Origin of the sequence: Bradyrhizobium sp. BRP23 (genome assembly GCF_020194135.1) — a bacterium.
Taxonomy (GTDB): Bacteria; Pseudomonadota; Alphaproteobacteria; order Rhizobiales; family Xanthobacteraceae; genus Bradyrhizobium; species Bradyrhizobium yuanmingense.
The window spans coordinates 169,422-226,088 of sequence record NZ_JADYVW010000008.1; the positions used below are offsets into that span (position 1 = coordinate 169,422).

The window sequence follows — 56,667 nt, forward strand, 5'->3', positions numbered from 1 at the left end:
ATGGGGGGGCGATAGTGGCGGCGGAACGCGCCTTCGTCGCCGATCGCGTCCGGCTGCGCCTCGCAGCGCGAATGCGGCGGCACGAACTCCGCGATCCCCGGCGCTTGGGGCGACACCGCGCTGAAGCACAACACCGAGCCACAGCAGGCCGCGTGGCGGTCGCCCGGTTCGTCCTGGTCGTCACAATGACCGTGCTTCGCAACGCCGTGCGAATGCACCGCCGATCCGGCAGCGATTTGATCGTGAGCATGCGCAGGCTGCTGGCACGGGATCGGAGTGAGGGGAACGACCGAGATCGCAAGCGACGGTGTCATCGACGCGAGCAGATAGGCCATGGCGACAAGCCATCCCCACCACAATCGTCTTGGCTTGATGGAGCCAATCATTCCTGCACCGTTGCTAACCCTGCAAAATATAACGCTGGTTGTATCACCGGCCAACAGAAAACGGCGCATGCTGAGTCAGCCATGCAGGACGGACCTTGCACCACATTCGTCCGGCGGAATTGTTGGCAGCGGCACCGGCCTTGGGCGGCCCATTGCAAAGCAGACCATGAAATATTTTTCGCTGGCCCTGTAATGTTGGAGGCCCACAAGCGTCGCCCTCACCCGTCAATGGTGCTTCATCCAGCCGACGCTCTTGACGTTATTGAACGAGTCCGTCATGTGGCACAGAAAGCATTGATCGACCGATGCGTGCTCTTGTCCGGCGATCATCCGATCCATCATGAAATGGCCCATATAGTGGCTCGGCGGCGCCTGATGGCATTGGGCGCAGTCCTTCGAGGTTGGCGACGGATGCAGGAAGCCCGCGATTTTCCAGGACGCGAGCGCATGGCAATCGGCGCATTCCCGTCCGAACAATCCGCGGTGCGGCTCCCGGTTGCTGTGGCAGTTGGCGCAATCGAGCGCGGCCTTTTCGGGCCAGTCGGACTTTGGCAGGCGCAGAAACTCGGTTAGATCGGCTCTCATTTGATCGACCGCGGTCCGGTCGAACACCTCTTTGCCGGAGGCCGCCATCGTGACTTGCAGCAATGACGCATGGTTCATGCTGATCGGCCGCAAACCGCCGGCATGCTCGCGATGGCAACCGGAACATTGACCGCCCACGACGGCATGAAACGCGGTCGATTGCTTAGCGAGATCCACGGCCGAAGGCGCATGACAGGTGATACAGGCGGCCGCCTCGACGCCTTTAACCGGCGTATGGCAGCTCTCACATCGGTCGGACAGAAACGCATGCTTGGCGGACAGCGGCCCGGGACTGACGAGCCTCGTCCAGCCCGGAACGAGACCAGGGTTGCCCCGGTACAGAGCAATCGATGCGACCGCCGCACCTGCGACCGCCAGGGTCGCGACCACGACATAGAGCATGCCCCGGACAGTCACGCGAGCCACCGCAGGCCATAATAGACCTCGGTCGCCACGTGCACCGCGAGCAGCGCGTACATGACGATCGCCGCGAGAATGTGCAGCCCGATCCACTGCATGAAGATCGCCTTGACCGCCTCGCTCGATCCGATCGCCGTTTCGAGATCGGAAATGCCGTCGACGAGTTGCAGCAGCGGCACATCCTGCAACGCCAGTGCATTCGTCCCGCCCCCATCTCGCTGGTCCCGATCGGGCGACGACATCGCCGCTGCGGAGCGCTCATAGGCCGACCTCAAGGTCGCCAGCTGCGACTGCTGCTGGCGCAGCTGAGCCGCGGTCTGCGGCAGGTAATAGCGGCCGACGAATCCGGTGACGACCACGATCAGCATGCTGGTCAGAAGGGCAATCCCGAGCGGGCTCTGGAGCTTGTGCCCGGTATGCAGCTGCGCGAGGAATGCAGCGACGATGCCGGCATAGGCGTGAAACGCCAGGAGCGTCGGCATCGACACGCATCGCGTGACGAGGGCCTTGAGCCTCGTGCTGTATTTCGTGATGGGATAGGCGAGGAGCAGGATCATCAGCGCGGCCGCGCTCGCGCCGAGGACGAAGCCGGCGAGGCTTCCTGCAAAACGGCTGTCTGAATGAAGCAGGAAAGCCGGCGCCAGCAGCAGCAGGGCCGCCAGCATGGCGTCGGCGATCAGGCGCTCTCTCCCGTTCATCATGTCAAGCCTCGACGACCAGATCCCCGACCGATCTCGCCTGGCAGGCCAGGATGAGACCGTTCGCCTGGTCCTCCGCGGTCAGGGCATCCTGGACCTCCATCGTCACGTTGCCTTGCAACAGATGCGTCTTGCAGACGCCGCAGACGCCCGCCCTGCAGGAATAGTCGATCGCAACGCCGACGCTCTCGGCAACCTCCAGCACGCTCTTGTCCGGCGGCAGCGCCGCCACCTTGCCGGATTTGGCAAAGCGAATGGTCGCCGTTGCCGGACCGACTGGCGCGGCGCCTCGGTTGCCCGCTTCTCCGTCCGCCGTTTGCGCTTCGCCGGCGGCGTTGACGGGCGGTGGAACAGCGCCGCGGGCCGGCCCGAAGGCTTCGGCCTTGATCTGCTCGCCCGGCACGCCGAGGCCGATCAGAGTTTTGCGGAGCGCATCCATCATTCCGGGCGGACCGCACAGATGGATGCGCCGCTTCGCAAGATCCGGCACCGCCTGCGTCAGGAATTCGGCCGTGATCTGCCCCTCGCGTCCCATCCAGGACGTGCCTGCGGCCCGCATCATCGTGGCCGCGACGTGCAGGTTGTTCATCCTGCGCTGGAGGTATTCCAATTCGTCCCGGAAGATGAACTGCTCGGTGGTCTGTGCGCCATAGACGAGGTAGATCTGGCCGGGCCAGGCGATGTCCGAGAGGTAGCGGATCGCCGCCATCAGCGGCGTGATGCCGACCCCGCCACCGATCAAGACGACGCTGTCGGCCTCCGTGCCCGTGAAGGTAAAGGCGCCGGATGGGCCCGTGACCTCGACGAGGTCCCCCTCCTTCAGCTGGCCGTGCATGTAGTCGGACAGCAGCCCGCCTTCCTGGCGCTTGATCGTGGTCTCGACATAGGCGGTCTGGGCCGCGGACGAGGCGATCGTGTAGGAGCGCCTGACCGTCTGTCCGTCATTCTCGATGGCATAGGTCAGGAACTGCCCGGGCAGGAACGTGAACGGAATCGCACCACCGTCCACCGCCTGCAGACGGAAGGTCTTCACGTCAGGCGTCTCGCGATAAATCGCGCAGACCCTCAGCTTGCCTTTCCAGGGGCCGCTCGCCGCACCGCGCGGCGGCCGGTGATCCGTCTCCCGCGAAGCTATCGTTCCGCCGCTGTCGTTCTGCGGGCCGGCGGCCGGCGTGGTGACAGGGGGCGTGCTCACGATTGGCGTGACCGCGGCCGGAGCCGCTGCCACGCGCGTCAGCCGGTCGACGAGCGCGTTCGCCCGGCGCATGCGCGCGACGTAAACGGCGAGCATCCCCACCGAGAACAGCGCCAGCAGCGCCATGGTGGAGACCTGAAACCAGGAGATACCGGTCGCGCCGTCTTCGGCATCCATGGTGCTGCGGGCAGGCAGCAGGTTCATTTGCGACTTGAACCAGGCCTGCGCGATCTCTCGCGGCGGCTTGCCTTCCTGAAGCGAACGCAGCGTGACCACGCCGCTCTGGACCGCGTTCAGGGACTCGCGAAGCCGGCGCGAGGCCTGATCCGCGGCGCCGATGTCGCCGCCGGCGATGGCGTGCCGCAGGTCCATTTCGGCATTCGCCAGGCGATCGGCCTCAGTGCTGATCCGCGCGCGCGCCTGGCTCTCCAGCGTGCTCCTCTGCTCGGCGGACAGCGCCGGCATGTCCATCAATGCCGGATAGAAGGCCTTGCGCGGCTGGCCCATCATGCCGTCCATTCCGCCCATCATTCCGGCGGATGAAGCGCCGGGCGACCCGCCAGCCGCGCGGCCGTCGCTCGCACTTGCAGATCCCTCCGGCTTCGGCCTCGCCTCGCCGCCGGCTCCGGCGGGATGGTGCGCCGCGTGATCGCCGTCTGCCTCCGCGACCTTCCAGCGTTGGGCGAACCTTTCGGCGGCAGGCATCAGGCCGCGGCCGACGTCGGATGCGGGCGCGGCCATCGCGGCGAGCTGACTCGCCAGGATGCCCAGCGCAAGCAGGCCGAAGCGACGTCGAAGGCACGGACCGGACATGATCTTACGTTCACATCGGCGGTCAGAACGATGCGATCAGAGGCAGCAGAATCGTGTCGGCGGTCTGCTTCTGACTTTCGTTCAGCGACGCGTAGAGCCGCGTATAGGCCAGGCGAGCCGATTTGATCGCTTCCAGACGCTCGGACAGATGCCGCTCGTAGTGCTCCAGACGATCCGTACTGCCGAGCTTGTCGTCCATGACGAGCATCTTGCGCGCTTCCAGGAGATGCTGCCGGCTCGACCGATAGGCGTCCGCGACGCCGTTCCAGTCTGCGCTCTGCTTGTCGCTGATCTGCAGCTCCGCCTTCAGGAAAGCGATCCGCCCTTCGATCCGCTCGGTCACATCGGCCGGACCGCTCATCGCGCCGCTGCCGCCGGATGAGCTCATCTGGCCGCGCATCATCTTCTCCATCATCTGCATCATCATCGGCATCATCTGCATCATGCCGGAGTTCTCCTGGCAGCCGGCGCCCTGACAGTCCCGCATCTGGCCTTGCGGCGACATCTTCATCTTGTCGTCGTTCATCCAGCCACCGCCCATGCTCTGAGATTGCCCTGCCGGCTGGCCCATGTTCATCTTGCTGCCGGAATTCGAGGAATCGGGCATCTTCATCTCATCCATCATCGCGATCCGATCAGAACCGGCGGAATATGCGGGCGAAGGGGCAACCGGCCCCAGGGCGAGCAGGGCGAGCGTGGCTGCGCTCATGACGAAATTTCTTGAGTTCATGTTCATTCTCCAGGTTCGATTCGGATGATTGTCTGCTCGCCGATGGCGAGGCAGCGCGGGGCGGGTCGAGCCAAATAGACGCAAGGTGCCCGCAACTCTTACGGCGAACATGTCAAAGTGCGCGCGCAGCATCGCCCGCCTCCCTGTCATGCCTTCGCCACGGCCATCGCCCCTCGATTTCAATCTGAAGCGAGAAGCTCAGGAACGTTCGGATCACGATGATCAATGCCAGGACGACGAGCCGGTCCAACGACGGCACGATCGCGACCATCCCGATGATGTCGGCGGCAATCAGGAATTCGAGGCCGAGCAGGATGCCGCGACCAAGATTGGCGCGATAGGACCGAAATGCGTCGGCAGGCGCACTGCTTCGCATTTCGTTCAACGACCAGATCGTCGCAGCAAGCACGCCGCCGACGATCACCACCACCCCGAGCAGCTCGATCATCGAGGCGGTCCAGTGCAGGCCGTGCAGAACGACGCCCCGAATCTCTTCCGTGAAGATGGGCTCGGAATTGATCATCCGCCCGCCTCCTGGGCCGAGTGGCTCCTGTCGACGCCCTTCGACCACGTCCGGTAATAGGCGATGATCGTCATGATCCACAGACCCGCCGCACCGACGATCAGCTGCGCCCAAATTGCCTCGGATCCGGACTCGAGCACGAAATGCGCGACGAAGGACAGAAACAGGCCGACGCAAAACACCGACAGCGACTGCTGGCCGCATCTGATCAAGGGTTGCAGCAGCGGCGACTTGAGACCCGGCCAGTCGATCGGAATGAGCCGGACGACGATGAGCATCAGGCTGACCAGATGGATGACGCGATAGGGCGCGAGATTGGTCTTGTCGTTCGGAATGAAGATCGCAGCGAGCCCATCAGGGATGGAATCGCGCAGTCCAGGGATGCGTTCGGCTAGCGCCACGACGAGCGCAAAGAGCAGGACGGCACAGCTGAAGGCGAGCGCAGTGCGGGACGACAGCAGCCAGCGGTTCGCAGCCGCCCCTCCCAAGGCCAGCCAGGCGCCGAAGACGAACAGCAATTGCCAGGCGAACGGATTGAAGTACCAGACTCCAGCCGGATAGGACGGCAAGTTCCATCCGTAATGCCGGGCCGCCAGATACAGAGCGATCGAGCCGATCATCACCGCATTGCGCCAGCGCAGCATGACCCACAGCACGGCGGGGAACGCGGCCATCAGCACGATATAGAGCGGCAGCACGTCGAGATTAAGCGGCTTGAACTTGAGGATCATGCCCTGTGCGAGCGTCTCGACTGGAAAATCCATCAGCGGGGCGACGTTGAACTGGTCCATCAGATGAAGATCGTAGTACCTGTGCGCGACGTAGTGCACGGCGGTGAGATAGACGAAGAACAACAGCAGGTGAGCGACATAGAGCTGCCACACCCGCCGCAGCAGCCGGGTTGCTCCGATGACGAAGCCACGCTCCATCATCATCGCGCCGAACACGAAGGTCGCGGTATAGCCGGAGATCAGCACGAACAGATCGGCGCCGTCGCTGAAGCCGTAGTTGCGCGTCGTGAACCAGACCAGCGCGGAATCCGGGATGTGCCCGAGAAAGATCAGCCAGTTGGCGAGCCCGCGAAACAGATCGAGGCGCAGATCGCGCTGCGGCACGACCAGCACGGATCTGGTCGTGATCGTCTCCCACAGCCGACGACGCAACAGCAGCACAGCTTGCAGGGGCTGCGCGGGGTCGTTAACCGTCTCTTCAGTCAACTGCACGTGCTTCATCCTACGATCGGCATTTCGGGTCGCAACCTCGTCGCCGCTCGTTCGCCCACGCTAGGCTGCGTCGATGTTGCCGGCTTGACGGACATCAAACTCGATCGACGCACCAGCCAAATCTTTTTGTGATTCAATCGCGTAATGAATCGAGATGGATCTCGTCACCGAGCGGAACATCATCCGCCGACGACTGCCTGGCCCGCCCGGCGACGCGTCGAGGGCATGCGCAGGGGCGCCGAATTCAGGCGTCGGCTTGAGATTTTTTCCTGTAAGAAGCTCGCCGCTTCCCGTCGCCTGCGGCAACTCGACGAGTCCTCGCGTCTAAGCACGCCGGCATGCACATCGGCACATTGATCTTGCTCAACCCTGACGATCACGCTTCGGGTTTGGTTACGGCTAGATCAAGCCACCGGGACTTGATTGGCCCCAACTCGACAAGATCGAACAGGAGAAACCAAATGAGTCACCGTAAGCTGATCATCGCAGCCGCGATCATGTCCTTCGCCGCGCTGCCTGCGATGGCGCAGAAGAGCGCGACCGACGAGAAGAACGGCCACCACTATTCGGGCGGACCGAAGACCGAGGTCCCCCATCACATGGGCAAGAAGGAAAAAGGCGGCGGATCGACCAGCGGATCCGGCGGCAGCCACCATTATGGCGGCGGGCCGAAGACGGAAGTCCCGCACCACACCGGCGCGAAGAAGCCGCAATGAGCGTCGCAAGGCGATCCCGTCGCTACGCCGCGGCCGTGATCCCGCCGAAACGGCGCTGCAAGCGAAATCGCCCGGAAGCGGTCCTCCGCTCCCGGGCGAAACATGATCCGGAACGTCGTAAGATCTAGTTCGGCACTGCAGCCTTCGTCGCGCGCTTGGCGGCGACCGCATTTGCCGTAACGCCGTGGAGGAAGTCGTAGGCTGCGTGCAGAGCCTTGTCGTCCTTCTCTTCCGGCGGAACGTAGGACTGCGATCCGGTCTGCTCGGTGCCGTCGGCCGACAGATGCCCGCGCATCTGGGATTCCGCCATGGTGTCCATCCGCCCCTTTAGCTCGGGCGGCACGTCCTGGAGGATCTCGATGTCGGGCGCGATGCCCTGGGCCTGGATCGAGCGGCCCGACGGCGTGTAGTAGCGCGCCGTGGTCAGCGCCAGCGCGCCATTGCCAGAGCCGAGCGGGATGATGGTCTGCACCGAGCCCTTGCCGAACGATCGCGTGCCGATCAACGTCGCGCGCTTGTGGTCGTGCAGCGCACCGGCAACGATCTCCGAGGCCGAGGCCGAGCCGCCGTTGATCAGCACCACGATCGGCTTGCCTTTGGTGAGGTCGCCGCCATGGGCGGTGAAGCGCTGGGTTTCTTCCGGACTGCGGCCGCGGGTCGAAACGACCTCGCCGCGCTGCAAGAAGGCGCTCGACACCGACACGGCCTGGTCGAGCAGGCCGCCCGGATTGTTGCGCAGATCAACCACGTAGCCGGCGAGCTTCTCCGGCGGGACCTGCTTGGAGACCGAGGCGATCGCCTTCTTCAGGCCGTCGGCGGTCTGCTCGTTGAACGAGGTGATGCGGATATAGCCGATGTCGCCGTTCTCGACGCGGAAGCGCACCGGACGCACATGAATGATCTCGCGCGTGATCGCAACCTCGAGCGGCGCATCCGCGCCCTTGCGGATGATGGTCAGCTTGGTCTTGGTGTCGACCGGTCCCTTCATCTTGTTGACCGCCTGCTCGAGCGTCATGCCCTGCACGGCCTCGCCGTCGATCTTGCCGATGAGGTCGCCGGACATGATGCCGGCCTTCGAAGCCGGCGTGTCGTCGATCGGCGAGACGACCTTGACGAGGCCATCCTCCATCGTGACCTCGATGCCAAGCCCGCCGAACTCGCCGGAGGTGGTCTCCTGCATCTCGGTCCAGGCCTTGGCGTTCATGTAGCGCGAATGCGGGTCGAGCGAGGTCACCATGCCGGTGATCGCCCCCTCGATCAGCTTGGCATTGTCCGGCTTCTCGACATAGCTGGCCTTGACCCGCTCGAACACCGCGCCGAACAGATTGAGCTGGGAATAAGCATCATTCGCGCTCACTGCCGCCCGCGCTGCCCATACGCCGCCCTGCGGGCTCGCTACCAGAAGGGTCAGGCACGCTCCCGTGAGCGCGCCCAGGGGGAACAGCAGGGTTTTCCGCATGAAGGTGCCTTTTGCTTGGCGTTTCTCTTGAGGCTGGGAGACGCCATGCAAATGGCGATCCAGTCCATCTCTCACAATACCATTCTGGTTTCTTCAAGGCCGGGATGCCGCGCTGGCGGATACACCGAAGAAATCCCTTCGCCTTGGCCTAAACTTTTGGCAACGTTCCGAAACTGTTTCGAAGCAACACGACACCGGTCCGGGCCGCCCGCGCCTCGCAGCTATGCGATTTTAGGATGGTTTTGGAGGGCCGGACGCGATAGGCGATGCCGACAAGACTTCAAATTCTCGGGAGGACAACAATGAATGAAGCGCCCCGCATCCGGCCGGAACGGAACGTCGAGCTCGGCGCCAGCGACGAGCCGTTCCAGAACCTGCACGAGTTCATCCGGAAGGCGCGCGCCAACCTCAACCAGAATGCCTGGGACTACATCATCGGCGCCGCCGAGACCGAGACCACGATGCGGCGCAACCGCATGGCGCTCGACGAGATCGCCTTCCGCCCGCGCGTGCTGCGCGACGTGCGCAGGATCGATGGCAGCGTCGAGCAGTTCGGCCGCAAGCTGCGTCTGCCGGTGGTGCTGGCTCCCGTCGGCGCACTCGAGATCTTCGATCCGGATGGCGCGGCGAGCGTCGCGCGCGCTGCGGGCAGGTTCGGCGCGGCGCACATGCTGAGCTCGGTGTCCGAGCCCGGCCTCGAGACGACCGCCGAGGCTGCCCCCGATGCACTGCGTCTCTATCAACTCTATGTCCGCGGCGACGATGCCTTCGTCGCCGCCGTGGTCGACCGGGCCGAGAAGAACGCCTATGCCGCCTTCTGCCTGACCGTCGACACCGCCCATTACAGCCGTCGTGAACGTGACATCGCCAAGCGCTACGTTCGCGAGAGCCGCCTGCGCGCCACCGGCGGCGATTTCCAGAAGGGCCTGGAGTGGCGGACCGTGAAGATGATCAAGGACACGTTCAAAATTCCGCTGATCCTCAAGGGTATCGCCACGGCCGAGGATGCGCAGATCGCGCTCGATCACGGCGTCGAGTGGATCTACGTCTCCAACCATGGCGGACGCCAGCTCGACCACGGCCGCGGCGCCATGCACGTGCTGCCGGAGATCGTCGACGCCGTGAAGGGCCGCGCCAGGATCATGGTCGACGGCGGCTTTTGCCGCGGCACCGACATCGTCAAGGCGATCGCGGCGGGCGCCGACCTCGTCGGCATCGGCCGGCTGCAATGCTGGGCGCTGGCGGCAGCCGGCGAAGCCGGCGTCGCGCGGATGCTGGAGTTGCTCGAAGACGAGGTGCTGCGCTGCCTCGGCCTCCTGGGCGCCACCTCATTCGCCGAGCTCGACAAATCCTGCCTGCATCCGGCGGCCGCCACCAACGCGCCCAGCGTGTTCAGCGCGTTCCCGCTGTTCGACCACGAGCCCTATCGTTACTGACGCGCCATACCGAAGTGAAAAGGACGCAATGACATCGCTCTCTCCCGGCAGCGCGGATGCGCTGCTGTTCGACCTCGGGCGCGTTGTGCTCGACATCGACTTCTCCAAGGCGATCGCCTGCTGGGCGGGACATGCCGGCTGCCAGCCCGAGGCCATCATCGCGCGCTATGTGCGCGACGAGGCCTACCGGTTGCACGAGATGGGCAAGATCAGCGATGGGGACTATTTCGCCTCGCTGCGGTCCTCGCTCGGGATCGGCATCTCGGATGCGCAATTCCTGGAAGGCTGGAACGCGATTTTCGCCGGCGAGATGCCTGATATCGCCGAGCTGCTGCCGCGGGCGGCGAAGCAGATGCCGCTCTATGCCTTCTCCAACACCAATCGGCCGCACGTCGACCATTTCTCGAAGGAATATGCCGGTCTGCTCGGCCATTTCCGCGAGCTGTATCTGTCCTCCAGCATCGGCCTGCGCAAACCGGATGCCGAGGCCTTCGACCATGTCGTGGCGGCGATCGGCGTGCCGGCCGAGCGCATCGTGTTCTTCGATGACCTCGCCGAGAACATCGAGGGAGCACGGGCGCGCGGCTTGACCGCCGTGCATGTCACCTCGCCGCGTGATGTCGGGAACGCATTGAAAGCACTGGGGATCTGAGCCGCGGGAAAGCCCGGAGCGCGCTCACTTGCCGGAACAAAAACTGCTGAAGATGTGGAACCTGATCACTTTGTGCATTTTTATACAGAGTTCCGGGAACGGAATACCACCCTTCGGACTCATGAGTCCGTTGGGACTTCTACATTGGACTGATCGACGTGCTGGGCAAGACCTATCTCACCAAGCAAGCCTCTCTCCTGCTCGAATTCGCCAGAACCACCTCGGATTCTGACCTCTCCGCCAAGCTAATCAGCAAGGCCGCCGACCTGAAATCCCAGGCGGACCCGCTGCCGGACAAGGATCAGGGTCCCAAGCCGCCCGACGTCGCGGACATCAGTCCGGGCGATCCGACGGGGCGTTGAACGATGCTGGCCGTGGCGCTCGTCATTCTCGTCCTTGCCATGGCAATCCTCGTTCCGGTCTGTCTCGCCTTCCGCATCATGCCGCGGCGGAGCTGAGCCGACCTCCTCCACCCCCTGCGACCATGCAGGATAGATCATCCCGCGTGCTGCTTTGCCTCACGGCTGCACTCGGCTAGAACTCTCGCCGCCCATTGACTGATGTGCTCAGCAGGAGTTCGCCCGTGGCCCTGATGCCGGTTTCTGACGCGCTTGCCGCGGTGTTGGCCGGCGTCGAGCCGCTGGCTGAACAGATGGTTTGCCTCGACGAGGCCTACCATCGTGTGCTCGCCCGCGATGTCGCGGCGCGGCGCACGCAGCCGCCGGAGGCGATGTCGGCGATGGACGGCTATGCCGTGCGCACGGCCGACGCGGCAAACGATTCGAGGTTGACCGTCGTCGGCGAGGTCGCGGCGGGCCGGCCGTTCGCGGGAAGCGTCGGCCCCGGCGAAGCCGTGCGGATCTTCACCGGCGGCGTCGTTCCCGACGGCGCCGATGCCGTCGTGATCCAGGAGGACACGGCTGCCGACGGCAAACATGTGACGATCAAGGAAGCCGCCATTTTCGGCCGGCACATCCGCCCTGCAGGCGTCGACTTCCGCGAAGGCGACGTGCTGCTGCGCAAGGGAATCCGTCTCACCGAGCGCGATCTCGCCCTTGCCGCCGGAATGAATCATCCGCATCTCGCCGTCATCCGCCGCCCGAGGGTTGCCGTTCTCGCCACCGGCGACGAGCTCGTGATGCCGGGCACCACGCCTGGTCGCGGCCAGATCGTCTATTCCAACGGCTATGCCCTGCATGCGCTCGCCCGCAGCGAGGGCGCCGAGACCATCGACCTCGGAATTGCCGCCGATACACTGGAGGCGACGTCCGCCGGCATCCGCCGCGCGCGCGAGAGCGGCGCCGACATCCTGATCACGACCGGCGGTGCCTCGGTCGGCGACCACGACCTGGTCCAGCAGGCGCTCAAGGGCGAAGGCATCGCGATGGCGTTCTGGAAGATCGCGATCCGGCCGGGCAAGCCGATGATGCACGGTCGGATAGGCGCGATGCGCGTGATTGGCCTGCCCGGCAATCCCGTGTCGTCCTACGTGTGCGCCTTCCTGTTCATGGTCCCCTTGATTCGCGCCCTGTCGGGCCGTTCAGCGATTCATCATCGGCGCGAGCGCGCCGTGCTGGGCCGCGATCTCGCCGCCAACGACCAGCGCGAGGACTATCTGCGTGCGCGGCTGGAGGAGCGCGACGACGGCACGCGCGTCGCCCTTCCGGTCAGCCATCAGGACTCCTCCCTTCTTGCGAATCTCGCTGCGGCACAGGTACTTCTGGTGCGCGCACCGTTCGCGCCGAAGGCCGAGGCCGGCACGCCTTGCGAGGTGCTCCGGCTGCCCGTCTGAGCCGCCCAGCCACACGCATTCCGCGAGCTTGGCCGCGTTCACCATAAATTAAGCAGTTGCGGAACACATATCGAACATATAGTGTCCGTTCATGATTTGTTTCGAGGATGTAGCGGCTTAGTGCCGGCTTCATCGTGTCGGAATCGAACGACATCAACCGGGGGACTTTGGTCGAGATGTTGACGCGCAAACAATACGAGCTTCTGCGGTTCATCAGCGAACGTCTGAAGGAAAGCGGCGTGCCGCCGTCCTTCGACGAGATGAAGGATGCGCTCGACCTGCGCTCGAAGTCAGGCATCCATCGCCTGATCACTGCGCTCGAGGAGCGCGGCTTCATTCGCCGCCTGCCCAACCGTGCCCGTGCCATCGAGGTGATCAAGCTGCCCGAGCTCCAGGCCGCCGCCGGCAATCGCCGTGGCTTCACCCCGAGCGTGATCGAGGGCAATCTCGGCAAGGTGCGCGCGAGCTCCAGCCCGCCCGCGGACGAGGGCGAGCGCCCCGTCGCGGTGCCCGTGATGGGCCGCATCGCCGCCGGCACGCCGATCGAGGCGCTGCAGACCCGCAGCCATACCATCAGCGTGCCGCCGGACATGCTCGGCTCGGGCGAGCACTACGCGCTCGAAGTGCGCGGCGATTCGATGGTCGAGGCCGGCATCCTCGACGGCGACATGGCGCTGATCCAGCGCAACGAGACCGCCAATACCGGCGACATCGTGGTGGCATTGATCGACGACGAGGAGGCCACGCTCAAGCGCTTCCGCCGCCGCGGCGCCTCGATCGCGCTCGAGCCCGCCAATGCCGCCTACGAGGTCCGCATTCTTCCGCCGAACCGCGTGAAGATCCAGGGCAAGCTGATCGGGCTTTACCGGAAGTACTGATACGGGAAACATCAAGCGCCGCGCGCGTTTCGATCGGCATCGGCGATCCAGGATCGGAGCGGATACTTGTCCGCTCCGGCTGGACGGTTTCTCTGGTTCTGCGCCGGCTGTCCGGTCCATCTTCCCGCGCGACATTCGCCCGCGCAGGCGCGCAGCAATCTCGCTCTGCTTCACCGGTAGAGTTGTGCCGGCAGTGCTGATAGCTCCGGCCGAATGCAAGGACGCGAGGTTTGTTCCTATCGAATCCGGGAAAGATAATGTGATCGCGCGCTGCGGACGCGAGCCGCAGATTTGCCCATAACCGAGCAGAGCGTTGTATGCTTCCACTCTGATAGAGGCCTGCGCCTCGAAAGAGACGCGGGTCGCTATCCCAGCATGAGGAGCACCCGATGTGTGACTACAGCCTGCATGCCGTCGCGACGCGCCCCGCCGAAGTCGGCGAGACGATCGTCACGACAACCTTCCGCGGCACCTCGACGCGCGGTTTCGCTTCCGAAGCCGATCCCTCCGTCGCGGTCTGTCTGCTGCCGGGGACGGAGCTCGCTTTCGCCGACAACGTCCGCTACGACAACCGCTGGATCTGGACGCGCACCGTGAACTCTCGCGTCGGCAAGTTCGGCAAGATCGACCCGCACATTCCCGATCGCCATCATGACGCGATCGAATTCCCCGACGGCAAATACGTGCTGGTGACGCAGCTCGTCGAAGGCCAGCGCGCGACCGTGCTGCAATTGCCGGTGACGCAGCCAGCCCCCGAGCGCGAGCACAAGCCGCAGATCGTCGCCGACACGCGGCCCACGATCACGCGCCTGCCGATCGGCTGACGCCCTTCGGCCGACAGGCCGAGCCCGGGATTGAAATTGCCGTCGCCGGCCGAAGGCCGGCGAGCCCGGCAAGTTTGTGTTTCAGGACATTCGATCGGCGAGCCCACCGCCGCGCCTCGTCGTCGCACGAAGTTTGGGCCGTGCTGCCCGCATTTTGAACGTCCGCTCCGCAGCCAAATGACCGATGCTGTCGTGGTTTGAGGCGGCGGACACGCTCGATGAAGACCTTCATTCGCGTCGTTGAACTTTGGGTACCCGACCGGACGCGCATGCGGCTGGAATTCGGCGGCGGCCTCTACGACGATGGGCTGTCCGCGTTCAAAGCCGTCAGCGAAGAGCTGCACTTCGGATATGACGAGGGACTTCCAGGCAAGGCCTGGGCCTGTGGCCACCCCGTCATCCTCACGAAATTCGCCAACTCCTATTTCAAGCGGACCGATCAGGCCGCTGCGGCCGGCCTCACCTGCGGCGTGGCGGTGCCGGTGTTCGCGGGCGAATTCCTGCAAGCCGTGCTGGTGCTGTTCTGCGGCGACGACGAGGCGCATGTCGGCGCGATCGAACTCTGGCACAACGATCCTGATCTCTCGCATGAGATGGGGCTCGTCGATGGCTATTACGGCACCGCGGACATGTTCGAATTCAACTCCCGCCACACCAGATTTCCGCGCGGCTTCGGCCTGCCCGGACGCACCTGGAAGGCGGGCCTGCCGCTGATCATCAAGGACTTGCACGACGCCAAGAGTTTCCTGCGCTGGGAGGACGCCGCCAAGGTCGGGATCAATCTCGGCGTCGGCGTGCCCTACCGAACCGGTACCGACCAGACCTGGGTTCTGACATTCCTCTCCGCGCAGGCAACGCCGATTGCGCGACGCTTCGAGATCTGGGTCCCGAACGAGGACCGTTCGGCGCTGGTCTTTCGCGCCGGCGATTGCAGCGCGCAGACCGACCTCGCCGCACGCTATGCGGCGCAGTCCATCGCCAGGGGCGAAGGCAGCATTGGCGGCGCCTGGGCCGCCGGCATGCCCGCGCTCAACGACGATCTCACCCGTGACGGCTCGATCGCCGGCTCCGAAGCCTGCGCAGCCGGGCTGAGCCGAATGGTGGCCCTGCCGGTCATCGGCAACGGAGGGCTTGACGCCGTGCTGGCCTGGTATTTGTGATCCGCGTCAATCGTCGGCCTGCAAGTCGGCCTCCGATGGCGTTGCGTCCCGGTTGCGGGGCACGGCCGCCTTCGGCACGAGGCTGCCGTCGAAATCTCCCTCGCCGGCGCCGGCCGGCAGCCAGGGACGGCTTGCTCCCCTCGTCCTCACCGCCTGCACTGAAAAGCCCTCGCCGCGTCTCGTCAGAGCCAGTGCGCCCTGACTGGCAAGACGCGCCCGATCGACCACCATCGCCGCGCAATCGGGTGGCGCAGGCCGCGCCGTCACCACCAGCGCGGCGCGGCTGCAATCATCGGCCAGCGCGTCGATACGCGTCGCCAACGCGATCAGTCGTCCGTCCGCGAGCGGCGCCACGCAGCCGGTCTCGTCACACGACACCCCACTCGCCAACGAGGCGTTGCCGGCATCGCGCGGATCGGCATCGGCAGCCAACCACTCCTTCAGCAGGAAGCTGTCCTTGCTGGCGCGGATCACCTGCAAGCGCCCATCGCCGCCCCGGACCGCGACGCTCGCGCCATCCCCGGCAATCAGGATATCGGGCTGCCGCACCGACAGTCCCCAGAGGATCGCTGCCAGCAGCACCAGGGCGCCGGACCAGCGCAAGGGCGTGCGCAACAGGCCCATCACGATGAGCCCGAGGCTCGCTGCAATCAGCGGCGCGATCCCGAAGGCGGGAATTCGGCCGACGGCGCCCGGCAGGGCCGCCACCCAGCGCGCGACCAGGACCATCCACTCGATGCCGATCCCCATCAACCACCAGAACACGCCGTCGAGCCCGAAGGGCGCCGCGAGCAGCCCCAACAGCCCGGCCGGCATCACCAGCGCCGAGACCACCGGCATGGCGCCGAGATTGGCGAGCACGCCGTATGGGGTCACGCGATGGAAGTGGAAGGCGGCGTATGGCGTGGTCGCGAGCCCCGCGATCAGCGAGGCCAGGAACAGCATCGCGATCTCGCGGCCGCCCCACAACGCGATCCGCGCCGTCGCGGAATGATCGGGCGAGGCGAGCAGGTTCGGCATGCCGATCTGCACCAGCGCCACCAGCCCGAGCGTTGCCGCAAACGACATCTGGAAGCTTGGATGCACCAACGCCTCCGGCGCGACCGCAAGCACGATCAGCGCGGCAACCGCCAGCGTGCGGAAGGTGATGGCGCGGCGGTCGACCATCACTGCGATCAGCACCACCGCCGTCATGAAGAACGATCTTTGCGTCGCAACCTCCGCGCCCGACAGCAACAGGTAGAACGCGGCCGCGACCAGCGCCGCGGCGGCCGACCATTTCTTGATGGCGGAGCCGGCCGCCAGCCCCGGGATCAAGGCCAGCAGCGCGCGCACCGCGAAGAAGACGACGCCGGCGACGACCGCCATGTGATAGCCGGAGATCGACAGCACATGGCCGAGTCCCGAGACGAACATGGCATCGTTCACGGGCGCGGTGATCGCATCGCGCCGCCCCGTGAGCAGCGCCGTCGCGATCGCGCGGTTATCGCCTTCGAGCGTTGCGCGGATGCGCGCATCGATCGCATCGCGCAGGCCCTGCATGAAGGCCGCGTAGCGCAGCCGCAGGCCGCCAGCATCCGGCGGCGTGGACGCCGTGATCGCGCCCATCACGAAGCCGGAGGCGCCGATGCCCTGGAAGAACATGTCGCGCGAGAAATCATAGCTGCCGGGGCGCACCGGCGAGATCGGCGGCATCAGCCGCGCCTTCAGCTGCACGAAGCTGCCAACCTCAGGCGCCGTGCCCTTGCGCACCGAGAGGCGGACGCGCTCGAGCTTGACGTCGCTGCGCTGCGCCTCCATCGCGCTGACGCGCAGCACGAAGCGGTCGGTGCGCTCGCGGATGTCGCGCGCTTCCACGAAGCCCGACAGCGACACCGAATAGAGCGGTTTTGCCAAAACGGTGTGCGCGATACGCGCGGTCTTCCAGGTCGCCACGGCAAAACCAGCCGCGACCGCCGCGAGCATGATGGCGGGCGCAAACAGCCGGCTCCGCCGGAGCAGCACCGCGCCGAGCATCAGCGCGATGGCTGTGGCAGCAACCACCCACAGCACCGGCTCATGATCGGCGGCGAAATAAAGCGCAATGCCGCCGCCGAAGGCGACCGGCACCCACGGCAACAGCCGGCCAGGCCCGGCCTCGCCCCGAGCCCATTGGCGCAGCGTCTCGATGATCGCCGGCCAGATGCCAAAGCCCGCCGGCGCAAAACCGCCGGCCGGGGTAGCGCGGCCGACCGGCCACGTCCCGGCAACTCCCTGGGACCGTCCTGGCCGGCCCGGCTCCGCCATTCCCCTGCACCTTACGATACGCGACGGCTGCCGAGGCTACCGGACCGTGCGGCTGCGCGAATAGCGGTACGGATCGGGAACAGGCAAAGACCGCCCTACTTTCTCCGGGCTGGCGCCCGTTGCTAGATCAGCGGCGCCTGCGACGAGGCGTGGTGATTGACGATCTTCCAGCCGCCGTCCTCGCGGATGATGACCCAGCTCATCTTGACGACGAGATCATCCCGCTCGCCCGCGAGATCGAACGTGATGGTCGCGGCCATGTTGATCAGATCAGGGCCGGCCTGCGCGGCGTGCACGTCGGAGAAGGTCGCGCTCGGCCTCCCCCAGCGCGGCAGGCCGTTGAAATAGTCGGCGACGCCATCTCGGCCGCGATAGAGCTTCGGATTGGAGCCGAAGAAGAACGCGTTCCTCGCATAGAGCGAGGACAGCGCGGCCGCATCGAGCGCCGCGAAGCCGGCGCACCATTTCGCGATGATGGCGGAAACGATGGCGTCGGCCTCGCTGCTCATGTCCTGCTCAGCCCTTCTCAACCCTTGGCGACTTCCTTCGCGAACGTGTCGCGCAGACCGATCGTGCGCGAGAACACCGGCTTGCCGGGCGTCGAGTCCTTGTCACGCACGAAATAGCCCTGGCGCTCGAACTGCATCGGCTCGGTCGAATTGCTCTCCGCAACGGACGCCTCGACCCGCGCATCGGCGAGGATCTCCAGCGAGTTCGGGTTGAGATCGGTCGCGAAGTTCGAGGCATCCGGGCTCGGCTTGGCGAACAGCTGGTTGTAGATGCGGATCTCCGCCGGCTTGGAGGCCGCCGCCGGCAGCCAGTGCATGGTCGCCTTGACCTTGCGGCCGTCGGGCGCGTTGCCACCCTTGGTCGCGGGATCATAGGTGCAGCGCAGCTCCACCACCTCACCCTTGTCGTTCTTGATCACGCCGGTACACTTGACGAAATAGGCATAGCGCAGCCGCACCTCGTTGCCAGGCGACAGGCGGAAGAACTTCTTCGGCGGGTTCTCCATGAAGTCGTCCTGCTCGATATAGAGCTCACGGCCGAACGTGATCTTCCGCGTGCCGGACGAGGGATCGTCGGGATGATTGATCGCCTCGAGCTCCTCGGTCTGCCCTTCCGGATAATTCTCGATCACCACCTTGAGCGGCTTCAAGACCGCCATGCGCCGCTGCGCCGTGCGGTTCAGCTCCTCGCGGATGCAGAACTCCAGCATGCCGACATCGACCACGCTGTTGGCTTTGGCGACGCCGATGCGCTTGACGAACTCGCGAAGTGCAGCCGGCGGCACGCCGCGGCGACGCATGCCCGCCAAGGTCGGCATGCGCGGATCGTCCCAGCCCGCGACATGGCCGTCGCGGACGAGCTGGGTCAGCACGCGCTTGGACAGCAGCGTATAGGTGAGATTCAGCCGCGCGAATTCGTACTGATGCGGCTGTGAGGGCACCGGCAGCTTCTCGATGAACCAGTCGTAGAGCGGTCGGTGGTCCTCGAACTCCAGCGTGCAGATCGAATGCGTGATGCCTTCGATGGCATCCGACTGGCCGTGGGCATAGTCGTAGCTCGGATAGATGCACCATGCGTTGCCGGTGCGCGGATGGTGCGCATGCAGGATGCGGTACAGCACTGGGTCGCGCAGATTGATGTTGCCCGCGGCCATGTCGATCTTGGCCCGCAGCACGCGCGCGCCGTTGGGGAATTCGCCCGCCTTCATGCGGCGGAACAGGTCGAGGTTCTCCTCCACGGAGCGTTCGCGGAACGGCGAATTCTTGCCGGGCTCGGTCAACGTGCCGCGCGAGAGGCGGATCTCCTCCTGGGTCTGGTCGTCGACATAAGCGAGGCCGTCGCGGATCAGCTGCTCCGCCCATTCGTACAGGCGGTCGAAATAGTCCGAGGCGAAGAACAGGTTCTTGCCCCAGTCAAAGCCGAGCCAGCGCACGTCGGCCTGGATTGAATCGATATATTCCTGCTCTTCCTTGACCGGGTTGGTGTCGTCGAAGCGCAGGTGGCAGCGGCCCGGAAACTCCTGGGCGACGCCGAAGTTGAGTGCGATCGACTTGGCGTGGCCGATATGCAAGTAGCCGTTCGGCTCCGGCGGGAACCGGGTCACGATCTCCTTGTATTTGCCCTGATCGAGGTCGGCCTGAATGATGTCACGAATGAAATCGCGCCCAACCTCAGCTGCCACCGGTTCTGTCATTACGAAAATCCTGTAGGGAAATCAGCGGTCCTTCTGCCAAATTCGCGTGGCCGCGCCAAGAGCTTACAAGAGCCTAACCAAGGCCTGCCGGGTCCGCCGTCGCCCTTTAGTTATGTCCCGTTCCTGCTATACACCACCGCCTCCAATGCATAGGCCCTGCCAAGAATGTCCGATTCCGTCGTCACGCGCTTCGCTCCCTCGCCGACCGGCTTCCTCCATATCGGGGGCGCCCGCACGGCGCTGTTCAACTGGCTCTATGCCAAGAAGCACGGCGGCAAGATGCTGCTGCGGATCGAGGACACCGATCGGGAACGCTCCACGGAGGCGGCGATCGGCGCCATCCTCGACGGGCTGAAGTGGCTCGAGCTCGGCTGGGACGGCGAGGTCATCTACCAGTTCGCCCGCGCCGCCCGGCACCGCGAGGTTGCCGAGCAGCTGCTCGCCGACGGCAAGGCCTACCGCTGCTACGCCACCGCCGAAGAGCTCGCCGCCATGCGCGAGAAGGCGCGCAGCGAGGGGCGCACCCGCCTCTATGACGGCATGTGGCGCGACCGCGACGCGGCGACGGCGCCAAGCGACGTCAAGCCCACCATCCGCCTGCGCGCGCCGCAGACCGGCGAGACCGTGATCGAGGACCAGGTCCAGGGCCGCGTGGTCTGGCAGAACGAGAACCTCGACGATCTCGTCCTGCTGCGCGGAGACGGCAACCCGACCTACATGCTCGCCGTGGTGGTCGACGACCACGACATGGGCGTCACCCATGTGATCCGCGGCGACGACCACCTGATCAACGCCGCCCGCCAGAAGCAGATCTACGATGCGATGGGCTGGGAGCTGCCCAGCATGTCCCATATCCCGCTGATCCACGGCCCGGACGGCTCGAAACTCTCCAAGCGGCACGGCGCGCTCGGCGTCGATGCCTACCGCGCGATGGGGTACCTGCCGGCTGCGCTGCGCAACTACCTGGTCCGGCTCGGCTGGAGCCACGGCGACCAGGAGATCTTCTCGACCGAGGAGATGATCGACGCGTTCGATCTCGGCAGCGTCGGCCGCGCCGCCGCCCGCTTCGATTTCGCCAAGCTGGAAAACCTCAACGGCCACTACATCCGCCACGCCGACGATCAATCGCTCGTGAAGATGTTCGAGGACGTGCTCGACCACGTCGTGCCGAGCCGCGACGAGATCAAGGCCAAGTTAAACGACACCACGCGCGCGCAGCTGCTCAAGGCCATGCCGGCGCTCAAGGAGCGCGCCAAGACATTGATCGAGCTGATCGACGGCGCCCATTTCATCTTCGCCGACCGGCCGCTGGCGCCGGATCCCAAGGCGCAGGCGCTGTTGACGCCCGAGAACCGCAAGCTGATCGGCCAGCTACATTCCGCGCTGGAGAAAGTCGAGCCGTGGAGCGGCGCCACCACCGAGGCCGCGCTGCGCGCCTTTGCCGAGGAAAATAGTCTCAAGCTCGGCGCGGTCGCCCAGCCGCTTCGGGCGGCGCTCACCGGACGGACGACGTCCCCTGGTATATTTGAGGTTTTGGAGGTGCTTGGACGCCAGGAAAGCCTCGGCCGGCTTAGGGATCAGTCTACGACGTAAGTCGACCATGCGTGCGGCGATCTTGCAGCGCACATAGCAATAATATACCCATCTCCCCCACATTCTGGAACATCCGGCCTGCCCCCATGGTCGCCCTGGGGGTCTCCGGCTCCGGCCCGTCTCACCACACATCGGGGACCTCTGATGGACGCAAAAGAAAGCCCAAAGACCGCGACGCTGACGGTCGGAAACAAGAATTTCGATCTTCCGATCCTCAGCGGCAGCGTCGGGCCTGACGTCATCGATATCGGCAAGCTCTACGGCCAGTCCGGCCTGTTCACCTACGATCCGGGCTTTACCTCGACCGCGAGCTGCCAGTCCAAGATCACCTATATCGACGGCGACGCGGGCGTGCTGGAATACCGCGGCTACCCGATCGAGCAGCTCGCCGAGCATGGCGACTTCCTGGAGACCTGCTACCTCCTGCTCTACGGCAACCTGCCGACCGCCGCGCAGAAGAAGGATTTCGACTACCGCGTGACCCATCACACGATGGTGCACGAGCAGATGGCCCGTTTCTTCCAGGGCTTCCGCCGCGACGCCCATCCGATGGCGATCATGGTCGCGGCCGTCGGCGCGCTGGCCGCGTTCTATCACGATAGCACCGACATCAACGATCCGAAGCAGCGCATGATCGCCTCGATGCGCATGATCGCGAAGATCCCGACGCTGGCTGCGATGGCCTACAAATACACCGTCGGCCAGCCCTTCGTTTATCCGAAGAACTCGCTCGGCTTTGCCGAGAACTTCCTGAACATGTGCTTCGCGGTGCCTTGCGAAGACTACAAGGTCAGCCCGGTGCTCGCCGACGCGCTGGAGAAGATCTTCATCCTGCACGCCGACCACGAGCAGAACGCCTCGACCTCGACGGTGCGCATCGCCGGCTCCTCGGGCGCCAACCCGTTCGCCTGCATCGCGGCCGGCATCGCCTGCCTCTGGGGCCCGGCCCATGGCGGCGCCAACGAAGCCGCGCTGAACATGCTCTATCAGATCGGCACGGTCGACAAGATCCCCGAGTTCATCGCCAAGGTGAAGGACAAGAATTCCGAAGTCCGCCTGATGGGCTTCGGCCACCGGGTCTACAAGAACTACGATCCGCGCGCCAAGATCATGCAGAAGATGTGTCATGCCGTGCTCAAGGAGACCGGCCATGGCGACGATCCGATGCTGAAGGTGGCGATGGAGCTCGAGAAGATCGCGCTCAGCGACCAGTACTTCATCGACCGCAAGCTCTACCCGAACGTGGACTTCTATTCGGGCATCACGCTGAAGGCGATGGGCTTCCCGGTCTCGATGTTCACCGTGCTGTTCGCGGTCGCCCGCACCGTCGGCTGGATCAGCCAGTGGAGCGAGATGATCGAGGATCCCCAACAGAAGATCGGCCGCCCGCGCCAGCTCTACACCGGCGTCGCCAAGCGCGATTACGTGCCGATCGACAAGCGCTAACGTCAGGCCATCACGCCTTTCGCAGCGGCGCCATCGCAAGATGGCGCCGTTTTGTTTTGCGCCCGCACTTTCCTCGTGCTGCCGCGCACAACAACAAGTCCATGCTCACGGCGGCAAGCGCCTTGACAGCCTAAATGCTCCGCGCGCATTCTTACTCTAAGTAAGAATGACGACAGGGATGGAAATGCCGGAGCAGCCGAGAAGTCGGCGGCAGACGCGCGCTGCCATTTTGACTCATCTGCTTCAGTCGGGCGGCTCGTTTCGTCCGCCACTGGCCAAGGCCGTGCGTCTGTCGGAAGCGAGCCTGTCGCGCATCCTGCTTGACCTGAATGCCGAAGGCCTGATCGAGGAAGTGCGGCGCCCTGCCCCTTACGTCGGCGGCCCGACCGGTCTCGTGTCGCTGGACCACGCGGTGGCGCTGGCAGCCTTCGAGCTGACGACGCAGCGGCTCAGCGTCGGGGTCGGCGGCCTGTCGGGTGAGCTGCACTACACCGAGCGTGTGCCGCTCCCGAAGACGCCTGACGTCGAGACCGTCGGCCGGGCATTTCGCGAAGCGATGACGTTGTTGCGCGACTGGACGCGGCGCCGCCGGATCACCCTCTCGCAGATCGGCGTCTCGATTCCCGGCCTCGGCCGTCTCAGCATATCGGCCAATCCGATCATTCCCTGCGACGTCGCTCGCATCAGCAACATGTTCGGCGAGATGTTCGCCGGCGTGCCGCTCGAATTCACCAATTCGGTCGTCGCGCATGCCACCTTTCACCGCTGCCGCACGGAAAACTACCCGTTCAACGACACGCATCTGTTCGTGCTCGTCAGCCACGGCGTCGCCGGCGCCTGGATGGATGATCCGGCCGAGACCGATGCTCTGCAGCCGATCGAGCTCGGCCACATGGTGTTCGGGCCTGACGGACCGCGCTGCCGCTGCGGACATCACGGCTGCGTCGAGGCCTATACGTCGATTCCCGCGCTGGCTGCGCTTCTCGGCGTTTCCGAGACCGAGCTGCTCCAGCTCGGCAACGAATGGGTCAACACGGTCCCGATCTCATCGCGCGTGCGGCAGGATTTGCGCCGTCGGCTGTTCCGGCTCGGCCTTGCGATCGGCAATACGCTGAACGTCAAGCCGTGCGGCGGCGTTGCGATCAGCGGCTGGCCGTCGCTTCTCGCTGAAGAGGATCGGCAAGCACTGGTCGATGGCATCGACGCCTGCCTGCTGGGCGGACGCAAACTGGCGCAGGTCTCCCTCGCTTTCGTGCCGCCGTCGACCGGCAGCGATCCGCAGGCTGCGCTCGCCTTCGCCGCCTTTTGTCTCGCCAGCCGTGGCGGCATGCCCGCGGCATCGACGGAGGCGGCCTGACATGCGCTGAGCCCAAACGGCCTATAAAGCGCGAACGATTTCACACCGGGAGGAACTGCCATGCCGATCACAACAACAAGGCGTCGTCTGCTCGCTGGCTCTGCTGCCGCGCTCGCATTTCCGCACCTTGCCCGCGCGCAAGGCGCGGCCAAGCCGCGACTGACCGCGATCTCGCAATGGTCGGCGGGCAGCGACGGGGCGGCCATTACGGCGCTCGGCAAGAAATTCGAGGAGAAGGGCGGCGTTTGGCAGCACTCGCCCGTCCCCGGCTTCACCACCGAGATGATGAACAAGCTGCGCGCGCAGATCATGGCCGGCGATCCGCCGGCTTGCTCGCAGCTCAAGGGGCCCGAGATTGCGGCCTGGTCGAAGATTGCGCCCACCGTAAATCTCGATGCCCTCGTCGCGGCCGCCGGCTACGAGAAGGTTGTCGCTCCGGATCTTGCAAAGCTGCACAAGCCCGGCGGCAAATGGATTGCGCTGCCGCTACAGATCTACAGCACCAACATGCTCTTCCTGTCCAAGCGCGCGATGGACAAGGCGAAGGCGGACAAGGTCCCCGTCACCTGGGCCGACTTCAACGACCTCGCCGAAAAGATGAAGGCGGGCGGAGTCGCTTCTCCCATCGCCAATGGCGGCACCCGCCCGGACGACGGACAGAAATTCGAGGCGGCTCTCGCGGGCATCAGTCCGCTCGCCTATCGCGCGGCCATCATGAATCTCGAGAAGAAGGCCCTCGAGGGTCCGGAGATCAAGGCCGCGTTCGCCCAGGTGCGCAAGATCGCCGACTGGATGGACCCCAACGTCGGCGCCCAGCATTTCTCGACCAACCTGAAGCGCTTCATCGACGGCGACATGGGCATGATGATCATGGGCGGATGGGCGCAGGGCGTATTGCGCAATGCCGGATTCAAGCTCGAGGACTTCATGATTGCGCCAGGCCCGAGCGACAACGGCAAGCCGGTCTTCCTGTTGAATGCCGACGCCTTCATCTTCTGGCAGCGCAAGGAGGCGGACCTGCAAGCCGGCCAGACCCTGATGGCTCAGCTCGTCATGGATCCGGCGATCCAGACCATGTACTCGCAGATCACCGGCTCCATCCCCGTGCGCACTGACGTCGATCTATCAGGCGAAGGCTGGTCGGAGGGGCAACGAACAACCTCGAAGGCCTTGAAGGAGGCCATCGCCAGCAATCAGGCCGTCCTCAGCATGGCGCACAACATGGCGCAGGAAAACGGAATGACCGCGGCGATGATCGACGTAATCACGGAGTACGTGAAGAACAAGACGATCAAGCCGGAGCAGGCGGCCACCCGCCTCGCCGAGGCCGTCGAGGGCGCGCGTTGAGCAATGCCGCCACGATGAGACCGGGCCGGCCGGCGCTTCCCGAATGGGTGCGTCGGCTGCCCGAGTATCTGACGATCTGGGTGCCGCTGCTGCTGTCGGCGGCGCACCTCGTCTCGTTTTCGCTCTGGACGATCTGGATCTCGTTCACGCCGTCCACCCTCGTTCCCGTTGCGGGCTGGGTCGGCTTGCGCAACTACACGGCGGTCACGGCATCGCGCAACTGGCAAATCGCCTTCGACAATTTGCTGCTGTTCGGCAGCGCTTTCGTGCTGCTGAGCGCAGCGACCGGCCTCATCCTCGCGATCCTGCTCGATCAGCGCATTCGTGGCGAGAACGTGCTGCGCTCCATCTTCCTCTATCCCCTGGCGGTGTCCTTCGTGGTCACCGGCACGGTCTGGAGCTGGCTGCTCAATCCCGGTCTCGGGATCCAGAAGCTGGTGCACGACCTCCGCTGGACCTCCTTTAAGTTCGACTGGCTGATCGACCGCGACATGGCGATCTGGACCATTGTCATCGCCGCGATCTGGCAATCCTGCGGCTTTGCCATGGCGCTGTTCCTTGCCGGCCTTCGCTCGGTCGATCCCGACATCATCAAGGCCGCGCAGATCGACGGCGCGGGAGCGGTCCGAACCTACCGGCGTATCATCCTGCCGTCGCTGTGGCCGATCACGGTCACCGTCGTGGTGATCCAGTTGCAGTTCGCGATCTCGACCTTCGATCTCGTGCGCGCGCTCACCAACGGCGGACCGGGAATCGCGACCCAGCTGCCGGCACTCGTCGTCTACGACCTGATGTTCCAGCGCAGCCTGCTCGGCCGCGGCGCGGCGGCGGCCGTGCTGATGTTGCTCATTCTTCTCGCGGTGCTGCTGCCCTACGCGGCGTGGCGATACATCCAGCGACGGCGAGGCGCCCATGCCTGACCGCAGCTTCGCACCGACCCGGATCCTGATCTATCTCGCCGTCTTCTTGATCGCCGCGGCCTGGCTCGCGCCGCTCGTGGTCGTGGTGCTGAACTCGCTGCGGACCAACGAGGAGATCGCGCAGGGATCGATGATCGGCTGGCCGCAGCATCTGGCCTGGAGCAACTACGCCGCAGCCTGGAGCGGCTTCTGTGTCGCCGAGACCTGCGCCGGCATCCGGCCCTACATGCTGAACTCCGCGCTGGTCACGATTCCCGCCACGATCTTCTCCACCCTGCTCGGCGCAATCGCCGGTTACGCCGTGTCGCTCTGGCGTTTTCGCGGCGACAACTGGATCTACGGCATCGTGACGCTGGGCCTGTTCCTCCCCCAGCAGATGCGCCTGTTGCCCTGGACCATCGTGCTGCGGGACGTCGGCCTCATCAACACCCTGACCGGCCTCGTGCTGATTCACACCATTCAGGGGCTCTCATTCACCACGCTGTTCTGCCGGAATTATTATGTCGCCATTCCCCATGAACTGATCAGGGCCGCCCGCATCGACGGCGCCGGCTTCTTCCGCATCTTCTGGCGCATCATCCTGCCGCTCTCAGGTCCCATCCTGATCGTCACGGTGATCTGGCAGTTCACCCATATCTGGAACGAGTTCCTCTATGGCGTGACGTTCACCACCGGCCAGCAGCAGCCCGTCACCGCAGCGCTTATCGCGCTGTCCGCCGCCGTCGCGGATATCCCGCAGCATGGCGTACAGAGCGCAGCGGTGATCATCGCCGCGCTGCCCACGCTGTTGATCTACCTGCTCGGCGGCAAGTACTTCGTCCGCGGCCTGACTGCCGGGGCCGTGAAATGATGGAGTTGTCATGGCAGCACTGAGCATTCGCGCCCTGTCCAAGCGTTACGCCAATCTGGAGGTGCTGAAGGACATCGCGCTCGACATCGAGAGCGGCGAGTTCACCGTGCTGGTCGGCCCGTCCGGCTGCGGCAAGTCCACCCTGCTCAACATCGTCGCCGGGCTCGACCGCCCGAGCGCGGGAACGATCGAAATCGGCGGCCGCGTCGTCAATGACGTCGCGCCGAAGGACCGCGACATCGCCATGGTGTTCCAGTCCTACGCGCTCTATCCCTCGATGACCGTGCGCCAGAACATCACCTTCGGCATGGAATGCCGTCACGTTCCCAAAGCCGAGCAGGACGCTGCGGTCAGCAATGTCGCAAAACTGCTCCAAATCGAGCCGCTGCTCGGCCGCAAGCCCTCGCAATTGTCCGGCGGCCAGCGCCAGCGAGTGGCGATGGGACGCGCGCTGGTGCGCAATCCCCTGCTCTTCCTGTTCGACGAGCCGCTCTCCAATCTCGATGCCAAGCTGCGCGTCGAGATGCGGATGGAGATCAAGCGCCTGCATCAGCGCATCGGCGCCACCATCGTCTATGTCACGCACGACCAGATCGAGGCGATGACGATGGCGACGCGGATCGCCGTGATGCATCAGGGCAGCGTGCAGCAATTCGCCGATCCCGACACCGTGTACCGCTATCCCGCCAATCTGTTCGTCGCACGCTTCATGGGCTCGCCGCCGATGAACACCATGCCGGCGCGGCTCGAGGCCGAAAATGACGGTCCGGTCGTCGTGATCGGCGCGGGACGGCCCGACGAGCTTCGTCTGCGCCTTACGGGGTACGACGCCGCAGCACCCTTTGTCGGGCGCAAGGTGGTGTTCGGAATCAGGCCGGAATGCATCGCTGAGGGAAGCCGCACGTTTTCCAGCGAAGCGCCTGTCCTCGTCGAGGCGCCGGTGGAGCTGGTCGAGCCCACCGGTGCCGAGACGATGGTGCTGCTGCGGCTCGGCGGCGAGCCCGCGATGGCACGAGTCTCGCCGGATATCCGCCCCGCGCCCGGCGCGTCCGCCGCCTTCGCGCTCGACACCCGCCGCATTTGCCTGTTCGACCCCGAGACGGAGCGCCTGATCGCATGACGAAGACGACCTATTCCAGCCTAGCCGGCAGCGTGGTGCTGATCACCGGAGGCGCCAGCGGCATCGGCGCCGCCTTCGTCCGGGCCTTCGCGGGCCAAGGCGCCCGGGTCGCCTTCTTCGACATCGATAAGGACGCCGGCGAAGCCCTGGTGCGGGAGATCGCGGCCTCGTCCGGGCCCCCGCCGCTGTTCGTGCCCTGCGATCTGCTCGACATCGATGCGCTGCGCAGCGCGATGGCAGAGGCCCGCCGCTCGCTTGGCGACGCCGCCGTTCTCGTCAACAACGCCGCCAACGATCAGCGCCAGGTTCTCGCCGAGGTCACGCCATCCGAGTTCGACTGGATGATCGGCGTCAATCTCAAGCACGTCTTCTTCGCCGCGCAAGCGGTGGTTCCGCAGATGCAGGCGCGCGGCGGCGGCTCGATCATCAACATGTCCTCGATCGCCTGGATGCGCGGCGCGCCGGCGCTGCCGGTCTATGCCGCGGCGAAAGCGGCGATCGTCGGCTTCACCAACTCGCTGGCGCGGTCGGTCGGTCCCGACCGCATTCGCGTCAACGCGATCGCGCCGGGCATGGTGATCACCGAGCGCCAGCGCCGGCTATGGTATCCGGACGATCGGGTCATCGCCGAGATACGCTCGCGCCAGGCGGTGCCCGATGCGGTAACGCCCGAAGACATTGCCAATATGGCACTGTTCCTCGCCTCCGACGAAAGCCAGCGCATCACCAGCCAGTGTTTCAGGGTTGATGGCGGACTCGCCTAGGCCGGTGCGCATAAGACCGTTCGAGTGCCCTTTGCTTAGCCCTACGTGACGTTCGACAATAGTGATTGGAACTAGGAAACCTTGGGAGGTTCGCGCGTTTAGGGGCCGGAGCAAGCCGTGGAGGAGAAGCATGCGAACAGCAATTCTCGCATTGATTGTAGTTGCCGGAAGCGCAATGAGCTTCCAAGCAACGGCCCAACAGCAAAAGGCCGCACCCAGTGAGCAAACCAAGGAGGAGATGAAGCGCGACGTGGACCGGGAGCTCAAGGCTGGCCAGCCCAACGAGCAGATGCAGCGCGATGCGGACAAAGGGATCAAGACCCGCAACTCCGGAGAGTCCGGATACGTGGCCGATCAAGACAAGCCGGCCGCTTCGGCGCATCCTCCGGGCCGGCCGGGAAGTGAGCAGACCACCGGTTCGGGTGGCCAGACCGGAACTCCGAAATAGAACACTCGGCCTGCGCTGCGTCTACGGCGAGTTGCGCGGACGCCGGAAGTGGCCAATTCACGGGTCGCATGCGGTCCCGAGTTAGCGTGTCGTCCGCCTGGTTGCCGCCCAAATGTCCTCCCGGGGTCAGTATGTCGCGCTCAGTGTACGCGTGGAGCGAGACCCCGGCGGCAAGTGGCGGGCCGTCATAGGGCGCACAAGCGCCAGTCGAGGCAAGACGGCCCCCCGCGTTCTGTCCACCGCCGATAGACGACATCCCAACTGCCTCAAATGATCCGGCTAAGGGTCACGAGGCGACATGGAGCGGGATGTCACTCTATGAACAGCAGTCCCCTCTTCTTATCGCCGTCAAACGTATTTACAGCGTCGAACAGCCGCTTCCGTTCGACTAGCCACGGCTGGAAATCGAAATTGACATCGAGCACGAAAACGAGGTCTTCGGCTTCGAAATAGCCTCCAATTGGGGAATGGTGTCCACTACCAGCACCAAAAATATGAGCGCGATCGAAATTCACGATGTAGCGTCGCCGCGGATCGTTGGAGCGACGGAGATGCTCCAGAAACTGGTTTTCGCTGAGATCACGCAAGACAGTAACTTTCCGGCTGGTGTTGGACTGGGCGACGTTGGCCAGTTCGTCAAGCGTGAGCCCCATAATGCATACGCCTGTCCAGCAACTCCACGTCCCGGCCAACACCTTGCCTTCCGTCCTTGCCGCCTCGCCAAGGGACCGATACGCATTTGCAACAGCGGCAGGTCCGCAGCGAGAGCCATTTGACTGCCAAACAACGTGTCCTTCAAATGTTGCTGCCACGGGCAGGTGCCACGCACGCTCAATAAGCTCCGGAGTACGTGTGACCGATGAGGCTATGGCTTCTGATGGCACGTGCGATTGATTGACCACCAGGGCCCCGGCACACACCAGACTCAGGGCAATCACCAAGCTGCTGATGCTTACGCGGTGCCATCGCTTCATGGATCGGAACCTTGGCGGCAATGACGACTTAGGCGCGCAAAATTATACTCGGAAGCCGGAGAGCGCGAAGAAGATACCTGTCCGCGTTCGTTCGGGCTGAAAATGCGAACATAATTTCCGACAGGACGACCCGAGTTCTTCTTTTGGGTCGAACAGGAAAGTGACAGCCAATCGGACCCTTTCCGCGGCATCCCGAGATGTATCAGCGTCGAGATCCCAGTGCTAGACTTCCTGCTCCTAGCGATTGGGAGGACGAACATGCCCGATAGCGTCTACAAGGTCATTGAACTGGTCGGTACCAGCAGCGACTCATGGGAGAAAGCGGCCGCTAACGCAGTCGAGCAAGCTGCTAAATCTCTCCGAGATCTCCGCATTGCAGAGGTCGTCAAGCTCGATATGCAACTGGATGACAAGGGAAAAGTTGAGGCCTATCGCGCCAAGCTCAACGTATCGTTCAAGTTCGAGGGCTCCTGAGCCTCAGCACCTCGCCGCTTCGGGCGAGGACGGCTCATTGGACAGGCGCGTTGCGGTCCGCCAGCCGGACGCTGTGGCCCATCCCGGAAGTTGGCACTAGTCCGAGCGGGACCGAAATGCTTTGATGCGAAGGAGCGTATGGCGCGTGGTGGCCCCATGTACATGGTCATTCGCAAGTACAGTAAGGTTCGTTCGGTCGCCGACGCCGCTCGTCGCGCCAAGAGCGGCGTCGGTGAGATCCTAAGACAATCGCGGGGATTCAAATCTTACCATGTGCTGGATGCGGGCGACGGTGTCGGTATCGCGGTGATGATATTTGACGACCGCGAAAGCGCCAACGCAGCGAACGCCAAGATACTGGCATTTGTTCAAGCCAGTCTACCCGACCTCGATCTTGGAGTTCCTGAAATCGCTGCCGGCGAGGTTTTGGTGAACTTAGAGCCCAATGGGTCCTCGGGCATCAAGTAGCCGAAAACGCTGCCTGTTGCATGGCCCGCCGCCCGCTGATCGTGCAGTCTACCCGACCTGCATCGCGTTTGCGGCGGTCGCGCCCCGGCACCGGCATATGCCGGCCAAGAATCTGGCGACTGCGCTAATTTTCGAGGAGCACAATGCCATGAAGCAACACACCTCCGAAGCATTTTCCACCACAGCCAGGAAACTGCTCATGCGGATGCGCATCGTGATGCCACCCAGGGATCCCGATGAAGACGAGGAGGATGAAGACGAGGAGGACGAAGACGAGGATGAGCAAGATGATGCCGACGAACCGGCGGTCGTGCGCGAGCCGGACGAAGACTAGACTAGCCGGTGTCTGGCAGTCGCCGTTATACTATCTCTCATGGGCTGGGATGCGAAAGACATAGCGCTTCTCAAAAGGCTCTGGTCCGCGGGGCAGAGCGCGGCGCAGATTGCGCGCCATCTCGGCTGCAGTCGTAACGCGGTATGCGGTATGCTGAACCGTCTGGGCCTGAAGCGCGGCCACAAGCCGCCCACAGCGCAGCCCCAGATAAGGCCGGCCCCGAAGCTGAGGCCGTCGTCGGCCGCCTGCGCCCGTCCCATCGCGCGGAGGGTGTCGCCGAGTACAGCAGAGAGGGAGCTGCCAAAGGAATTCAGCCGGCAGCAGCTTTACGCCATTCTGGCTGAGGCGGTCAGAAACACTGGTTAAGAGCTCACCACGAACGTCCTTGCCCTCCCGTCCATGTCGGCCGCGTCGTTACTTTGCAAATGAGCGTCGGCCACCCGCGAGACAGAAACAGGGCCCACCTCACACGCATACGTTGATGGAACCGGGTTTTAGCTCGCGTTGTTTCGGCTCGGGGTCGTCACAGCCACGTCGCTATAGAGAAGCCCTGTATACGGGAGTATAGTCGCCAAAGGCATATTCCCGATCGATCTTGATCGGCTCCGGGGGGACGCGATCCGGCACGAGAAATCTGTCGATTGATCCATCACGCGTGAGCAAGAGATGATCATGCAACATGCGATTGAAGTGCCGTCGGTCGCCCTCGATTCGAATGAGTGCAAGCGCCCCGAGGAGGCACTGCGCGAGAGCGAGGAGCGCTTTCGCACGCTGGTGCAATTCTCCTTCGATGTGTACTGGGAAACGGACGCGGAGCATCGCTTCATCCGCCAGGAGTTCGCCGAGACGCTTCCCGAGCCGCCGGTCTCCGAGATCGGCAGGACACGATGGGAGGTCCCGTATATCGAACCTGACGCAGATGGCTGGCGCAAACACCGGGAGATACTCGACGCTCACCTCCCGTTTCGCGATTTCGAGCTCGCGCGGCCGATGCCCGACGGCGGCAAGCGCTATATTTCCGTCTCTGGGCTGCCCATCTTTGACAAGACAGGGAACTTCGTGGGTTACCGAGGTGTGGGGCGCCACATCACGGAGCGCAAGCGCGCCGAACAGGCGCTGATCGAGAGCGAGGCCCGTTTCCGTACCTTCGTGGACCACGCGACCGATACGTTCATGCTGCACAGTGAAGATGGTCACGTTCTGGATGTGAATCGGAATGCCTGCGAAAGTCTCGGCTACAGCCGGACCGAACTGGTTGGGGCAACTGCGGCCTTGTTCGATCTGGAGATGGATGAAGCGACTTGGCGTCGCAACCGCGAGCGTCTCAAGGCCGGCGGCATCGCTACGCTCGAGAGGCGCTATTGCCGAAAGGATGGCACTGTGTTTCCCGTCGAAGTTCGTATGCGCGAGTTCTGCGAAGTCGGACAGTCACGAATCATTTGTCTGAGCCGCGACATCACCGAACGCAAGCGAACCGCCGAGACGTTCCGCGAGATGCAAGCTGAACTAACACACGCCAATCGCGCGGCGGCAATGGGCCAGGTCACGGCTTCGGTGACACACGAACTAAGCCAACCAATCACCGCGGTGCTCTGCAACGCAGAGGCCGCGCTGAACTGGCTAGGAACACAATCTCCGAATTTCGAAAAGGCACAGCAGGCGCTCGTATCCATCGTCACAGAAGCCAAGCGAGGCGGCGAGATTATCAGTTGGATCCGTTCCTTGATCAAGAAGGCTCCGGCGCCGAAGGAGAGCGTCGATGTCAATGGTGCAATCCTGGACGTGATCACCATCGCCCGTAGCGAGCTGCTCAAACATGATGTCTCGATCCAGACCGACCTCGCTCCGGGCTTGCCGCTCGTGAAGGGCTATCGCGTTCAGCTGCAACAGGTGGTTCTCAATTTGATCCTCAACGCGATCGAGGCAATGAACTGCGTCGACTTTGGCGGACGAGAGCTGCGGATCAGCACGGCTGCGGATACATCAAATCTCGTTGTTGTCGCCGTACGGGATACCGGACCTGGACTTGACGTCGCAATCGTTGACCGCCTGTTCGAGCCCTTCTACACCACCAAGCCGGACGGGACCGGCATGGGCTTGTCGATTTGCCAATCGATCATCGAGGCGCACGGAGGACGACTTTGGACTGGTGCCAATGAACCACGGGGGGCGGCGTTTCACTTTAGTCTGCCTTCGCAACAGGAGTGATCCACGTCGCTTTAGCGTAACTCACGCCTTCGCTGTTGCGTTTCTTGGCGTCTGGTCTTTGGAGGGCAGCTCACGCTTTGGAAGGGGCGGCTCAAGCAGACTTCTATGAAACACCCTGGCTCGTTCGCCGACCCTGGCGCATCGTTGCGAGCACGATGTCGGCGGCGAGCACGCTCGGCGATGTGTTGCCGGTCGACATGATCTGATCGAGCCTGGCGAAGGCCTCGACCTGCTGCCGGCGCAGCGGAGACTCCGTCAGCACGTCTCGAAGCGCCGGCGCCAGCTTCTCCGGCGTGCATTCCTCCTGCAAATACTCGGGAATGACATCCTTGCCGATCACGAGATTGGCAAGGATCACCGAGGAGACACGGATCGCGCGTCGCAGGATGAAGGCCTCGATCGCGCCGACGCGATAGGCCGTCACCATCGGAATGCCCGACAGCGCGAGCTCGAGCGTCACCGTGCCGGATTTCGCCAGCGCGGCGTGAGCGATGCGGAAGGCCGCACGCCGCTCGTTCTCGCCGATCACGATCTGAGGCTTGACCGGCCAGCTCGCGATGCCTTGGCGGATGGTGGCTTCGAGATGCGGCATGGTCGGCAGCATCAGTTCGAACGCACAGCCCTCACCCCTTAAGCGGCCGAGCGTTGCGCCGAACACGTCGAGATGATGCCTGACCTCGCTGCGGCGGCTGCCGGGCAGCACCAGCAGCACCGGCGGCTCACGGTCGCGGCGCGCCTGCTCCTCCGCACTCGGCCGCAGCGAGCCCAATTGCTCAATCAGGGGATGGCCGACATAGCTGCAGGGCGGCCCGCCGAGCTTGCGGTATTCCTCGGGCTCGAACGGCAGCAGGCCGAGCACGTGGTCGACATAGCCGAGCATGGTCCGCGCCCGTCCTGGCCGCCATGCCCAGAGCTGCGGCGAGACGTAGTCGACGATCGGGATCGCGGGATTGCGCGCGCGCACGCGGCGGGCGACGCGATGGGTGAAGTCGGGGCTGTCGATGATGACGAGCACGTCGGGCGCGGCCTCCGTCACTGCGTCGGCGGTCTGCCGGATCAGCCGCAGGATCTTCGGCAATTGCTGCACCACCGCGGCAAACCCGACGATCGAGAGCTCCTCGATCGGAAACAGCGATTCCAGGCCCTCGCGCGCCATGGTGCGGCCGCCGACGCCGACGAACTGCACGCCGTCGCCGAGGCGCTGGCGCAGCACCTTGATCAAGGCGCTGCCGAGCCTGTCGCCGGACTCCTCCGTCGCGATCAGGAAGATCTTGCGCTTGGGATCACGCGACATCACGCGGGCAGGCCGATGACGAAGAGATATTTGGCATCGGCAAGCGCGATCATGGCCTGCGGCTCGGCGGCGATGGTGTTGCCCGCGATGACGGCGATGCCGGCAAGGCCGGCGGCCGCGACACCCTCGATGGTGCGCGGACCGATCGTCGGCAGGTCGAAGCGCAGGTCCTGGCCGCTCTTCGGCGCCTTCACCAGCACACCGCGGCCGGTGGCGGCACGGATGCGGCCCTCCTCGCGCAGCCTCGCGACGCGGGCGAGCAGCGCGTCGGTGCCCTCGATGTCCTCGACGGCCACCACGTGGCCATCGATCACGACCACGGCCTGGCCGATGTCGAACGGGCCGAGCGCGGTCAGCACCGCCCGGCCGCGCGCGATGTCGGCCTTGCTGGCATCGCTCGGCCAGGCGCGGCTGATGCAGCCCTCGGGCATCAGGAGATCCGGCGCGACGTCCTTGATGCCGACCATCCGGAAGCCGTCCTGCTCGAGGATGCGGCCCACACCCGACAGCAGATGATCGTCGCCGCCACGGAAGGCGCGGATGACGTTGCCGAGCAGGCGCAGCGTCGTGAAGTCGAACCGGATCTCGGACAGCGAAGGCCGCACCAACGTGCCGATGAAGATCAGGTCGCGGCAGCCCTCCTCGCGGAACAGCCGCATCGCGCGTCCGAGCTGGCCGACGGAGATCCAGCGATGCCGGTACTTCTCCACCCGCTGGGGATCGCAGGCCCCGCGTAGCGGAAACAGCACCGGCGTGATGCCGTGCGCGGCGAGCGACTCGGCGACCGCAAACGGCATGGCTCCGCCCCCCGCGACGATGCCGACCGGTGACGAAACCTGCAAAGCCGCCGATGTCGTGCCCGCGGCCATCCCAAGATCACTCCAAGATCATTTCAAGATCACTTCGCGATGGCGGGAAGACAGAGCGGGCGCTTGCCCTTGCCGATGAAGTCGAGGATTTCGGCGATCGCGGGGTCCTCGCCCGCGAGCGGCCGCGCCGCCTCCAGCCGCTCGGCGAAGGTGCCGGCGCCATGGAATAGCTTCTGGTAGAACGCACGCACGGTGGCAAGCCGCTGCTTGGTGAACTTGCGACGCTTCATGCCGATCAGATTGAGGCCTTCGAGCACGGCATATTGGCCGTTGACGAGACCGAACGGAATGATGTCGTCGCGCACGCCACACACGCCGCCGACCATGACCTGCGGTCCGATACGGGTGAACTGATGCACGGCGGACAGCCCGCCGATGAAGACGAAGTCGCCGATCTCGCAATGGCCGCCGAGCGTTGCCGAGGTCGCGAAGATCACGTCGTTGCCGAGATGGCAGTCGTGGCCGACGTGGCTGCAGTTCATGAAATAGCCGCGGTCGCCAACCGAGGTGACGCCCCCGCCAGCGACGGTACCCGCGTTCATGGTGACGGATTCGCGGATGGTACAGCCCGCGCCGATCCTGAGCTGCGTCAGCTCGCCACGATAGCTGAGCGATTGCGGCGGCGTGCCCAGCGAAGCGAACGGATAGATGGTGCAGTCGTCGCCGATCGTGGTTTGCGCCGTGATGTGCACATGCCCGATCAGCTTGCAGTTCGCGCCGATGACGACGTTCGGGCCGATGATGCAATAGGGTCCGATCTCGGTGCCCTCGCCGATCACGGCGCCGTCCGCGATCCGCGCGGTGGGATCAATCTTGCTCATCAAGCCAATCTTACTCGTCAAGACGGTCGGGTTATGTATTGAAGTCGCTCGGTTTTCGGCTGGTTAGCGCGACTATGCCCGATCTGTCCAGTGACGTATCATCTCGCCGTGTTTCAAGTGCCGGATGAGGCGGCCTTCCCGTCCCGTCGTCAGGTTCATGCGGAGCTTCAACGATCGTGGTCAGGGCCCTGATCCTTCTGCTGGCGCAGCTCGCGGATACTCCGATCGTGTCGGAGGCGGTCGAGACCGGCGAACACCGCCTGGTCGATCTCCGGACATTCGAGTGCCGGGACATCACCCGCAGCACGGTGCTTCAGCGGGTCTGTTACGATCGCGCGCAGCAGGACCTGATCGTCGCGAGCAACGGCGCCTATCACCGCTATTGCGGCGTGACGGCCGATACGGTCGAACGCCTCCTCGTCGCGCCCTCCATGGGCCAGTTCTTCAACCGGACTATCAGGCGGGAGACGACCGGCAGCCGCTACGATTGCACCTGAGCCCAGTGCCGCTCAATCGGTCAGCATGGCGCCGACGTCGGCTTCGGCAACGACCTGACCGTTGACCTTTGCATCGCCGTGAAACCACCACATGGTCTTGCGGCGGCCGAGCGAGCGCATGTGATACTCGATCGTGTCGCCCGGCAGTACCGGCTTGCGAAACTTGCACTTGTCGATGGTGAGGAAATAGACCGCCCGCGGCTTCTCGGTGCCCTCGACCGACTTGATGCCGATCACGCCCGCGGTCTGCGCCATCGCCTCGATCATCATGACGCCGGGATAGACCGGACGCTCGGGGAAATGTCCCTGGAACGCCGGCTCGTTGAAGGTGACGTTCTTGATGCCGATGCCGCTGTAATCGGCGCGGATGTTGATCACGCGGTCGATCAGCAGCATCGGAAAGCGGTGCGGCAGTGTCTGGAGGATCGCGTTGATGTCCACCAGCTCGAACTTAACAGGTGATTCCGCCGTCATTCCCGTCCCTCGTCCTTCGGATCGGCCTTGCTGTCGCGTACCAGCCGCTCCACCGCGATGATCTCCTTGAACCATTGCTTGGTCGGCTTGGCGAAGTGCCCGCCCCAGCGGCCGCCCGGCGGGATGTCGTCCTTGACCGCGCTCATCGCCGTCACCTGCGCCCCGTCGCCGATCTTGAGGTGATTGTTGATGCCAACCTTCGCTCCGAGCGCCACGTTGTCGCCGATGGTCAGGCTGCCGGCGAGCCCGATCTGGGCCGCGAGCAGGCAGTGCCGGCCGATCGTCACATTGTGGCCGATCTGGACCTGATTGTCGATTTTGGTCCCCTCGCCGATCACGGTGTCACGCAAGGACCCCCGGTCGATCGTGGTGTTGGCCCCGACCTCGACGTCGTTCTGGATCAGCACGCGCCCGGTCTGCGGCACCTTCAGATGGCCCTCCGGGCCGAAGAAGATGAAGCCGTAGCCGTCCTGGCCGATCGAGCAGCCGGGATGGATCAGCACGTTGTTGCCGATCAGGGCGCACTGGATAGCGGTCCGGGCGCCGACATTGCAATCCCGGCCGATCTTGACGCCGGGACCGATCACCGCCCCGACGCCAATCACAGTGCCACTGCCGATCTCGACGTCCGGGCCGATCACGGCCAGGGGGTCGACGACCACTCCGTCCTCGAGCCGGGCCGTGGGATCGATGATGGCCGATGGCGCGATACCGTCGTTGCCGACCCAGGATTGCGGCCGCAGCGCGTCGGCGTGCCATTCCCGCGCGATCCGGACAAAGGCGCGGAATGGCTGCGCCACCCGCAGCACGGCCACATGTTCGGGCACCTCGGCCTCGAAGCGCGGACTGACCAGACAGGCCCCCGCCTTGGTCGCCCTGAGCTGATCGGCGTATTTGAGGTTGTCGAAGAACGCCAGATGCATCGGGCCCGCTTCGTCGAGCGAAGCAAGGCCCGTGATGACGTGGCCGCCCCTCGCGGGGTCGACCAGCTGCGCCTTTGTCAGCGTGGCAATGTCGGCCAACGCTGCGGCAGGCGGCTTTGTGAAGAAGATCGGCTGCGCCATTCCATCCCGTCGCGGTCCGGCTTCGGCATGAAGCGGTCAGGCCGCATCATGCCTCATGTCCTGGATCGGCACGATCCCTTTCCGAAACCGGTTCCGGTGATCCGGATCGTGCCGTGCTGATCGAATTAGAACGTGGTGCCGCCGCCGAACCGGAATTCCTGCGTGCGGTCGTACTTGCCCTTGCTGAGCGGCACGGCGTAGTCGAAGCGCAGCGGTCCGAACGGCGACTGCCAGATCACGCCGACACCGACCGACGAGCGAACGACCTTGCTGTCGTCATAGACGAGACCGGTGCAGGTCCCCGTGCTCGAGGGATTGATGCTCGACGGGATACATCCCGGCGCATTGACCTCGTTGGTGGTGGTCCAGCTCGTCGGTCCCTTGTAGTCGTAGAGGCCGCCGGCGTCGGCATAGACCGCGCCCTTCAGACCCACTTCCTTGGGCAGGAACCAGAACGGCATCTGCAATTCGAACGAAGCACCCCAATACTGGGTGCCGCCGAGCGCATCCTGCGTGCCGAACGGGTTCAAGTCGCGCGGACCGATGCCGTTCGGGGCGAAGCCGCGGACGAGGTTCGGGCCCATCTGGAAGTGGTCGAGCATGCGCAGATCGGTGCCGATCTTGTTCAGCATGCCGCCTTGCAGGCGGACGAGGCCGACGATGTCGGACACCAGCGGCGTGTAGTACTTCGCGTCGACGACCGACTTCAGATAGGAGACGTCGCCGCCGACGCCGGCGAAGTCCTGCCGGAAGTCGACGAGCAGGCCGTCGGTCGGGTTCTTGTTGTTGTCCAGCGTGTTGTAGGTCAGCGTGTAGCCGAGCGCCGAAGTCAGCGTCTTGCCGTTGGCGAGCTCCTTGCGCACCGGCAGCGAGGCTTCGCCATCGTTGTAGCAGCCGAGGCCGTTGGTGGACGGATCCAGAGGTATACCGGTGGCAGCAGAGAAGGCCGGGCTGGGATTGAAGGCCGCCGAACCAACCACGTTGTTACAGTTCGCCAGGTAGCCCGGCAGGGTGATTTCCTGCCGATAGATCGAGTAGCGCACCTGGAGCGAGAGATCTTCACGCAAGGAGAAGCCGAGGCGCGGCGAGAAGCCGAGCGTCTTGGTGCCGTAGGAGATGTAGCTGTTGGACTTCTGCTCACGCTGATAGAGGTCGAGGCCGAGCGCGACGCGGTAGTCGAGCAGGTACGGCTCGACGAACGACAGCGAGTAGCCGCGCGCATACTGGCCATAGGTCACCGCAGCCTTGGCGAACAGGCCGCGACCGAGCAGGTTGCGCTCGGAGATCGAGACTTCGGCCAGCGCGCCGTCGGTGGTGGAGTAACCGCCCGAGACCGAGAAGTCGCCGGTCGACTTTTCTTCCATGTCGACGATCAGGATGACGCGGTCACTCGACGAGCCCGGCTCGGTCGTGATCTTCACGCTCTTGAAATAGTCGAGGTTCTTCAGGCGCCGCTCGGCACGGTCGACCAGCGCGCGGTTGTAGGCGTCGCCTTCCGAGATGTCGAACTCGCGGCGGATCACGTAGTCGCGCGTGCGGGTGTTGCCGCGCAGGTTGATGCGCTCGATATAGGTGCGCGGGCCCTCGTCGATGTTGAACACGACGGACACTGTGTGCGCTTCGAAGTTGCGGTCGCCGCCGGGCCGGACCACGGCAAAGGCATAGCCGCGGCGGGAGGCTTCGATCTGCATCTCCTCGACCGACTTCTCGACCAATTCGACGTTGTAGAGCGAGCCGACATTGAGGCGCGAATAGGCGCGCATCGAGCTCGGATCGAAGTTCGGAATGCTGCTGCGGAAATCCACCGCGCCGACGCGGTATTGCTGACCTTCCTCGATCTTGAAGGTGACGTTGAAGCCCTTCTTCTCCGGATCGTACTCGGTCAGCGCCGCGACGACCTGCACGTCCGCGAAGCCGTTCTTGAGGTAAAATCGGCGGATCAGGTCGCGATCGGCTTCGACGCGGTCGGGATCGTAGACGTCACCGCTGCCGAGGAAGCTCAGCAAATTCGTCTCGCGCGTCTTGATCACGTCGCGGAGGCGGTAGGACGAGAAGGCATTGTTGCCGACGAACTCGATAGACCGGACGCCGGTCTTGACGCCCTCCTCGACCGTGAAGATCAGGTCGACGCGGTTGTTCGGCTGCTCGATGATCTCGGGCGTGACGCGCACGTCGTAGCGGCCGGAGCGGCGATAGATTTCGGCGATACGGAGCGTGTCCGACTGCACCATGGCGCGGGAGAAGGTGCCGCGGGCCTTGGACTGGACTTCAGCAGTGAGCTGCTCGTCCTTGATCTTCTTGTTGCCCTCGAAGGCGATACGGCCGATCACCGGGTTTTCCACCACGGAGACGATGAGCTGGCCGCCGGAACCGCGGTTGATCCTGACGTCCTGGAACAGGCCAGTCTCGATCAACGCCTTGAGGCCGTCGTCGATGGCGGCCTGATCCAGCCGGCCGCCGGGACCCGGCTTGAAATAGGAGCGGATCGTCTCCACCTCGACGCGGCGATTCCCTTCGACGGAAATCGACTGAACGGTCTGGGCGAGCGCAGACGAAGACACGAAAACAGCCCCAACCGGGGCAACCACCGGCGCGCCGAACAAGATCAGGGTCGCGAGCAAGCCCCCCCGGAGTCGCAGTCCAAACTTCATCGCGCAACGCGCCCTTATCATTCCCTGCCAGACCCAACCCCAACGCCGGTCCGGAGATTCCCCAAGTTCAGGCCGCTTGTAGCCAATTTCGCCGACGCCGCAAACGGCCGAAAGCGCCGTAATTTCAATTTCATTCCAAGACGTTGCTCAACAGCAACGCCACAAAAAAGCCCCTATCAGGAAGCTGCCATCCGCAGGATGTCGTTATAGGTCGCAAACACCATCAACATTAGCACCAGGCCAAGCCCGATTCGGAACCCCATTTCCTGGGTCCGCTCGGACAAAGGCCGGCCCCGGACCACCTCGGCCGCATAGAACATCAGGTGGCCGCCATCGAGCAGCGGGATCGGGAACAGGTTCAAAAGGCCGATCGACACCGACAGCACCGCGCAGAGATTGATCACGAACTGGAACCCGGCGCTGGCCGCCTGCCCCGACATTTTCGCGATTCCCAGGACGCCGCTGACCTCGTTCGGATTGCCCTGGCCGACGAACAGCGAGCCCAGGAACTTGAAAGTGCTGGTGATGATGAACCAGACCTGCTCGACGCCGATCTTGAGCGCTTCGCCGACGCCGACCGGGGTGGTCGAGGCCTCCCCGGCCTGCGACTTGTGCTCGATGCCGAGAACGCCGAGACGGTGGCTGTTGCCGAACGGGTCCTTGCGCTCCAGCAGCGCCGGGGTCGCGGTCAGCGAGACGACGGCGCCGTCGCGCTTCACCTGGAAGGTAAGAGCCGAACCGGCGTTCATCGCAACGATTCGCTGCATGTCGGCAAAGCTCTCGATCGGCTTGCCGTCGATCTGGATGACGACGTCGCCCACCTTGAAGCCGGCGGCAGCCGCCGCGCCGTTGGCGACGACACCGTCGACCCGGGCGATCGTGCTCGGCTTGCCGTAATAGAGCGCCATTCCGGCGAAGATCAGCGCGCCCAGGATGAAATTGGCGATTGGTCCGGCCGCGACGATCGCCGCCCGGGGACCGACCTTCTTGTGGTGGAAGCTGCCGGCGCGCTCCTCGGCCGACATAGCCGCCAGCGTCTGGGCCGACGGGGTCGAGGCCTCGCTCTCGTCGCCGAAGAACTTGACGTAGCCGCCGAGCGGGATCGCCGAGATCTTCCAGCGGGTGCCATGGCGGTCGTTGAAGCCGACCAGCTCGGGGCCGAAGCCGAGCGAAAAGGTTAACACGCGTACGCCCGCCCAGCGCGCGACCAGGAAATGGCCGAGCTCGTGGAAGAACACGACAATGGTCAGGACGAACAGGAAGGGAACCGCGTAGCCGAGGAGCCCATGGCTCAACGTATTGAAACTATGGACGAAAAAGTCGATCATCGAATTCCCTCACCCAGCGCCGCAAGGCCCTGGTCCCGAACCAACTAGGATGCCTTTAAGGCAATTTGAGGCAATAGGGCGGCAGCCCTATTTCGCGCAACATGGTCAACAGAGATTGCATCGTCTGCGGAGGTCAGAGGCGCCTGGTTGCCGCCTTTGATCCAATCCTCGAGGGTCGCCTCGACTAGCCGGGCAATCGCACCGAAGCGGATCTTGCCGTCGATGAAGGCGGCCACGGCGACCTCGTTGGCGGCATTGTAGACGGTGGTCGCGCCCTTCCCGGTCCGGAGCGATTCGTAGGCCAGCCGCAGTCCGGGGAAGCGCTCAAAGTCCGGCGCTTCGAAGGTCAGCTGGCCGATCTTGGCAAGGTCGAGCTTGGCCGCGGGGCCCTTGATTCGATCGGGCCAGCCGAGGCAATGGGCGATCGGCGTCCTCATGTCGGGCGCGCCGAGCTGGGCCACCACCGAGCGGTCGGAAAACTCGACCATGCCGTGGATGATCGACTGCGGATGAACCAGCACGTCGATCTCGTCCGGCGAGAGCGCGAACAGATAGGACGCCTCGATCACCTCGAGCCCCTTGTTCATCATGGAGGCCGAATCGATCGTGATCTTCTGGCCCATGCTCCAGTTCGGATGCTTCAGGGCCTGCTCGAGCGTCGCCTGCTCGATGTCTGAGGGCTTCCAGGTCCGGAACGGGCCGCCGGAGGCGGTGATGATGACGCGGACGAGCTCGTCGCGATTGCCTGAGCTCAGCGCCTGGAACAGCGCGTTGTGCTCGGAATCGGCCGGCAGGATGCAGGCGCCGGCTTTTGCCGCGCGCTGCATGAAGAAGTCGCCGGCGCAGACCAGGCACTCCTTGTTGGCGAGCGCGACATGCGCGCCGCGATCGACCGCGGCGAGCGCCGGCTTCAGCCCGGCAGCGCCGCTGACCGCCGCCATCACCCAGTCGGCCGGACGCGCGCCGGCCTCGATCACGGCGCTTTCGCCGGCGCCGCATTCAGTGCTGGTGCCCGCGAGCGCAGCCTTGAGCTCGGCGAGCTTGGAGGTGTCGGCGATCGCGACATAGCGTGCGTTGAATTCCTTGGCGAGCTTGGCGAGCGCTGCGACATTGCCGTTCGCCGTCAGCGCCTCGACACGGTAGCGCTCGCGCGAGGCGCGCAAGAGATCCATCGTGCTGTCGCCGATCGAGCCGGTGGCACCGAGGACCGTGACGCTGCGAATGTCGGACGCAGCAAGCCTGTTGTTACGCAAGGGAACGGCGCTCATATCCTCACCAAACCATAAGACCGCTTCCGGCGCTATGCACACCATGGCGGAAAAAGCCGATAAACCAGGCCGCCAGGATGGCGGCGACAAAACCGTCCAGGCGGTCCATAAGCCCGCCATGGCCGGGAATTAAGTGACTGGAATCCTTGACACCGAAGCGCCGCTTCACGGCGGATTCGAAGAGATCGCCGAGCTGCGACACCACCGACAGGACGGCGCCGACGAGCAGCAGCGGAATCAGCTTTCCGATCCCGCAGGCGGCGAAGCCGGCCGCGACCGCAAGGCTCGCCGCAAAGCCGCCGAGCGCGCCGGCCCAGGTCTTTTTCGGGCTCACGCGTGGCCATAATTTCGGGCCGCCGATGCTGCGTCCGGCGAAATAGCCGCCGATGTCGGTCGCCCACACCACGAGCAGCACGAACATAAGCGCGGAGAAGCCGTTGACGAGATCCTTGCGCACCAGGATCGAGGCCAGCAGCGCCGCCGCCGCATAGGCAAACCCGCTCGCCGCCCACAAGAACTTGCCCCGGGCGATCAGCGTCACGATGGCACCGCCGATGAGGCCGGTGACGACGGAGGTCTTGAGCGCGCCGAAAGCGACGGAGGCTCCCATCATGGCGATCACGACCGTCCCTGCCCCGGTCAGCGCGGCCGATGCTGCGCCCACCACCATCAGCCATTCCGCGAACAGCCCGATCGAGACCAGGGTGACGAGAAGCGCCCACAACCAGCCGCCGGCATAGGCGATCGCGATGGCCAGCGGCGCCAGCACCAGCGCTGCGAGGACCCGCATCGCCAGATTGCTCGGGGCAGGCTTGGCGCCCGCCGATGCAGGATCGGGTTCGTTCACGAGGCGGTCTTCGCGACCAGGCCGCCGAAACGGCGTTCGCGCCTGGCAAATTCGGCGATCGCGCTTTCCAGCGCCGCCTTGTCGAAGTCGGGCCAATGGATCGGCACGAACACGAGCTCGCTATAGGCGGCCTGCCACATCAGAAAGTTGGACAGGCGCTGCTCGCCGCTGGTCCGGATGATGAGATCGGGGTCCGGGATGTCGGGCGCGTCGAGATGCGCGCCAAGCGTCTCGGCGTCGATCGTGGCAGGATCCCGCCTGCCCTCCGCGACCTCGCGGGCCAGCTTCTGCGCCGCCTTCGCGATCTCCTGCCGCGAGCCGTAGTTGAAGGCGACGACCAGCGTCAGGCGCGTGTTGTCGCGCGTCAGCTCCTCGGCCTCGTTCAGCAAGGCGCAGATGTCGCTCTCGAGCCCCTCGCGCTCGCCGATGATGCGGACCTTGACGCCGTCGCGATGCAGGCTCGCCAGGTCGTTGCGGATGAAGCGCCGCAGCAGGCCGAACAGGTCGCCGATCTCGCTCGCCGGGCGCGACCAGTTCTCCGACGAGAACGAGAAGATGGTGAGATAGCGGATGCCGAGCTCGTGCGAGGCGCGCACCACGCGGCGCAGCGCGTCGACGCCGCGGCGATGCCCTTCCGCACGCGGCAGACCGCGCGCGGCCGCCCAACGCCCGTTGCCGTCCATGATGATGGCGACATGCGCAGGCGCCTCGGACCTGTCGGGTCCTTCGGTTGCGGGCGCGGCGGCGTTGGACATGAAGGCGGTGCCTTAAAGCATGATCCGGAAAAGTGCGAAGCGGTTTTCCGACAAAATCATGCGCGAACAATAGTCTAGAGCGCGATGATGATACTCATCGCGGTTTAGACGGTGAGGATTTCTTTTTCCTTGGCGGCCAGCAACTGGTCGATCTCGGCGATGGTGCCGTCGGTCGCCTTCTGCACCTCGTCGGCGTGACGCTTCTGGTCGTCCTCCGACATCTCGTGATTCTTCTCGAGCTTCTTGAGCACGTCGAGACCGTCGCGGCGGACATGGCGCGCGGCGACCTTGGCGGCTTCGGCATATTTGTGCGCGACCTTCACCAGCTCCTTGCGGCGCTCCTCGTTGAGCTCGGGAATGCGCAGGCGCAGCACCTGGCCCTCGGTCGCGGGCGACAGGCCGAGATTGGAATCGACGATCGCCTTCTCGACGGCCTTGACCATCGACTTGTCCCAGACCTGCACCGAGATCAGCCGTGGCTCCGGCACGCTGACGGTGGCGAGCTGGTTGAGCGGCATGTGGCTGCCATAGGCCTCGACCTGCACCGGATCGAGCATCGAGGCGGAGGCGCGTCCCGTGCGCAGGCCGCCGAGCTCGTGCTTGAGCGAGGCGACGGCGCCCTGCATGCGGCGCTTCACTTCGTTGAGATCGAAATTACCCGTGGCCATCACGTTTCTCCTTCAAAATCCCGGCGACCGCTCCGCACCGTCCTTTCGGCGCGTCAGATGAGCCGTCAGCCGGCGACGATGGTTCCGTGGCCGACGCCACGCAGAATCGCGCCGATCGAGCCCGGCTCCGCGATCGAGAATACGATGATAGGCAGCGACGTCTCGCGGGCAAGCGCGAAGGCGGTCGCATCCATCACCTTGTAGCCGCCCTCGATCGCCTGCGAATGCGTCAGGCGGTCGAACCGCGTCGCGGTCGGATCCTGCTTCGGATCGGCCGAGTAGACCCCGTCGACATTCGTCGCCTTCAGGACCGCCTGCGCGCCGATCTCGGCGGCCCGCAGTACCGCGGTCGTGTCGGTGGTGAAGAACGGATTGCCGGTCCCGCCGCCGAGCAGCACGATCCGGCCTTCGGCCAGGTATTTGTGTGCCGCAGTGCGGGTGAACAGCTCGGAAATCTCGGGCATGACGAAGGCCGACAGGGTCCGCGCCGGCGTTCCCTTGCGCTCGATCGCCGCTTCCAGCGCGAGGCAATTCATCATGGTGGCGAGCATGCCCATGGTGTCGCCGGTGGTGCGCGACACCCCGCGGGATGAGACCTCGACGCCGCGGACCATGTTGCCGCCACCGATCACGACCGCGACCTCAGTGCCGAGATGGCGGGCCGCGATCAAATCGTCCGCAACCCGGTCGACGGTCGGCTGATCGATGCCAAAGCCTTGCCGTCCCGCGAGATACTCGCCGGACAGCTTGATCACGACGCGACGATAGACCGGATCAGTCATGAGCACTTTCCTTGTCCGGGCGCCGCTTCCGGCGGCACGCCGGAAGGAACTTCCGGCGCTTACTTCTTGCCGCTGGCCGCGGCGACCTCGGCCGCGAAGTCGCTTTCCTGCTTCTCGATTCCCTCGCCGAGAGCATAGCGCACAAAGCCCGCGATTTTCACAGCCCCGCCGACCTTGCCCTCGGCCTCCTTCACCGCCTGCGCCACCGACTTGCCGGTGTCGTGGATGAAGGCCTGCTCGAGCAGGCAGACTTCCTTGTAGTAGGTCTTGAGGCCGGACTCGACGATCTTCTCGATCACGTTCTCGGGCTTGCCCTGCTGACGGTACTTATCGGCCAGTACGTCCTTCTCGCGCTTGACCACGGCCGGATCGAGGCCGGACGGGTCGAGCGCCAGCGGATTGGCGGCCGCAATGTGCATCGCGATCTGACGGCCGAGCGCTGCGAGCTCATCGGCCTTGCCCGGCGATTCCAGCGCCACGATCACGCCCATCTTGCCGGCGCCGTCGATGACGGCACCATGGACGTAGTGCGAGACAACGCCCTGGCTCACCTCGAGCGCGGCGGCGCGGCGGAGCGTCATGTTCTCGCCGATGGTGGCGATCGCATCATTGATGGCGGTTTCGATCGTGACGTCGCCGACCTTGGCGGCCTTGATCTTCTCGACGTCCGCTCCGACGTCGAACGCGACCTGGGCGATCATCTTGACCAGGCCCTGGAACTGGCCGTTGCGCGCAACGAAGTCGGTCTCGGAGTTGACCTCGACCACGACGCCCTTGGTACCCTTGGTGAGCGCGCCGATCAGGCCCTCGGCGGCGACGCGGCCCGACTTCTTGGCGGCCTTGGACAGGCCCTTCTTGCGCAGCCAGTCCTGCGCCGCTTCCATGTTGCCGTCGTTTTCGGTGAGCGCGGCCTTGCAGTCCATCATGCCCGCGCCGGTCGATTCGCGCAGGTCCTTGACCATCGCAGCTGTGATCGTTGCCATCGTTGAAAATCCTTTGTGCCTGCCGGTTTGCCGCGGCGCGGCATCAATCGCCCCGCCGCGGTCCATCTCAGGAATTCGCGTCAACTGAAATGGTGGCCGGATCCTATCCGGCCAACCCATCGCTCTTTTTGACTATTCCGCTTCCGCGGTCAGCGCCTTGGCCTTGGCCACCCAGGCATCCGCGCGGCTCGGCAGACCGACTTCCTCGCCGATCGTGTGCGCGGTGTCGTGGTCGAGCTCGGCGAGCTGCCAGTAGTGGAAGATGCCGAGGTCGTTGAACTTCTTCTCGATCGCGCCCGACACGCCCGGGAGCTTCTTGAGGTCGTCGGCAGTGCCGCGAGGACCCGCAAGGCCCTGGAAGCCGCTCGAAGACGCCGCCGGCAGCTCTTCGGCGACCGGCTGGGCCGAGGCGCCGACGTCGATGCCCGAATCGCCTTGCGCGCGCGAGATGCCGTCGATCGCCGCACGCGCGACGAGATCGCAGTACAGCGAGATGGCGCGGCCGGCGTCGTCATTGCCCGGCACCACATAGGTGATGCCCTTCGGGTCCGAATTGGTGTCGACGATCGCAGCGACCGGGATGTTGAGCCGCTGGGCTTCCTGGATCGCGATGTCTTCCTTGTTGGTGTCGATCACGAAGATCAGGTCGGGCAGACCGCCCATGTCCTTGATGCCGCCGAGCGAGCGGTCGAGCTTGTCGCGCTCGCGCTGCAGCGTCAGGCGCTCCTTCTTCGTGTAGGAATTGGCTTCGCCGCCCGAGAGCACGTCGTCGAGGTGACGCAGGCGCTTGATGGAAGCCGAGATCGTCTTCCAGTTGGTCAGCGTGCCGCCGAGCCAGCGCGAATTGACGAAATACTGCGCGCAGCGCTTGGCCGCGTCGGCAACGCCGTCCTGCGCCTGGCGCTTGGTGCCGACGAACAGGATGCGGCCGCCCTTGGCCACCGTGTCGCTGACGGCCTGGAGGGCCTGGTGCAGCATCGGCACGGTCTGGGCGAGGTCGACGATGTGGATGTTGTTGCGGGTGCCGAAAATGAACGGAGCCATTTTCGGATTCCAGCGGTGAGACTGGTGACCAAAGTGCACGCCAGCTTCGAGCAGCTGACGCATAGTGAAATCGGGCAGTGCCATCGTTCTAATTCTCCGGTTGGTTCCTCCGGAAACGTGTGAGCAAAACGGAGCGTTCACGCCCCGGTTGCCACCGGACGGCCTTGTGAGCCATGTTTCCGTGTGAGATGGCGCGCTATATAGCGCCATTTCGGCCAGAAGCAAGGAAATAACGGCTTTGGTGACGCCTCTAGGCTGCTGTCGCATCCCGGCATCCCCTGCCGCTCGCGCCTCCTAACACCTGGGCTGGCCCGGGGGGCAGCTCTTCGGTGGCGGTCCGGCCGGCCGCGGAGGCGCATGCGGCGCGGCGGCCATCGGCGGCGGCGCCGGCCGGGCGACCGGAGGTGGCGGCGGCGGCGGCGCTGGCCGCGCAACCGGCGGCGGAGGTGGTGCCGGCCGCGCCATTACTGGCGGAGGCGGAGGCGGCGCCGGCCGGGCAACAGGTGGCGGCGGCGCCGGCCGTGCCACGGCCACGGGCGGAGGCGCCGCTCGCGGCGGCGGAGGTGGCGCAACGCGCGGCGGAGGCGGCGGCGTCGGCCTTGCCAGAGCCTGAGGAGGCGGCGGCGGAGCGGCGGGCCTGGCGGCCTGCGGCGGCGGTGGCGCGGGCCGATGACCCTGAACTCCGGACGGTGTCCGCGCCGCTACGGGCGGCGGCGGAGGTGTCACGGGTTTGACCGCAGTCGGGGCCGCGGGCTTGCCGGTGGCCGCGCTCGGCGGCGGCAAAGCGCCCGGCTGGGGCCCGCCCGGCCTGCCGCGCAGGTCAGGCACAGGCGGGGTCGTTGTCCCCGGCGGCCTGGGCAGGGCCGCGGACGGGCTCGCCGCGGTTCCGGAAGCCGGCGGGGGATTGGGCGTCGTTGCCGCGTTCGGCTGCGCCGGCGGAACGTTGCCGCTCGGCGCCGTGGCGGTCGCGGCGGGCTTGCCAGGGGGTGGGACGGTCCCGGGCACAGCCCCTGCCCTGGCCGGCGGCGGCCCGCCGGGGGTGCCGGGCACGGGCAGCGTATTGGCCGGCGGCAGCTTGGTCGGGGCCAGCGCTTGCGGGGTTGCTGCGGCGTTGCCGGCGGGAGCGTTCGCGCTCGGACTGGGCGTGCCGCCGGGCGTCCCCGTCGCGGGCGGCGCTCCGGCCGGCGGGCTGCCCGGAGATCCCGGCACCGGCAGCGTATTGGCCGGCGGCGGCTTGGTCGGAGCCAGCGCTTGCGGGGTTGTAGCGGCACTGCCGGCGGGAGCGTTTGCGGTCGGACTTGGTGTGCCTCCCGGCGTCCCAGCTCCGGGCGCCGCTCCGGCTGGCGGGCTGCCGGGAGCTCCCGGCGGCGGCACAATATTGGCCTGCGGCAGCTTGGCGCCGGCGGGCGGCGGCGCTGTCGTGCCAGGCGCGACATTGGCCGGAGCTGGTGTCGGGATACCTGGCCTCGCCGTCGGCTGGATGGTCGCGCTCGGCGGCATCGGCGCCTTGCCCTGCTGGATCAGGGCGGCGCGCTGAACGACCGCCTGCGGCACGGCCGGTCCTGCCGGCGTGGCGCGGCCGGCAACCGCCGGCGCCAGATTGCCAGGTCCGATCCCAGATCCGAGCGCCGGCCCCGCGGCCGGCGGCGGCGCCGGCGGGCGGTTAATCACGGTGTTGATGACCGTGGTGTTGTGGATGTTCTGGTAGATGATGTTGTTCGGCGGCGGCGCGACATAGACCGGCGGCCTCACGAACACCGGGATCGGCACGAACACCGGCTGCGGCAGCACGAACAGACCGACCACCGGCAGCGGCGGCGGCAGCACGACGAAATCCGGCGGCGGCGGCGGCAGATAATAGACCGGCGGCGGCGGTGGCGGCGCGAAGCCGAAATCGGGATCGCTGAAATACAGCACCGGGCGATCGACATAGACCACCTCCTCCGGCGGCGGTGGCGGCACGTCGTAGTCGATCATCGCGAAGGTCGGCGGCGGCTCGGGCGGCGCGGTGAGGATCGCAAGGCGGCGCCGCGCATCCGCCGCATGCGGCCCGCGCGGATAGCGGCGCAGATACGACCAATAGGCCTCCGGCGTGTCGGTCCGGTAGGTCCGCCGCCAGGTGATGGCTTCGCGGCGCGCGGCAACGATCGCCATCACGCGCTTGGCGAGGGGATCGTTCGGATAGGCCGCGAGAAACTCTTCATAGGCCGCCAGCGTGTCGCGCTCGAGCGCGGCGGCATAGGCGTCCTGCACGCCGAGATCGCGGATCTGCTTGCTCCGGATTGCGGCGACCTGGTCGGGCGCAGCCGCCGGCGGCGCATCGGGCGCGCGCTCGAAGAACGAGAATGGCGCCGAGATCTTCTGCTCGTTCCAGGGCACCTGCGCGCCCTTGGAGGCCTCGTTGACGCGCAGGCGGACGCGGTCGAACACCTCGGGCAGCGGCAGGCCGCCGGTGCGGATCATCTCGGCGAGAGACTGCGCATAGATGCCGTAGGGCCCCGGCTCCTCCGGCGCCACCGTGCCGGGCGCGGCATTGAAGGCGATCAGCATGTTCGCCTCGGGCTCGACCAGCGCCAGACCGCTCGCGATCGGCTGACCGCCCTCGATGAAGGGCTGCGCACGGGCTGCATCGAGCACGACGATATTGGCCTTGAGCGGAATCGATGCGAGCTGGCGCGCATAGTCGCTGATGCGCAGAGCCTCGGTCGGTATGTCGGTGTCGCGGCTGATGTTGGAATCGACCGGGATGAAATAGTTCTCGCCGGCGAGCTGCACGCCGTAGCCGGCAAGATAGATCATCGCGACGGTGCCCGGGCCCGACGCCTGGGCCTTCTGGATGAAATCGCGCAAGCTCTTGCGCAGCGTGTCGCCGTCGAGATCGCGCGCGCCGACCACGTCGAAGCCGGCCGCCTGTAGCGTCTGCGCGATCAGGCCGGCATCGTTCGCGGTGGTCGCCAGCGGCGATTTGGCGTAGGCGCCATTGCCGACCACGAGCGCGATACGCTTTTCCTGCTGCTGGGCACGCGCCTGATGCGGCGCGCCTGCGGCAAGGATCGCCATCGGCAGGAGAAGGCAGAGGAAGACTTTGAGCGTCCCACGCATGGCTTGTGCCTGCTTTTGTCGTTGAGGTAGCCACCGCATATACCGCATATCAGGCGCGCGGCCAGCTGAATGGCACTTGAACGAAAAGCGCGGATTGAGGCGGCGGCATGGCGCCGCCGCCCAACTCAAACCTCCACGCCAAACCTCACGTCAAACCTCGAACCTCCACGTGAGGCCTGCAAGCCTCGCGACCGCACTGCGGCACAAGGCTCCTCGGCCCGTTCAGCCCTGGGCGATCAGATCGACCGTGCCCGTGGTTAGCCGGTAGATGCCGCCGACAACCTTCAGCTTGCCCTGCTCCGCGGCCGCATTGAGGATCGGCGCAGCCGTCTTCAGCTTGGCGATGTTGTCGACCACGTTCTGCCGGATCGCCTTGTTGAGCACGTCCCCGCCCTGCTGCATCGCCGCCTTTGCGGCGGGCGCGATCGCATCGACCAACGAGGGAATGTGCCCCGGCGGCGACGTATTGTCCCTGATCGCCTTCAGCGTCGCGTCGACCGCGCCGCAGGCATCATGGCCGAGCACGAGGATCAGCGGCGTGTTCAGCACCGCCACCGCATATTCCATGCTTGCGATGGTCTCGGTGCCGGCAAAATTTCCGGCGACGCGACAGACGAAGAGGTCGCCGCGCCCCGCATCGAACGCATATTCCGGTGCAATGCGCGAGTCGGCGCAGCTCAGCACGGCCGCGAACGGATTCTGTCCGCCGGCCAGCGCCTCGCGCTCGTGCTTGAAATCGTGACGTCGCGACACGCCGGCGACGTAGCGCCCATTGCCTTCCATCAGTCGCTTCAGCGACGCGTCGGGCGACAGCACGTTCTGCGGCTTCGGCGGCTGCTTGGCGTCCTTGGCCAAGGCGCCACTGGCGAAAGCTCCACCGGCGAAGGTCATGCCGAACGCGGCGGCGCCAAACAGCATCGCCGATCGCCGCGACGGCGCGATGTCTTGGCGCAGAGAGTCTTGGCGCAGAGATTGGTGATGCAAAGTGTCAGAACACTTGTCGCACATGTGACGTCTCCTCGGGTCAGTGGACGAATGAAGCGTCGCGAAGATAGGTGCGCCGATATGAAGAAATAACAAATGTTAGTTGATGCAACCGATGATTGCTGCACCGCGCGCTATGCTGCAAGCCGAAAGGCCGGTCATTCCGCGCCCGACGATTGCACGAACATGCGTCCGCCTGCATGCATTCGAGATCAGCCCGCCAAAGAGCCCCTGCGCCCGGCGCGATCAAAGGCACGTCGTCGTACCGCGCGCCCTACTCGACGGCTTCCAGCTCCGCGAGCTTCGTCCGCGCGGTTGCCTCATCCAGCGCGACGAGCTCGCCCGGACCGAGATTGGCCTCGCCCGCCGTCGCGACGGACACGACCGCAAGTCCGGCCAAACCGCCGAGCACGGCGCCGCCCATGGCCGCATCGTGCCGGGGGCTGCTCTTGATCAGGTAGAAATGCGTCCGGCCCGCCTCCATGACGATCTCGCGCTTGGTCTCGCCTGGAAACATCAGCTCGGTGAGCAGCACGTCGTGACGCCCGGCAGGCACACGCGCGTGCCCCGCGCGCGGAGGACCAACCTTTTTCGACACCGACGCAAAGTCCGTACCAACCTGATTGCTAACGCACCCCGTCAGCATGGCACAAACGGCCAACAACAACGCAACCTGTCGCAGCATCACACGCCCCATTCCATTCCCCGGGACATGCTAGTCGGAATCAGCGCAGGGTTGCAACCGATGCAGTATGACGACTTTGCAAAAACCGGAACGCGTGGCGGAGAAGCTAAAGCTGCTGCACGTCGACGACGCCTGCCACCGCCTTGATCGCGCCGGCGATCTGCGGCGAGACCTTGAAGCGGCCGGGCAGCTTCATCTCCACCTCGGTCTCGAGGTCGAGCATCAGCACCAGCGAGACCTCGCCGTCGCCGTTTCCGCGCGGTGCGATGCCCGGACTGCCGACCTTCGGCGCGCCGCCGTTGGCGGCCGCCATCTCGGGCCCGGCGAGCCGCTTGGCGATCGAGTCCAGCGGCTTGGTGTCGCGCAGGAAGATGCGCAGGCCCTTCTGCGTCTTGGCCGCGGCGTCATCGAGCGGCTCGGCGTGCAGCACGCGGGCGCGGACGTCCTCGCCCTGAAGCTCGGCCCCGAGTTGCAGCAGCACGGCCGCGCCCGGCTCCAGCACGTCGCGATATTGCGCAAGTCCTTCCGAGAACAGCACCGCCTCGAAATGGCCGGTGGGATCGGACAGCCCCATGATGCCCATCTTGTTGCCGGTCTTGGTACGCCGCTCCATGCGCGAGACCACGGTCGCGGCGACCTTGCCGGCGGTGGCGCCGGTCTTCACCGCGCGCGAGAACTCGGCCCAGCTCTGCACCCGCAGCCGCTTCAGCACGGTCGCGTAATCGTCGAGCGGATGTCCCGACAGGAAGAAGCCGATCGCGTCGTATTCGCGGCGCAGCCGCTCGGCCGGCAGCCATGGCTCGACCTGCGGCAGCATGATGGTCGGCGCATCCGCCGACATGCCGAACATGTCGTTCTGGCCGATGGTCGCAGCTTCATGCGCGCGCTGGCAGGCGGCGAGGATCGCATCCGCACCGGCAAAGACGCGCGCCCGGTTCGGCTCCAGCGTGTCGAAGGCACCGGCGGCGGCGAGACTTTCGATGATGCGCTTGTTGATCGCGCGCGGCGAGACGCGCGCGGCGAAATCCGCGAGCGAGGTGAACAGGCCGCCCCGGGTGCGCTCCGCGATGATCTGCTCGATCGCCTGGATGCCGACGCCCTTGAGCGCGGCGAGCGCGTAGTAGATCGTGTTCTCGCCGACCTCGAAGGTCGCGCCCGACCGGTTGATGTTCGGCGGCTCGACCTTGATGCCGAGCCGCTGCGCCTCGGAGCGGAATTCGGAGAGCTTGTCCGTGTTGTTGAGATCGAGCGTCATCGACGCGGCGATGAACTCCACCGGATAATGCGCCTTCATGTAGGCGGTGTGATAGGACACCAGCGCATAGGCCGCCGCGTGACTCTTGTTGAAGCCGTAGTCGGCGAACTTCGCCAGCAATTCGAAGATGGTCTCGGCCTGCCCCTTCGGCACGCCGTTCTTCACCGCACCCGCAACGAAGATGTCGCGCTGCTTGTCCATCTCGGCGCGGATCTTCTTGCCCATGGCGCGGCGCAGGAGGTCGGCGTCGCCGAGCGAGTAGCCCGACATCACCTGCGCGATCTGCATCACCTGCTCCTGGTAGATGATGACGCCGAAGGTCTCCTTCAGGATCGGCTCGAGCACGGGATGCAGATATTCCGGCTCCTCGTCGCCGTGCTTGCGCGCGCAATAGGTCGGGATGTTCGCCATCGGGCCCGGCCGATAGAGCGCGACCAGCGCGATGATGTCCTCGAAACGGTCGGGGCGCATGTCGATCAGCGCCCGCCGCATGCCCTGGCTTTCAACCTGGAACACACCGACCACGTCGCCGCGCGCCAGCATCTGATAGCTCTCGGCATCGTCGATCGGCAGCGTGGCGAGATCGACATCGATGCCGCGCGGCTTGAGCAGCTTGCAGGCGACGTCGAGCACGGTGAGCGTCTTCAGGCCGAGGAAGTCAAACTTCACGAGGCCCGCCGGCTCGACCCATTTCATGTTGAACTGGGTCACCGGCATGTCGGATTTGGGATCGCGGTAGAGCGGCACGAGCTCGCTCAAGGGGCGATCGCCGATCACGATGCCGGCCGCGTGGGTCGAGGCGTGGCGGGTCAGGCCTTCGAGACGCTGGGCGATGTCGAAGGCGCGCGCCACCACGGGATCTTCGTCGCGGAACGCCTGCAGCTTCGGCTCGCTCTCGATCGCGGCCGCCAGCGTCACCGGCGCCGCCGGATTCTGCGGCACCAGCTTGGTCAGCTTGTCGACCTGGCCGTAGGGCATCTGCAGCACGCGGCCGACGTCGCGCAGCACGCCGCG

The 56,667-nt window shown here is 65.2% G+C and carries 55 protein-coding genes (2 of these 55 running past the window's edge); 24 read left to right on the top strand and 31 right to left on the bottom strand.

The window, feature by feature from the left end:
* Positions 1-335: the 5' portion of a hypothetical protein gene (locus tag I6F24_RS22565; protein ID WP_225133725.1), read on the bottom strand. The gene continues 7 nt to the left of window position 1, outside the view; only the first 335 of its 342 coding nucleotides appear in the window; its start codon is at positions 333-335; its stop codon lies off the left edge, out of view.
* Between I6F24_RS22565 and I6F24_RS22570 the strand changes: the two genes are divergently transcribed.
* Positions 334-579 carry a hypothetical protein gene (locus I6F24_RS22570; protein ID WP_225151726.1) on the top strand — a complete coding sequence of 82 codons (246 nt, stop codon included), beginning with the start codon at positions 334-336 and terminating at the stop codon, positions 577-579. The genes I6F24_RS22565 and I6F24_RS22570 overlap by 2 nt on opposite strands.
* Before the next feature lie 32 nt (positions 580-611).
* Here the strand turns inward: I6F24_RS22570 and I6F24_RS22575 are convergent, their stop codons facing one another.
* The 7 genes from I6F24_RS22575 to I6F24_RS22605 all read right to left on the bottom strand — a co-directional run bounded on the left by I6F24_RS22575 (position 612) and on the right by I6F24_RS22605 (position 6,879).
* Entirely contained in the window at positions 612-1,373 is a 762-nt protein-coding gene (locus I6F24_RS22575) for a cytochrome c family protein (RefSeq protein ID WP_225151728.1), read from the bottom strand.
* An 11-nt stretch (positions 1,374-1,384) separates the two neighbouring features.
* Positions 1,385-2,092: an iron reductase gene (locus I6F24_RS22580; protein ID WP_225151730.1), complete on the bottom strand. Its 708-nt coding sequence runs from the start codon at positions 2,090-2,092 to the stop codon at positions 1,385-1,387.
* 1 nt (position 2,093) lies between these two features.
* Positions 2,094-4,097, bottom strand: a complete 2,004-nt coding sequence (locus tag I6F24_RS22585; RefSeq protein ID WP_225151732.1) for an FAD-binding oxidoreductase — start codon at positions 4,095-4,097, stop codon at positions 2,094-2,096.
* Positions 4,098-4,119: 22 nt separating this feature from the next.
* Entirely contained in the window at positions 4,120-4,827 is a 708-nt protein-coding gene (locus I6F24_RS22590; RefSeq protein WP_225151734.1) for a Spy/CpxP family protein refolding chaperone, read from the bottom strand.
* 112 nt (positions 4,828-4,939) lie between these two features.
* Positions 4,940-5,350, bottom strand: coding sequence for a DUF1622 domain-containing protein (locus I6F24_RS22595; protein WP_225151735.1), 411 nt, complete (start codon positions 5,348-5,350; stop codon positions 4,940-4,942).
* Positions 5,347-6,567 carry an OpgC domain-containing protein gene (locus I6F24_RS22600; RefSeq protein WP_225151855.1) on the bottom strand — a complete coding sequence of 407 codons (1,221 nt, stop codon included), beginning with the start codon at positions 6,565-6,567 and terminating at the stop codon, positions 5,347-5,349. The genes I6F24_RS22595 and I6F24_RS22600 overlap by 4 nt, the downstream gene beginning before the upstream one ends.
* Positions 6,568-6,633: 66 nt before the next feature.
* The gene (locus I6F24_RS22605; RefSeq protein ID WP_225151736.1) at positions 6,634-6,879 is read right to left on the bottom strand and encodes a hypothetical protein; all 246 of its coding nucleotides are present in this window, start codon (positions 6,877-6,879) and stop codon (positions 6,634-6,636) included.
* A 155-nt stretch (positions 6,880-7,034) separates the two neighbouring features.
* Between I6F24_RS22605 and I6F24_RS22610 the strand changes: the two genes are divergently transcribed.
* A complete protein-coding gene (locus I6F24_RS22610; RefSeq protein WP_225133732.1) occupies positions 7,035-7,289 on the top strand; it encodes a hypothetical protein in 255 nt (84 codons plus the stop codon).
* A 124-nt stretch (positions 7,290-7,413) separates the two neighbouring features.
* Here I6F24_RS22610 and I6F24_RS22615 read toward each other — a convergent pair whose 3' ends face one another.
* The gene (locus I6F24_RS22615; RefSeq protein WP_225112520.1) at positions 7,414-8,748 is read right to left on the bottom strand and encodes a S41 family peptidase; all 1,335 of its coding nucleotides are present in this window, start codon (positions 8,746-8,748) and stop codon (positions 7,414-7,416) included.
* Positions 8,749-9,050: 302 nt separating this feature from the next.
* Between I6F24_RS22615 and I6F24_RS22620 the strand changes: the two genes are divergently transcribed.
* The 7 genes from I6F24_RS22620 (at position 9,051) to I6F24_RS22650 (ending at position 15,490) form a co-directional block, all read left to right on the top strand.
* On the top strand, positions 9,051-10,184 hold the full coding sequence (locus tag I6F24_RS22620; RefSeq protein WP_225151737.1) for an alpha-hydroxy acid oxidase: 1,134 nt from the start codon (positions 9,051-9,053) through the stop codon (positions 10,182-10,184).
* Positions 10,185-10,212: 28 nt separating this feature from the next.
* Positions 10,213-10,836 carry an HAD family phosphatase gene (locus tag I6F24_RS22625; protein WP_225151738.1) on the top strand — a complete coding sequence of 208 codons (624 nt, stop codon included), beginning with the start codon at positions 10,213-10,215 and terminating at the stop codon, positions 10,834-10,836.
* Between the two features lie 158 nt (positions 10,837-10,994).
* Entirely contained in the window at positions 10,995-11,198 is a 204-nt protein-coding gene (locus tag I6F24_RS22630; RefSeq protein ID WP_036009959.1) for a hypothetical protein, read from the top strand.
* Between the two features lie 221 nt (positions 11,199-11,419).
* The gene (glp, locus tag I6F24_RS22635) at positions 11,420-12,628 is read left to right on the top strand and encodes a gephyrin-like molybdotransferase Glp (protein ID WP_225147133.1); all 1,209 of its coding nucleotides are present in this window, start codon (positions 11,420-11,422) and stop codon (positions 12,626-12,628) included.
* Positions 12,629-12,804: 176 nt separating this feature from the next.
* Positions 12,805-13,506, top strand: a complete 702-nt coding sequence (gene lexA, locus I6F24_RS22640) for a transcriptional repressor LexA (protein WP_036009965.1) — start codon at positions 12,805-12,807, stop codon at positions 13,504-13,506.
* A gap of 389 nt (positions 13,507-13,895) precedes the next feature.
* Positions 13,896-14,330 carry a hypothetical protein gene (locus I6F24_RS22645; protein ID WP_025036527.1) on the top strand — a complete coding sequence of 145 codons (435 nt, stop codon included), beginning with the start codon at positions 13,896-13,898 and terminating at the stop codon, positions 14,328-14,330.
* 218 nt (positions 14,331-14,548) lie between these two features.
* Entirely contained in the window at positions 14,549-15,490 is a 942-nt protein-coding gene (locus tag I6F24_RS22650; protein WP_036025211.1) for a GAF domain-containing protein, read from the top strand.
* Between the two features lie 6 nt (positions 15,491-15,496).
* Here I6F24_RS22650 and I6F24_RS22655 read toward each other — a convergent pair whose 3' ends face one another.
* The 3 genes from I6F24_RS22655 to I6F24_RS22665 all read right to left on the bottom strand — a co-directional run bounded on the left by I6F24_RS22655 (position 15,497) and on the right by I6F24_RS22665 (position 19,979).
* On the bottom strand, positions 15,497-17,776 hold the full coding sequence (locus tag I6F24_RS22655) for a ComEC/Rec2 family competence protein (protein ID WP_036025213.1): 2,280 nt from the start codon (positions 17,774-17,776) through the stop codon (positions 15,497-15,499).
* Positions 17,777-17,898: 122 nt separating this feature from the next.
* Entirely contained in the window at positions 17,899-18,285 is a 387-nt protein-coding gene (locus tag I6F24_RS22660) for a nuclear transport factor 2 family protein (protein WP_109143625.1), read from the bottom strand.
* A 17-nt stretch (positions 18,286-18,302) separates the two neighbouring features.
* Positions 18,303-19,979 carry a glutamine--tRNA ligase/YqeY domain fusion protein gene (locus I6F24_RS22665; RefSeq protein ID WP_225151739.1) on the bottom strand — a complete coding sequence of 559 codons (1,677 nt, stop codon included), beginning with the start codon at positions 19,977-19,979 and terminating at the stop codon, positions 18,303-18,305.
* A gap of 165 nt (positions 19,980-20,144) precedes the next feature.
* On the opposite strand from I6F24_RS22665, the gene gltX reads away from it, so the two are divergent.
* From gltX to I6F24_RS22710, 9 genes are all read left to right on the top strand, one after another.
* Positions 20,145-21,572, top strand: coding sequence for a glutamate--tRNA ligase (gltX, locus tag I6F24_RS22670; protein WP_225151740.1), 1,428 nt, complete (start codon positions 20,145-20,147; stop codon positions 21,570-21,572).
* 144 nt (positions 21,573-21,716) lie between these two features.
* Entirely contained in the window at positions 21,717-23,018 is a 1,302-nt protein-coding gene (gene gltA, locus I6F24_RS22675; RefSeq protein ID WP_036009984.1) for a citrate synthase, read from the top strand.
* Between the two features lie 178 nt (positions 23,019-23,196).
* A complete protein-coding gene (locus I6F24_RS22680) occupies positions 23,197-24,375 on the top strand; it encodes an ROK family transcriptional regulator (RefSeq protein ID WP_225151742.1) in 1,179 nt (392 codons plus the stop codon).
* A gap of 60 nt (positions 24,376-24,435) precedes the next feature.
* Positions 24,436-25,722: an ABC transporter substrate-binding protein gene (locus I6F24_RS22685; RefSeq protein ID WP_036025220.1), complete on the top strand. Its 1,287-nt coding sequence runs from the start codon at positions 24,436-24,438 to the stop codon at positions 25,720-25,722.
* On the top strand, positions 25,719-26,642 hold the full coding sequence (locus I6F24_RS22690) for a sugar ABC transporter permease (protein ID WP_225151744.1): 924 nt from the start codon (positions 25,719-25,721) through the stop codon (positions 26,640-26,642). The genes I6F24_RS22685 and I6F24_RS22690 overlap by 4 nt, the downstream gene beginning before the upstream one ends.
* On the top strand, positions 26,635-27,492 hold the full coding sequence (locus I6F24_RS22695) for a carbohydrate ABC transporter permease (protein WP_036010046.1): 858 nt from the start codon (positions 26,635-26,637) through the stop codon (positions 27,490-27,492). The genes I6F24_RS22690 and I6F24_RS22695 overlap by 8 nt, the downstream gene beginning before the upstream one ends.
* A 10-nt stretch (positions 27,493-27,502) precedes the next feature.
* Entirely contained in the window at positions 27,503-28,612 is a 1,110-nt protein-coding gene (locus I6F24_RS22700) for an ABC transporter ATP-binding protein (RefSeq protein WP_225151746.1), read from the top strand.
* Positions 28,609-29,376, top strand: a complete 768-nt coding sequence (locus I6F24_RS22705) for an SDR family oxidoreductase (RefSeq protein ID WP_225151748.1) — start codon at positions 28,609-28,611, stop codon at positions 29,374-29,376. The genes I6F24_RS22700 and I6F24_RS22705 overlap by 4 nt, the downstream gene beginning before the upstream one ends.
* Before the next feature lie 130 nt (positions 29,377-29,506).
* Positions 29,507-29,824, top strand: a complete 318-nt coding sequence (locus I6F24_RS22710; protein WP_156447357.1) for a hypothetical protein — start codon at positions 29,507-29,509, stop codon at positions 29,822-29,824.
* Between the two features lie 311 nt (positions 29,825-30,135).
* On the opposite strand, the gene I6F24_RS22715 is transcribed toward I6F24_RS22710, so the two are convergent.
* Positions 30,136-30,798 carry a phytochelatin synthase family protein gene (locus tag I6F24_RS22715; RefSeq protein WP_225151750.1) on the bottom strand — a complete coding sequence of 221 codons (663 nt, stop codon included), beginning with the start codon at positions 30,796-30,798 and terminating at the stop codon, positions 30,136-30,138.
* A gap of 258 nt (positions 30,799-31,056) precedes the next feature.
* Between I6F24_RS22715 and I6F24_RS22720 the strand changes: the two genes are divergently transcribed.
* From I6F24_RS22720 to I6F24_RS22740, 5 genes are all read left to right on the top strand, one after another.
* Complete coding sequence (locus I6F24_RS22720) at positions 31,057-31,272, top strand: dodecin family protein (protein WP_035699963.1); 216 nt, start codon at positions 31,057-31,059, stop codon at positions 31,270-31,272.
* Positions 31,273-31,428: 156 nt separating this feature from the next.
* On the top strand, positions 31,429-31,740 hold the full coding sequence (locus tag I6F24_RS22725) for a hypothetical protein (protein ID WP_057030484.1): 312 nt from the start codon (positions 31,429-31,431) through the stop codon (positions 31,738-31,740).
* 148 nt (positions 31,741-31,888) lie between these two features.
* Positions 31,889-32,074, top strand: coding sequence for a hypothetical protein (locus I6F24_RS22730; RefSeq protein ID WP_036025247.1), 186 nt, complete (start codon positions 31,889-31,891; stop codon positions 32,072-32,074).
* A gap of 39 nt (positions 32,075-32,113) precedes the next feature.
* Complete coding sequence (locus tag I6F24_RS22735) at positions 32,114-32,440, top strand: GcrA family cell cycle regulator (protein WP_036010004.1); 327 nt, start codon at positions 32,114-32,116, stop codon at positions 32,438-32,440.
* A gap of 300 nt (positions 32,441-32,740) precedes the next feature.
* Positions 32,741-34,282, top strand: a complete 1,542-nt coding sequence (locus I6F24_RS22740; RefSeq protein WP_225151752.1) for a PAS domain-containing sensor histidine kinase — start codon at positions 32,741-32,743, stop codon at positions 34,280-34,282.
* 103 nt (positions 34,283-34,385) lie between these two features.
* Here I6F24_RS22740 and lpxB read toward each other — a convergent pair whose 3' ends face one another.
* Genes lpxB through lpxA form a run of 3 tightly spaced genes read right to left on the bottom strand, consistent with a single transcriptional unit; the run spans position 34,386 to position 37,266 of the window.
* Positions 34,386-35,576, bottom strand: coding sequence for a lipid-A-disaccharide synthase (gene lpxB, locus I6F24_RS22745; RefSeq protein WP_225151754.1), 1,191 nt, complete (start codon positions 35,574-35,576; stop codon positions 34,386-34,388).
* Positions 35,576-36,445: a UDP-2,3-diacylglucosamine diphosphatase LpxI gene (lpxI, locus tag I6F24_RS22750; RefSeq protein ID WP_157283600.1), complete on the bottom strand. Its 870-nt coding sequence runs from the start codon at positions 36,443-36,445 to the stop codon at positions 35,576-35,578. The genes lpxB and lpxI overlap by 1 nt, the downstream gene beginning before the upstream one ends.
* 29 nt (positions 36,446-36,474) lie before the next feature.
* A complete protein-coding gene (gene lpxA, locus I6F24_RS22755; RefSeq protein ID WP_036025239.1) occupies positions 36,475-37,266 on the bottom strand; it encodes an acyl-ACP--UDP-N-acetylglucosamine O-acyltransferase in 792 nt (263 codons plus the stop codon).
* A 176-nt stretch (positions 37,267-37,442) separates the two neighbouring features.
* Between lpxA and I6F24_RS22760 the strand changes: the two genes are divergently transcribed.
* Positions 37,443-37,763 carry a KTSC domain-containing protein gene (locus tag I6F24_RS22760; protein WP_225151756.1) on the top strand — a complete coding sequence of 107 codons (321 nt, stop codon included), beginning with the start codon at positions 37,443-37,445 and terminating at the stop codon, positions 37,761-37,763.
* 12 nt (positions 37,764-37,775) lie between these two features.
* Here I6F24_RS22760 and fabZ read toward each other — a convergent pair whose 3' ends face one another.
* From fabZ to dnaE, 15 genes are all read right to left on the bottom strand, one after another.
* Positions 37,776-38,237 (bottom strand): 3-hydroxyacyl-ACP dehydratase FabZ, encoded by a 462-nt coding sequence (gene fabZ / locus I6F24_RS22765; protein ID WP_036010015.1) that lies wholly within the window; start codon positions 38,235-38,237, stop codon positions 37,776-37,778.
* Positions 38,234-39,301, bottom strand: coding sequence for a UDP-3-O-(3-hydroxymyristoyl)glucosamine N-acyltransferase (lpxD, locus tag I6F24_RS22770; RefSeq protein ID WP_036010017.1), 1,068 nt, complete (start codon positions 39,299-39,301; stop codon positions 38,234-38,236). The genes fabZ and lpxD overlap by 4 nt, the downstream gene beginning before the upstream one ends.
* A 125-nt stretch (positions 39,302-39,426) precedes the next feature.
* Positions 39,427-41,952: an outer membrane protein assembly factor BamA gene (gene bamA / locus I6F24_RS22775; RefSeq protein ID WP_036010019.1), complete on the bottom strand. Its 2,526-nt coding sequence runs from the start codon at positions 41,950-41,952 to the stop codon at positions 39,427-39,429.
* A 176-nt stretch (positions 41,953-42,128) separates the two neighbouring features.
* Complete coding sequence (gene rseP / locus I6F24_RS22780; RefSeq protein WP_036010021.1) at positions 42,129-43,280, bottom strand: RIP metalloprotease RseP; 1,152 nt, start codon at positions 43,278-43,280, stop codon at positions 42,129-42,131.
* Positions 43,281-43,324: 44 nt separating this feature from the next.
* Complete coding sequence (gene dxr / locus I6F24_RS22785; RefSeq protein WP_225151758.1) at positions 43,325-44,548, bottom strand: 1-deoxy-D-xylulose-5-phosphate reductoisomerase; 1,224 nt, start codon at positions 44,546-44,548, stop codon at positions 43,325-43,327.
* A 4-nt stretch (positions 44,549-44,552) separates the two neighbouring features.
* Positions 44,553-45,395: a phosphatidate cytidylyltransferase gene (locus tag I6F24_RS22790; RefSeq protein WP_225151760.1), complete on the bottom strand. Its 843-nt coding sequence runs from the start codon at positions 45,393-45,395 to the stop codon at positions 44,553-44,555.
* Positions 45,392-46,150, bottom strand: coding sequence for an isoprenyl transferase (locus tag I6F24_RS22795; RefSeq protein WP_036010029.1), 759 nt, complete (start codon positions 46,148-46,150; stop codon positions 45,392-45,394). The genes I6F24_RS22790 and I6F24_RS22795 overlap by 4 nt, the downstream gene beginning before the upstream one ends.
* A 104-nt stretch (positions 46,151-46,254) precedes the next feature.
* On the bottom strand, positions 46,255-46,818 hold the full coding sequence (gene frr / locus I6F24_RS22800; protein ID WP_025036556.1) for a ribosome recycling factor: 564 nt from the start codon (positions 46,816-46,818) through the stop codon (positions 46,255-46,257).
* Between the two features lie 65 nt (positions 46,819-46,883).
* Complete coding sequence (gene pyrH, locus I6F24_RS22805; protein ID WP_036010035.1) at positions 46,884-47,600, bottom strand: UMP kinase; 717 nt, start codon at positions 47,598-47,600, stop codon at positions 46,884-46,886.
* A 59-nt stretch (positions 47,601-47,659) separates the two neighbouring features.
* On the bottom strand, positions 47,660-48,583 hold the full coding sequence (gene tsf / locus I6F24_RS22810) for a translation elongation factor Ts (protein ID WP_225112543.1): 924 nt from the start codon (positions 48,581-48,583) through the stop codon (positions 47,660-47,662).
* 132 nt (positions 48,584-48,715) lie between these two features.
* Complete coding sequence (locus tag I6F24_RS22815) at positions 48,716-49,711, bottom strand: 30S ribosomal protein S2 (RefSeq protein WP_036010040.1); 996 nt, start codon at positions 49,709-49,711, stop codon at positions 48,716-48,718.
* A 210-nt stretch (positions 49,712-49,921) separates the two neighbouring features.
* Positions 49,922-52,729: a caspase domain-containing protein gene (locus I6F24_RS22820; protein WP_074447995.1), complete on the bottom strand. Its 2,808-nt coding sequence runs from the start codon at positions 52,727-52,729 to the stop codon at positions 49,922-49,924.
* Positions 52,730-52,951: 222 nt separating this feature from the next.
* Entirely contained in the window at positions 52,952-53,647 is a 696-nt protein-coding gene (locus tag I6F24_RS22825) for a carbonic anhydrase (RefSeq protein WP_225151762.1), read from the bottom strand.
* Between the two features lie 340 nt (positions 53,648-53,987).
* Positions 53,988-54,311, bottom strand: a complete 324-nt coding sequence (locus I6F24_RS22830; RefSeq protein WP_225151764.1) for a DUF2846 domain-containing protein — start codon at positions 54,309-54,311, stop codon at positions 53,988-53,990.
* 193 nt (positions 54,312-54,504) lie between these two features.
* A protein-coding gene (gene dnaE, locus I6F24_RS22835) for a DNA polymerase III subunit alpha (protein ID WP_225151766.1) crosses the window boundary here: on the bottom strand, positions 54,505-56,667 show its 3' portion. The gene runs 1,341 nt beyond the window's last position; the window shows 2,163 of its 3,504 coding nt (coding positions 1,342-3,504); the start codon falls outside the window, past its right edge; its stop codon occupies positions 54,505-54,507.

What these genes read in the sequence shown, in the direction of transcription:
- I6F24_RS22570 (WP_225151726.1), top strand. Translation starts at nt 334, where the DNA reads ATGGCGACAAGCCATCCCCACCACAATCGTCTTGGCTTGATGGAGCCA.
- I6F24_RS22575 (WP_225151728.1), bottom strand. Translation starts at nt 1,373, where the DNA reads ATGCTCTATGTCGTGGTCGCGACCCTGGCGGTCGCAGGTGCGGCGGTC.
- I6F24_RS22580 (WP_225151730.1), bottom strand. Translation starts at nt 2,092, where the DNA reads ATGATGAACGGGAGAGAGCGCCTGATCGCCGACGCCATGCTGGCGGCC.
- I6F24_RS22585 (WP_225151732.1), bottom strand. Translation starts at nt 4,097, where the DNA reads ATGTCCGGTCCGTGCCTTCGACGTCGCTTCGGCCTGCTTGCGCTGGGC.
- I6F24_RS22590 (WP_225151734.1), bottom strand. Translation starts at nt 4,827, where the DNA reads ATGAACTCAAGAAATTTCGTCATGAGCGCAGCCACGCTCGCCCTGCTC.
- I6F24_RS22595 (WP_225151735.1), bottom strand. Translation starts at nt 5,350, where the DNA reads ATGATCAATTCCGAGCCCATCTTCACGGAAGAGATTCGGGGCGTCGTT.
- I6F24_RS22610 (WP_225133732.1), top strand. Translation starts at nt 7,035, where the DNA reads ATGAGTCACCGTAAGCTGATCATCGCAGCCGCGATCATGTCCTTCGCC.
- I6F24_RS22615 (WP_225112520.1), bottom strand. Translation starts at nt 8,748, where the DNA reads ATGCGGAAAACCCTGCTGTTCCCCCTGGGCGCGCTCACGGGAGCGTGC.
- I6F24_RS22620 (WP_225151737.1), top strand. Translation starts at nt 9,051, where the DNA reads ATGAATGAAGCGCCCCGCATCCGGCCGGAACGGAACGTCGAGCTCGGC.
- I6F24_RS22625 (WP_225151738.1), top strand. Translation starts at nt 10,213, where the DNA reads ATGACATCGCTCTCTCCCGGCAGCGCGGATGCGCTGCTGTTCGACCTC.
- lexA (WP_036009965.1), top strand. Translation starts at nt 12,805, where the DNA reads ATGTTGACGCGCAAACAATACGAGCTTCTGCGGTTCATCAGCGAACGT.
- I6F24_RS22645 (WP_025036527.1), top strand. Translation starts at nt 13,896, where the DNA reads ATGTGTGACTACAGCCTGCATGCCGTCGCGACGCGCCCCGCCGAAGTC.
- I6F24_RS22650 (WP_036025211.1), top strand. Translation starts at nt 14,549, where the DNA reads ATGAAGACCTTCATTCGCGTCGTTGAACTTTGGGTACCCGACCGGACG.
- I6F24_RS22655 (WP_036025213.1), bottom strand. Translation starts at nt 17,776, where the DNA reads ATGGCGGAGCCGGGCCGGCCAGGACGGTCCCAGGGAGTTGCCGGGACG.
- I6F24_RS22660 (WP_109143625.1), bottom strand. Translation starts at nt 18,285, where the DNA reads ATGAGCAGCGAGGCCGACGCCATCGTTTCCGCCATCATCGCGAAATGG.
- I6F24_RS22665 (WP_225151739.1), bottom strand. Translation starts at nt 19,979, where the DNA reads ATGACAGAACCGGTGGCAGCTGAGGTTGGGCGCGATTTCATTCGTGAC.
- gltX (WP_225151740.1), top strand. Translation starts at nt 20,145, where the DNA reads ATGTCCGATTCCGTCGTCACGCGCTTCGCTCCCTCGCCGACCGGCTTC.
- gltA (WP_036009984.1), top strand. Translation starts at nt 21,717, where the DNA reads ATGGACGCAAAAGAAAGCCCAAAGACCGCGACGCTGACGGTCGGAAAC.
- I6F24_RS22680 (WP_225151742.1), top strand. Translation starts at nt 23,197, where the DNA reads ATGGAAATGCCGGAGCAGCCGAGAAGTCGGCGGCAGACGCGCGCTGCC.
- I6F24_RS22685 (WP_036025220.1), top strand. Translation starts at nt 24,436, where the DNA reads ATGCCGATCACAACAACAAGGCGTCGTCTGCTCGCTGGCTCTGCTGCC.
- I6F24_RS22695 (WP_036010046.1), top strand. Translation starts at nt 26,635, where the DNA reads ATGCCTGACCGCAGCTTCGCACCGACCCGGATCCTGATCTATCTCGCC.
- I6F24_RS22700 (WP_225151746.1), top strand. Translation starts at nt 27,503, where the DNA reads ATGGCAGCACTGAGCATTCGCGCCCTGTCCAAGCGTTACGCCAATCTG.
- I6F24_RS22705 (WP_225151748.1), top strand. Translation starts at nt 28,609, where the DNA reads ATGACGAAGACGACCTATTCCAGCCTAGCCGGCAGCGTGGTGCTGATC.
- I6F24_RS22710 (WP_156447357.1), top strand. Translation starts at nt 29,507, where the DNA reads ATGCGAACAGCAATTCTCGCATTGATTGTAGTTGCCGGAAGCGCAATG.
- I6F24_RS22715 (WP_225151750.1), bottom strand. Translation starts at nt 30,798, where the DNA reads ATGAAGCGATGGCACCGCGTAAGCATCAGCAGCTTGGTGATTGCCCTG.
- I6F24_RS22720 (WP_035699963.1), top strand. Translation starts at nt 31,057, where the DNA reads ATGCCCGATAGCGTCTACAAGGTCATTGAACTGGTCGGTACCAGCAGC.
- I6F24_RS22725 (WP_057030484.1), top strand. Translation starts at nt 31,429, where the DNA reads ATGTACATGGTCATTCGCAAGTACAGTAAGGTTCGTTCGGTCGCCGAC.
- I6F24_RS22730 (WP_036025247.1), top strand. Translation starts at nt 31,889, where the DNA reads ATGAAGCAACACACCTCCGAAGCATTTTCCACCACAGCCAGGAAACTG.
- I6F24_RS22735 (WP_036010004.1), top strand. Translation starts at nt 32,114, where the DNA reads ATGGGCTGGGATGCGAAAGACATAGCGCTTCTCAAAAGGCTCTGGTCC.
- I6F24_RS22740 (WP_225151752.1), top strand. Translation starts at nt 32,741, where the DNA reads ATGATCATGCAACATGCGATTGAAGTGCCGTCGGTCGCCCTCGATTCG.
- lpxB (WP_225151754.1), bottom strand. Translation starts at nt 35,576, where the DNA reads ATGTCGCGTGATCCCAAGCGCAAGATCTTCCTGATCGCGACGGAGGAG.
- lpxI (WP_157283600.1), bottom strand. Translation starts at nt 36,445, where the DNA reads ATGGCCGCGGGCACGACATCGGCGGCTTTGCAGGTTTCGTCACCGGTC.
- lpxA (WP_036025239.1), bottom strand. Translation starts at nt 37,266, where the DNA reads ATGAGCAAGATTGATCCCACCGCGCGGATCGCGGACGGCGCCGTGATC.
- fabZ (WP_036010015.1), bottom strand. Translation starts at nt 38,237, where the DNA reads ATGACGGCGGAATCACCTGTTAAGTTCGAGCTGGTGGACATCAACGCG.
- lpxD (WP_036010017.1), bottom strand. Translation starts at nt 39,301, where the DNA reads ATGGCGCAGCCGATCTTCTTCACAAAGCCGCCTGCCGCAGCGTTGGCC.
- bamA (WP_036010019.1), bottom strand. Translation starts at nt 41,952, where the DNA reads ATGAAGTTTGGACTGCGACTCCGGGGGGGCTTGCTCGCGACCCTGATC.
- rseP (WP_036010021.1), bottom strand. Translation starts at nt 43,280, where the DNA reads ATGATCGACTTTTTCGTCCATAGTTTCAATACGTTGAGCCATGGGCTC.
- dxr (WP_225151758.1), bottom strand. Translation starts at nt 44,548, where the DNA reads ATGAGCGCCGTTCCCTTGCGTAACAACAGGCTTGCTGCGTCCGACATT.
- I6F24_RS22795 (WP_036010029.1), bottom strand. Translation starts at nt 46,150, where the DNA reads ATGTCCAACGCCGCCGCGCCCGCAACCGAAGGACCCGACAGGTCCGAG.
- frr (WP_025036556.1), bottom strand. Translation starts at nt 46,818, where the DNA reads ATGGCCACGGGTAATTTCGATCTCAACGAAGTGAAGCGCCGCATGCAG.
- pyrH (WP_036010035.1), bottom strand. Translation starts at nt 47,600, where the DNA reads ATGACTGATCCGGTCTATCGTCGCGTCGTGATCAAGCTGTCCGGCGAG.
- tsf (WP_225112543.1), bottom strand. Translation starts at nt 48,583, where the DNA reads ATGGCAACGATCACAGCTGCGATGGTCAAGGACCTGCGCGAATCGACC.
- I6F24_RS22815 (WP_036010040.1), bottom strand. Translation starts at nt 49,711, where the DNA reads ATGGCACTGCCCGATTTCACTATGCGTCAGCTGCTCGAAGCTGGCGTG.
- I6F24_RS22820 (WP_074447995.1), bottom strand. Translation starts at nt 52,729, where the DNA reads ATGCGTGGGACGCTCAAAGTCTTCCTCTGCCTTCTCCTGCCGATGGCG.
- I6F24_RS22825 (WP_225151762.1), bottom strand. Translation starts at nt 53,647, where the DNA reads ATGCTGTTTGGCGCCGCCGCGTTCGGCATGACCTTCGCCGGTGGAGCT.